Annotated in this window: 58 protein-coding genes and 1 pseudogene (1 of these 59 cut by a window edge); 9 read left to right on the top strand and 50 right to left on the bottom strand. The window is 75.5% G+C overall.

The features are described 5' to 3' along the window. Positions 1-462 carry the end of an Nramp family divalent metal transporter gene (locus BLT39_RS16850; RefSeq protein ID WP_207508065.1) on the top strand. 1,011 nt of this gene lie to the left of the window's left edge, so 462 of the gene's 1,473 nt are visible here — the last part of the coding sequence; the start codon falls outside the window, past its left edge; its stop codon occupies positions 460-462. A 3-nt stretch (positions 463-465) separates the two neighbouring features. Here the strand turns inward: BLT39_RS16850 and BLT39_RS16845 are convergent, their stop codons facing one another. The 5 genes from BLT39_RS16845 to dxr are packed head-to-tail and all read right to left on the bottom strand — an operon-like array spanning position 466 to position 7,070. Continuing rightward, complete coding sequence (locus BLT39_RS16845; protein WP_242658497.1) at positions 466-2,385, bottom strand: penicillin-binding transpeptidase domain-containing protein; 1,920 nt, start codon at positions 2,383-2,385, stop codon at positions 466-468. Positions 2,386-2,427: 42 nt separating this feature from the next. Continuing rightward, entirely contained in the window at positions 2,428-3,297 is an 870-nt protein-coding gene (locus BLT39_RS16840) for a GNAT family N-acetyltransferase (protein WP_242658496.1), read from the bottom strand. Positions 3,298-3,301: 4 nt separating this feature from the next. Beyond that, positions 3,302-4,456 carry a flavodoxin-dependent (E)-4-hydroxy-3-methylbut-2-enyl-diphosphate synthase gene (gene ispG / locus BLT39_RS16835; protein WP_091066123.1) on the bottom strand — a complete coding sequence of 385 codons (1,155 nt, stop codon included), beginning with the start codon at positions 4,454-4,456 and terminating at the stop codon, positions 3,302-3,304. A 27-nt stretch (positions 4,457-4,483) separates the two neighbouring features. Then, positions 4,484-5,842: a M50 family metallopeptidase gene (locus BLT39_RS16830; protein WP_278247005.1), complete on the bottom strand. Its 1,359-nt coding sequence runs from the start codon at positions 5,840-5,842 to the stop codon at positions 4,484-4,486. A 31-nt stretch (positions 5,843-5,873) separates the two neighbouring features. After that, complete coding sequence (gene dxr, locus BLT39_RS16825) at positions 5,874-7,070, bottom strand: 1-deoxy-D-xylulose-5-phosphate reductoisomerase (RefSeq protein ID WP_091066116.1); 1,197 nt, start codon at positions 7,068-7,070, stop codon at positions 5,874-5,876. 67 nt (positions 7,071-7,137) lie between these two features. Here dxr and BLT39_RS16820 point away from each other — a divergent pair, with 67 nt between their 5' ends. Next, positions 7,138-7,455 (top strand): DUF2631 domain-containing protein, encoded by a 318-nt coding sequence (locus BLT39_RS16820; RefSeq protein ID WP_242658494.1) that lies wholly within the window; start codon positions 7,138-7,140, stop codon positions 7,453-7,455. Between the two features lie 15 nt (positions 7,456-7,470). On the opposite strand, the gene rlmN is transcribed toward BLT39_RS16820, so the two are convergent. From rlmN to BLT39_RS16805, 3 genes are all read right to left on the bottom strand, one after another. After that, a complete protein-coding gene (gene rlmN, locus BLT39_RS16815) occupies positions 7,471-8,655 on the bottom strand; it encodes a dual-specificity RNA methyltransferase RlmN (RefSeq protein ID WP_091066113.1) in 1,185 nt (394 codons plus the stop codon). Between the two features lie 66 nt (positions 8,656-8,721). Continuing rightward, positions 8,722-9,597 (bottom strand): hypothetical protein, encoded by an 876-nt coding sequence (locus BLT39_RS22535; RefSeq protein WP_091066110.1) that lies wholly within the window; start codon positions 9,595-9,597, stop codon positions 8,722-8,724. A gap of 83 nt (positions 9,598-9,680) precedes the next feature. Beyond that, a complete protein-coding gene (locus BLT39_RS16805; protein WP_091066106.1) occupies positions 9,681-10,328 on the bottom strand; it encodes a TrmH family RNA methyltransferase in 648 nt (215 codons plus the stop codon). Between the two features lie 33 nt (positions 10,329-10,361). On the opposite strand from BLT39_RS16805, the gene BLT39_RS16800 reads away from it, so the two are divergent. Then, positions 10,362-10,694 (top strand): DUF952 domain-containing protein, encoded by a 333-nt coding sequence (locus tag BLT39_RS16800; protein WP_091066103.1) that lies wholly within the window; start codon positions 10,362-10,364, stop codon positions 10,692-10,694. Here BLT39_RS16800 and BLT39_RS16795 read toward each other — a convergent pair. The 5 genes from BLT39_RS16795 to rpsB all read right to left on the bottom strand — a co-directional run bounded on the left by BLT39_RS16795 (position 10,691) and on the right by rpsB (position 15,149). Next, entirely contained in the window at positions 10,691-11,788 is a 1,098-nt protein-coding gene (locus BLT39_RS16795; RefSeq protein WP_091066100.1) for a phosphatidate cytidylyltransferase, read from the bottom strand. The genes BLT39_RS16800 and BLT39_RS16795 overlap by 4 nt on opposite strands. A 32-nt stretch (positions 11,789-11,820) precedes the next feature. Continuing rightward, complete coding sequence (gene frr, locus BLT39_RS16790) at positions 11,821-12,378, bottom strand: ribosome recycling factor (protein WP_091066096.1); 558 nt, start codon at positions 12,376-12,378, stop codon at positions 11,821-11,823. A gap of 58 nt (positions 12,379-12,436) precedes the next feature. Then, entirely contained in the window at positions 12,437-13,204 is a 768-nt protein-coding gene (gene pyrH, locus BLT39_RS16785; RefSeq protein ID WP_091066094.1) for a UMP kinase, read from the bottom strand. 112 nt (positions 13,205-13,316) lie between these two features. After that, positions 13,317-14,132: a translation elongation factor Ts gene (gene tsf / locus BLT39_RS16780; RefSeq protein WP_091066091.1), complete on the bottom strand. Its 816-nt coding sequence runs from the start codon at positions 14,130-14,132 to the stop codon at positions 13,317-13,319. 84 nt (positions 14,133-14,216) lie between these two features. Further along, the gene (gene rpsB, locus BLT39_RS16775; RefSeq protein WP_091066089.1) at positions 14,217-15,149 is read right to left on the bottom strand and encodes a 30S ribosomal protein S2; all 933 of its coding nucleotides are present in this window, start codon (positions 15,147-15,149) and stop codon (positions 14,217-14,219) included. A 324-nt stretch (positions 15,150-15,473) separates the two neighbouring features. On the opposite strand from rpsB, the gene BLT39_RS16770 reads away from it, so the two are divergent. Next, on the top strand, positions 15,474-16,010 hold the full coding sequence (locus BLT39_RS16770; protein WP_242658493.1) for a M23 family metallopeptidase: 537 nt from the start codon (positions 15,474-15,476) through the stop codon (positions 16,008-16,010). Positions 16,011-16,044: 34 nt separating this feature from the next. Here the strand turns inward: BLT39_RS16770 and BLT39_RS23535 are convergent. The 17 genes and pseudogenes from BLT39_RS23535 to rpsP all read right to left on the bottom strand — a co-directional run. Then, positions 16,045-16,332 (bottom strand): annotated as a pseudogene (locus BLT39_RS23535) (nuclear transport factor 2 family protein); the annotation flags it as partial. A 35-nt stretch (positions 16,333-16,367) separates the two neighbouring features. Next, complete coding sequence (gene whiG / locus BLT39_RS16760; protein WP_091066086.1) at positions 16,368-17,183, bottom strand: RNA polymerase sigma factor WhiG; 816 nt, start codon at positions 17,181-17,183, stop codon at positions 16,368-16,370. Positions 17,184-17,196: 13 nt separating this feature from the next. Beyond that, positions 17,197-18,153, bottom strand: a complete 957-nt coding sequence (locus BLT39_RS16755; RefSeq protein ID WP_091066084.1) for a tyrosine recombinase XerC — start codon at positions 18,151-18,153, stop codon at positions 17,197-17,199. A 128-nt stretch (positions 18,154-18,281) separates the two neighbouring features. Continuing rightward, positions 18,282-19,232 carry an FRG domain-containing protein gene (locus tag BLT39_RS22095; protein WP_131801503.1) on the bottom strand — a complete coding sequence of 317 codons (951 nt, stop codon included), beginning with the start codon at positions 19,230-19,232 and terminating at the stop codon, positions 18,282-18,284. Positions 19,233-19,282: 50 nt separating this feature from the next. After that, positions 19,283-20,491 (bottom strand): DNA-processing protein DprA, encoded by a 1,209-nt coding sequence (gene dprA / locus BLT39_RS16745; protein WP_242658492.1) that lies wholly within the window; start codon positions 20,489-20,491, stop codon positions 19,283-19,285. Continuing rightward, entirely contained in the window at positions 20,488-22,011 is a 1,524-nt protein-coding gene (locus tag BLT39_RS16740; protein ID WP_091066080.1) for a YifB family Mg chelatase-like AAA ATPase, read from the bottom strand. Before BLT39_RS16740 ends, dprA begins: the two co-directional genes overlap by 4 nt. Next, a complete protein-coding gene (locus BLT39_RS16735) occupies positions 22,011-22,379 on the bottom strand; it encodes a YraN family protein (protein ID WP_091066075.1) in 369 nt (122 codons plus the stop codon). Before BLT39_RS16735 ends, BLT39_RS16740 begins: the two co-directional genes overlap by 1 nt. A 113-nt stretch (positions 22,380-22,492) precedes the next feature. Beyond that, positions 22,493-22,828: a DUF2469 domain-containing protein gene (locus BLT39_RS16730; protein ID WP_091066073.1), complete on the bottom strand. Its 336-nt coding sequence runs from the start codon at positions 22,826-22,828 to the stop codon at positions 22,493-22,495. Then, entirely contained in the window at positions 22,825-23,544 is a 720-nt protein-coding gene (locus tag BLT39_RS16725) for a ribonuclease HII (protein WP_091066068.1), read from the bottom strand. The genes BLT39_RS16730 and BLT39_RS16725 overlap by 4 nt, the downstream gene beginning before the upstream one ends. A 119-nt stretch (positions 23,545-23,663) precedes the next feature. Continuing rightward, positions 23,664-24,398, bottom strand: coding sequence for a LuxR C-terminal-related transcriptional regulator (locus BLT39_RS16720; protein WP_091066064.1), 735 nt, complete (start codon positions 24,396-24,398; stop codon positions 23,664-23,666). A 127-nt stretch (positions 24,399-24,525) separates the two neighbouring features. Continuing rightward, positions 24,526-25,428: a signal peptidase I gene (lepB, locus tag BLT39_RS16715; RefSeq protein ID WP_091066061.1), complete on the bottom strand. Its 903-nt coding sequence runs from the start codon at positions 25,426-25,428 to the stop codon at positions 24,526-24,528. 96 nt (positions 25,429-25,524) lie between these two features. After that, entirely contained in the window at positions 25,525-25,890 is a 366-nt protein-coding gene (gene rplS, locus BLT39_RS16710; RefSeq protein WP_091066058.1) for a 50S ribosomal protein L19, read from the bottom strand. A gap of 162 nt (positions 25,891-26,052) precedes the next feature. Further along, positions 26,053-26,571, bottom strand: a complete 519-nt coding sequence (locus tag BLT39_RS16705; RefSeq protein WP_091066053.1) for an NUDIX hydrolase — start codon at positions 26,569-26,571, stop codon at positions 26,053-26,055. Then, positions 26,568-27,293: a tRNA (guanosine(37)-N1)-methyltransferase TrmD gene (trmD, locus tag BLT39_RS16700; protein WP_091066051.1), complete on the bottom strand. Its 726-nt coding sequence runs from the start codon at positions 27,291-27,293 to the stop codon at positions 26,568-26,570. Before trmD ends, BLT39_RS16705 begins: the two co-directional genes overlap by 4 nt. Then, positions 27,290-27,784, bottom strand: a complete 495-nt coding sequence (rimM, locus tag BLT39_RS16695) for a ribosome maturation factor RimM (RefSeq protein WP_278247004.1) — start codon at positions 27,782-27,784, stop codon at positions 27,290-27,292. The genes trmD and rimM overlap by 4 nt, the downstream gene beginning before the upstream one ends. Before the next feature lie 41 nt (positions 27,785-27,825). Beyond that, positions 27,826-28,062 (bottom strand): RNA-binding protein, encoded by a 237-nt coding sequence (locus BLT39_RS16690; protein WP_091066043.1) that lies wholly within the window; start codon positions 28,060-28,062, stop codon positions 27,826-27,828. A 3-nt stretch (positions 28,063-28,065) separates the two neighbouring features. Beyond that, the gene (gene rpsP, locus BLT39_RS16685) at positions 28,066-28,539 is read right to left on the bottom strand and encodes a 30S ribosomal protein S16 (protein WP_091066039.1); all 474 of its coding nucleotides are present in this window, start codon (positions 28,537-28,539) and stop codon (positions 28,066-28,068) included. A 164-nt stretch (positions 28,540-28,703) separates the two neighbouring features. Here rpsP and BLT39_RS16680 point away from each other — a divergent pair, with 164 nt between their 5' ends. Next, the gene (locus tag BLT39_RS16680) at positions 28,704-29,093 is read left to right on the top strand and encodes a VOC family protein (RefSeq protein WP_207508063.1); all 390 of its coding nucleotides are present in this window, start codon (positions 28,704-28,706) and stop codon (positions 29,091-29,093) included. On the opposite strand, the gene BLT39_RS16675 is transcribed toward BLT39_RS16680, so the two are convergent. The 6 genes from BLT39_RS16675 to BLT39_RS16650 all read right to left on the bottom strand — a co-directional run bounded on the left by BLT39_RS16675 (position 29,083) and on the right by BLT39_RS16650 (position 37,641). Continuing rightward, positions 29,083-30,819: a proline--tRNA ligase gene (locus BLT39_RS16675; RefSeq protein WP_242658490.1), complete on the bottom strand. Its 1,737-nt coding sequence runs from the start codon at positions 30,817-30,819 to the stop codon at positions 29,083-29,085. The genes BLT39_RS16680 and BLT39_RS16675 overlap by 11 nt on opposite strands. Positions 30,820-30,886: 67 nt before the next feature. Next, positions 30,887-31,966, bottom strand: coding sequence for an amidohydrolase family protein (locus tag BLT39_RS16670; protein WP_091066032.1), 1,080 nt, complete (start codon positions 31,964-31,966; stop codon positions 30,887-30,889). 3 nt (positions 31,967-31,969) lie between these two features. Further along, positions 31,970-33,490, bottom strand: coding sequence for a signal recognition particle protein (gene ffh / locus BLT39_RS16665; RefSeq protein WP_091066029.1), 1,521 nt, complete (start codon positions 33,488-33,490; stop codon positions 31,970-31,972). 50 nt (positions 33,491-33,540) lie between these two features. After that, positions 33,541-35,877, bottom strand: a complete 2,337-nt coding sequence (locus BLT39_RS16660; RefSeq protein ID WP_242658489.1) for a [protein-PII] uridylyltransferase — start codon at positions 35,875-35,877, stop codon at positions 33,541-33,543. 88 nt (positions 35,878-35,965) lie between these two features. Beyond that, entirely contained in the window at positions 35,966-36,304 is a 339-nt protein-coding gene (locus tag BLT39_RS16655; RefSeq protein ID WP_091066026.1) for a P-II family nitrogen regulator, read from the bottom strand. Continuing rightward, positions 36,304-37,641, bottom strand: coding sequence for an ammonium transporter (locus tag BLT39_RS16650; protein WP_091066022.1), 1,338 nt, complete (start codon positions 37,639-37,641; stop codon positions 36,304-36,306). Before BLT39_RS16650 ends, BLT39_RS16655 begins: the two co-directional genes overlap by 1 nt. Before the next feature lie 222 nt (positions 37,642-37,863). On the opposite strand from BLT39_RS16650, the gene nicT reads away from it, so the two are divergent. Beyond that, the gene (gene nicT, locus BLT39_RS16645) at positions 37,864-38,955 is read left to right on the top strand and encodes a Nickel transporter NicT (protein WP_242658488.1); all 1,092 of its coding nucleotides are present in this window, start codon (positions 37,864-37,866) and stop codon (positions 38,953-38,955) included. Positions 38,956-38,967: 12 nt separating this feature from the next. Here the strand turns inward: nicT and ftsY are convergent, their stop codons facing one another. Continuing rightward, on the bottom strand, positions 38,968-40,164 hold the full coding sequence (gene ftsY / locus BLT39_RS16640) for a signal recognition particle-docking protein FtsY (RefSeq protein ID WP_091066018.1): 1,197 nt from the start codon (positions 40,162-40,164) through the stop codon (positions 38,968-38,970). Positions 40,165-40,225: 61 nt separating this feature from the next. Here ftsY and BLT39_RS16635 point away from each other — a divergent pair, with 61 nt between their 5' ends. Continuing rightward, complete coding sequence (locus BLT39_RS16635; protein WP_242658487.1) at positions 40,226-41,863, top strand: alkaline phosphatase D family protein; 1,638 nt, start codon at positions 40,226-40,228, stop codon at positions 41,861-41,863. Between the two features lie 5 nt (positions 41,864-41,868). On the opposite strand, the gene BLT39_RS16630 is transcribed toward BLT39_RS16635, so the two are convergent. Continuing rightward, positions 41,869-42,753, bottom strand: a complete 885-nt coding sequence (locus BLT39_RS16630; RefSeq protein ID WP_091066013.1) for an NAD-dependent epimerase/dehydratase family protein — start codon at positions 42,751-42,753, stop codon at positions 41,869-41,871. A 51-nt stretch (positions 42,754-42,804) separates the two neighbouring features. Here BLT39_RS16630 and BLT39_RS16625 point away from each other — a divergent pair, with 51 nt between their 5' ends. After that, complete coding sequence (locus BLT39_RS16625; protein ID WP_091066011.1) at positions 42,805-43,563, top strand: endonuclease/exonuclease/phosphatase family protein; 759 nt, start codon at positions 42,805-42,807, stop codon at positions 43,561-43,563. Between the two features lie 33 nt (positions 43,564-43,596). After that, complete coding sequence (locus tag BLT39_RS16620; RefSeq protein ID WP_091066008.1) at positions 43,597-43,839, top strand: hypothetical protein; 243 nt, start codon at positions 43,597-43,599, stop codon at positions 43,837-43,839. Between the two features lie 3 nt (positions 43,840-43,842). Here the strand turns inward: BLT39_RS16620 and smc are convergent, their stop codons facing one another. From smc to BLT39_RS16560, 12 genes are all read right to left on the bottom strand, one after another. Continuing rightward, positions 43,843-47,424, bottom strand: a complete 3,582-nt coding sequence (gene smc / locus BLT39_RS16615) for a chromosome segregation protein SMC (protein WP_091066005.1) — start codon at positions 47,422-47,424, stop codon at positions 43,843-43,845. Between the two features lie 39 nt (positions 47,425-47,463). Then, the gene (locus tag BLT39_RS16610; protein ID WP_091066001.1) at positions 47,464-47,658 is read right to left on the bottom strand and encodes a HalX domain-containing protein; all 195 of its coding nucleotides are present in this window, start codon (positions 47,656-47,658) and stop codon (positions 47,464-47,466) included. A gap of 142 nt (positions 47,659-47,800) precedes the next feature. Next, entirely contained in the window at positions 47,801-48,070 is a 270-nt protein-coding gene (locus BLT39_RS16605) for an acylphosphatase (RefSeq protein WP_091065997.1), read from the bottom strand. Beyond that, entirely contained in the window at positions 48,067-48,939 is an 873-nt protein-coding gene (mutM, locus tag BLT39_RS16600) for a bifunctional DNA-formamidopyrimidine glycosylase/DNA-(apurinic or apyrimidinic site) lyase (RefSeq protein WP_091065995.1), read from the bottom strand. Before mutM ends, BLT39_RS16605 begins: the two co-directional genes overlap by 4 nt. A gap of 5 nt (positions 48,940-48,944) precedes the next feature. Next, entirely contained in the window at positions 48,945-49,676 is a 732-nt protein-coding gene (gene rnc / locus BLT39_RS16595; protein ID WP_091065992.1) for a ribonuclease III, read from the bottom strand. Positions 49,677-49,701: 25 nt separating this feature from the next. Next, positions 49,702-49,860, bottom strand: a complete 159-nt coding sequence (gene rpmF / locus BLT39_RS16590) for a 50S ribosomal protein L32 (protein ID WP_152728800.1) — start codon at positions 49,858-49,860, stop codon at positions 49,702-49,704. Between the two features lie 23 nt (positions 49,861-49,883). Next, positions 49,884-50,480, bottom strand: coding sequence for a YceD family protein (locus BLT39_RS16585; RefSeq protein WP_091065986.1), 597 nt, complete (start codon positions 50,478-50,480; stop codon positions 49,884-49,886). Positions 50,481-50,588: 108 nt separating this feature from the next. Continuing rightward, the gene (locus BLT39_RS16580; protein ID WP_091065983.1) at positions 50,589-51,278 is read right to left on the bottom strand and encodes a hypothetical protein; all 690 of its coding nucleotides are present in this window, start codon (positions 51,276-51,278) and stop codon (positions 50,589-50,591) included. Beyond that, positions 51,275-51,763: a pantetheine-phosphate adenylyltransferase gene (gene coaD, locus BLT39_RS16575; RefSeq protein ID WP_091065981.1), complete on the bottom strand. Its 489-nt coding sequence runs from the start codon at positions 51,761-51,763 to the stop codon at positions 51,275-51,277. The genes BLT39_RS16580 and coaD overlap by 4 nt, the downstream gene beginning before the upstream one ends. 7 nt (positions 51,764-51,770) lie before the next feature. Continuing rightward, the gene (gene rsmD / locus BLT39_RS16570; RefSeq protein ID WP_091065978.1) at positions 51,771-52,325 is read right to left on the bottom strand and encodes a 16S rRNA (guanine(966)-N(2))-methyltransferase RsmD; all 555 of its coding nucleotides are present in this window, start codon (positions 52,323-52,325) and stop codon (positions 51,771-51,773) included. Beyond that, the gene (gene recG, locus BLT39_RS16565) at positions 52,322-54,529 is read right to left on the bottom strand and encodes an ATP-dependent DNA helicase RecG (protein ID WP_091065975.1); all 2,208 of its coding nucleotides are present in this window, start codon (positions 54,527-54,529) and stop codon (positions 52,322-52,324) included. Before recG ends, rsmD begins: the two co-directional genes overlap by 4 nt. Position 54,530: 1 nt before the next feature. Continuing rightward, positions 54,531-56,174, bottom strand: a complete 1,644-nt coding sequence (locus tag BLT39_RS16560; protein WP_091066339.1) for a DAK2 domain-containing protein — start codon at positions 56,172-56,174, stop codon at positions 54,531-54,533. Positions 56,175-56,297 lie beyond the last annotated feature (123 nt).

The raw sequence follows: 56,297 nt of genomic DNA, 5'->3' as shown, positions 1-56,297 counted from the left end.
CAGGTGGAGGGGCAGGTGCTCGCCGACACCGTCGGGAGCTGGTTCGGCACCTTCTTCTGGTGGATCGGCGCGGTGTCGCTGTACGCCGCCGCGCTGGGCATCTGCGACTACACCGCCCGGCTGGTGGCCGACACCGTCAAGGTCTCCTACCTGGCCGGGTCGCGGCGGTGGAGCGAGAGCCGGATCTACTCGACCGTCGTGTGGGGCCTGCTGGTGGTCGGGGCCGTCGTCCTGCTGTCGGGGTTCGACCAGCCGCTGGTGCTGCTGGTGATCAGCTCGGTGGTCGGCGGCTTCATGATGTTCGTCTACTCGATCCTGCTCATCCGGCTCAACCGGACGGCGCTGCCCGCACCGATCCGGGTGCGCGGCTACCGGCTCGCCGTCATGGTGCTCGCCGTCCTGGTGTTCGGCGGCATCTCCGCGGTGATCATCGGCAACCAGGTGCTCAACCCCGGCGGCTGACCCTCACCCGGCCAGACCGCTGAGGAAGGTGTCGGCGACGGCCACGGCGGCGCTGCTGGACTGCCCGGCCTCGACCAGGACGGCGAAGGCGATGTCGCCCTGCGGCCCGCCCAGCTGGTAGCCCACGAACCAGCCGTGCGAGTCCGGCGGCACGTTCGACCCGAACTCCGCGGTGCCGGTCTTGCCGTACACCTCGCCCTGCCCGCCCAGGGCACGGGCGGTACCGGTGAGCACGACCTGGCGCATCATCGGCCGCAGCTGGTCCAGCACCGCCTGGCCGGGGCCGGCCGGGGCCGGGCCGGCGGCGGGGGCACCGACCACCTCGACGGGTGCCGCGGGGGTGCCGCTGGCGATGCCGGCCGCGACCAGCGCCATCTGCGCGGGGCTCATGAGCACCTCGCCCTGGCCGATCGCGTCGGCCGCCTCGGTGGTGCCGGTGCTGGCGGCGGGCACGCTGCCGGAGAAGATGCCGACCGGCAGCTGCCAGTCGGTGCCCACGCCGTAGCTCGCCGCGGCCGCCGACAGCGCGCCGTCGGGCAGGGTCAGGGCCTGCTGGATGAAGGTCGTGTTGCACGACTGCGCGAAGGCCTCGGTCAGGGGGACGGTGCCGAGGTCGAACTGGTCCTCGTTCTCGAACTCCCGGCCGTCGACGGTGGTGGTGCCCGGGCAGGGCACCGGGGTGTCGGGGGTGACCGTGCCGGCCCCGAGCAGCGCGGTGGCGGTGATGGTCTTCATGCTGGAGCCGGGCGGGAACTGGCCGCTGAGCGCGTTGCCGGCGTTCGCCGCCTCGTTCGAGCTGACCGCCAGCACCTCCCCGGTGCCGGGCCGCACGACCACCAGGTGGGTGGCCAGGGACTGACCGGCGACCGCGGCGTCGGCGGCGGACTGGACGGCCGGCACGAGCGGGGTCTGCACCGGGGTGCCGGGCACCGGGTCGACCGAGCCCACCACGGTGCCGGTGTCGCCGGTGGTGGTGTCCAGGCTGACCACGGCGACGGTGAACCCCGGGGTGCCGGCCAGCTGCTCCTGGTAGGCCCGTTGCAGACCGGACAGGCCCAGCTGGTCACCGGCGGCGTAGAGCGGTCGGCCGTCCTCGCCGGTGGTCTCCTCCAGCACCTCGGCGGTGGCGTCGCCGACCCGGCCCAGCAGCGCGGCGCCGAAGCGGGCGGTGGGCGCCAGCAGCCGGGTGGAGGTCGGGAACACCGCACCGGGCAGGTCGAACACCTGGGCCCGGATCGCCTCGAAGGCGTCGCGGCGCAGCGTGATCACCGGGACGAACTGGCCGTCGCCGGCGGCCTGGACGTCGGCGGTGATGGTGGCCGGGTCGACGCCGGTGGCCGCGCCGAGCGCCGCGGACAGCGACGCCAGATCGGTGACCTGCCCCTTGTCGACGCCCACGTCGACCACCTCGGTCTCGGTGAACAGGGGTGCGCCGGCGGCGTCGGTGACGGCGGCGCGCTCGGGCAGCGACCGGGCGAGCTGCAGGTGCTGGCCCTCCCCCAGCTCCGGGTGCACGACGGTCGGCTCGGCGACGACCTGCCAGGGGGCGTCGCCGTCGGCCCGGCGCAGGTCGAGGGTGGCGTCGTAGGTCCAGTCGGGGGCCGCGGCGAGGTCCCAGGTGGCCGTCCACGCGACGGTGGCGGTGGTGTCGCCGTCGCCGCCCACGGAGACCTGGCCGAGGTCGGCGGTCAGCGTGGCGTCGGGCAGGTCCTCGGCGGTCTGCTGCAGCAGCGTGGTCGCCGTGGCGGCGTCGTCGGTGTCGCCGGCCGCGGACTCCAGGTCACCGCCGGACCAGGCGTCGAGGAAGGCCTGCGCGGCGCTGCGGGCGCCGTCGGCCGGGTCGTCGGAGCTGCACGCCGACAGCACCGGGCCGGCCAGCACGGCCGACGCCACCAGCAGGACCGCACCCCGTGATCTGCGCACCCCGGCACCTTGGCACAGGTCCCTGACAGGACGGGGGCCGCGTCAGAACAGGATCGAGGCGTAGGTGCCGGCGTCGCGGAAACCGACCCGCTGGTAGGCGGCCCGGGCGGGGGCGTTGAAGTCGTTGACGTACAGGCTGACCACCGGGGCGATCGACCGGCGGGCGTACTCGACCACCGCGGCCGTGCCGGTCTGCCCGATGCCCCTCCCCCGGTGCTGCGGGGCGACCCAGACGCCCTGCACCTGGCAGGCGGCGCGCGAGACGGCCCCGACCTCGGCCTTGAAGACGACCTCGGGGCCGCCGGGGCCGTCCTCGATCCAGGCCAGCGACTGACCGGCCCGGACCAGCTCGGTGACCCGGGCGCGGTAGCCGGCGCCGCCGTCCACCCGCAGCGGGCTGACCCCGACCTCCTCGGTGAACATGGCCACCGCCGCCGGCAGCAGGGTCTCCAGCTGCCCCAGCCGGACGGGGCGCACCCGCGGCTCGGCGGCGACCAGCGGCGGGCCGTCGATGGCCAGCAGCGGCTGCCGGGGGCGCACGTCGCGGGCCGGACCCCAGTGCGGCTCCAGGCGCTCCCACAGCGGCGCCACGACGGCGACCTGCCCGACGATGGTCGAGCAGCGCCGCCCGGCGCGGCGGGCCCGGTCGGCGAAGGCCCGGGCGGCCTCGACCTCGCAGCCGGGCCGGCTGAACGGGATGAGGTTCGCCCCGGCCAGGCACACCGCGTCCAGCCGGCCGTCGCCGTCCAGCCCCCACAGCGGGGCGCCCAGGGACGCCGGGTCGGTGCCGTGGGTCTCGACCCGGCCGGCCAGCATGCAGGTGGCCACCGGGTCGGTGTCCAGCAGCTGCCGGACGGCCCGCTCGTCGGCGGCCCCGAGCACCCGCGCCGCGCGGGCGCCCAGCACGGTCACGGGGTCAGGAGACGGTGACGGTGGGCGCCCCGGAGGGGACGCCGTCGTCGGCCTGCTGCTCGGCGATCCGGAAGGCCTCCTCGATGAGGGTCTCCACGATCTGGGACTCCGGCACGGTCTTGATGACCTCGCCCTTGACGAAGATCTGGCCCTTGCCGTTGCCCGAGGCCACGCCCAGGTCGGCCTCGCGGGCCTCGCCGGGGCCGTTGACGACGCAGCCCATGACCGCGACGCGCAGCGGGATCTCCATGCCCTCCAGGCCCGCGGTGACCTCGTCGGCGAGCTTGTAGACGTCGACCTGGGCCCGGCCGCAGGACGGGCAGGACACGATCTCCAGCCGGCGCGGCTTGAGGTTGAGCGACTCCAGGATCTGCAGGCCGACCTTGACCTCCTCGACCGGCGGCGCGGACAGCGAGACCCGGATGGTGTCGCCGATGCCCTGCGACAGCAGCGCCCCGAAGGCGACGGCGGACTTGATGGTGCCCTGGAACGCCGGCCCGGCCTCGGTGACGCCCAGGTGCAGCGGGTAGTCGCACTGCTGGGCCAGCAGCTCGTAGGCGCGCACCATGACCACCGGGTCGTTGTGCTTCACCGAGATCTTGATGTCGCGGAAGTCGTGCTCCTCGAACAGCGAGCACTCCCACAGCGCGGACTCCACCAGCGCCTCGGGGGTGGCCTTGCCGTACTTCTCCAGCAGCCGCTTGTCCAGCGAGCCGGCGTTGACCCCGATCCGGATCGGGGTGCCGTGCTCCTTGGCGGCCCTGGCGATGTCGCCGACCTTGTCGTCGAACTTCTTGATGTTGCCCGGGTTGACCCGGACGGCGGCGCAGCCTGCCTCGATCGCGGCGAAGACGTAGCGCGGCTGGAAGTGGATGTCGGCGATGACCGGGATCTGCGACTTCTTGGCGATGACCGGCAGCGCCTCGGCGTCGTCGGTGTCGGGGACGGCGACCCGCACGATCTGGCAGCCCGAGGCGGTGAGCTCGGCGATCTGCTGCAGCGTCGCGTTGATGTCGGCGGTCTTGGTGGTGCACATCGACTGCACGCTGACCGGGGAGTCGCTCCCGACCCCGACGCCGCCGACGTCGAGCTGCCGCGTCTTCCGGCGCGGGGCCAGGACGGGCGGGGGCGGGGCGGGCATGCCGAGGTTGACGCTCACGACTCCATTGTCCCCCACCCGACCGGCCTACTGCAGCGTGATCGGGTTGACCACGTCGGCCACCAGGAGCAGCGCGGACAGGGCGATGAACAGCCCGGCCACCACGTAGGCGACCGGCATCAGCCGGGCGATGTCGAAGGGACCCGGGTCGGCCTTGCCGCGCCAGCGGGCGACGGTGGACCGGGCCTTCTCGTACAGCGCCCCGGCCACGTGCCCGCCGTCGAGGGGGTAGATCGGCAGCAGGTTGAACAGGAACAGCACCAGGTTGACGCTGGCCAGCAGGCCCAGGAAGAAGCTGAGCTTCTCCAGCCCGCTGAACTGGCTGAGCGAGAACACCTCGCCGGAGATGCGGCCCACCCCGACGATGCCGATCGGGCCGTTCTCGTCGCGCTGCTCGCCGAGGAACGCGGCGCCGAACAGCGCCGGGATGCGCTGCGGGATCTCCAGCAGCCGGTCCACGGAGTTGGCCACGATGTTGCCGAAGTAGGAGGGCACCTCGGTGATCGACTGGCGGGCCAGCGTGCCCGCGGGGCTGACGCCGAGGTAGCCCGCGGTGACGGTGCCCTCGCCGTCCAGGCTCGCCACGGTGTTGGGGATCGGGGTGACCGTCACCTGCTGCTCCGCGCCGTCGCGGGCGACGGTGAGCGTCAGCGGCTGGTCCGGCGAGGCGCGGACCGCGGTCTGCACCTGGGTCCAGGAGTCCCACGCGGTGGGGTCCAGCGGGCGGCCGTCGATCGCGGTGATGGTGTCGCCGGGCTGCAGGCCGGCCTCGGCGGCGGGGCTCTCCGCGGGCACCGCGCAGTCGGCGGTCCCGGCCTGGCACAGCTGGCCCTGCTGCGGGCCGGTGGTGACCAGCGGGGTGGAGCAGCGCTGCGCGTCGGTGTAGTCGTCGGTCAGGGTCGCGGCGTTGGAGGGCAGCACGCACGCCGGCACCGAGGCCAGCGTGGTGGTGAGCACCTGGGTGCCGATGGTGGTCAGCGTCAGGGTGAACAGCACGACGGCCAGGAACAGGTTGTGCAGCGGCCCGGCCGACATCACCACGACCCGCTGCCAACATGGCTTCTTCCAGAAGACGCGGTCGCCGTCGGTGGGCAGCACGTCGTTGAGCGCCGCCCCGCGGACCTCGGCGATGAAGCTGCGCATCCGGGTGGCGCGCCTGCTCTCGCCCTCCTCGGCCGGCGGGATCATGCCGACGATGCGGATGTAGCCGCCCAGCGGGATCCACTTGACGCCGTACTCGGTCTCGCCCCGACGGCGGGAGAACAACGTCGGCCCGAAGCCGACCATGAACTGCGGCACCCGCATGCCGAACTTCCGGGCCCAGTAGAAGTGGCCGAACTCGTGGAAGCCGATGGAGAACAGCAACCCGAGGAAGAACGCGACGATCCCGAGGACGGTCAGCAGGATCGTGCTCAGGTCAGCCTCCGGCGATCGCGGCGCGGGCGTGCTCCCGGGCCCACCTCTCGGCGGCCAGCACGTCCTCGACGGCGGTGGGGACGCCGAGGTCCGGCGCCGCGTCGAGGGTACGCGCGATCGTCTGCACGATCCCCGGGAACGCCAGGTCCCCGGCCAGGAACGCCGCGACGGCCTCCTCGTTGGCCGCGTTGTACATGGCCGGCACCACGCCGCCGGCCTCCCCCGCCTGCCGCGCCAGCCGGACCGAGGGGAAGGCCTCGTCGTCCAGCGGGGCGAACTCCCACGCCGACGCCGCCGTCCAGTCCAGGGCGGGCTGCACGTGGGGCAGCCGGTCGGGCCAGCCCAGCGCCAGCGCGATCGGCAGCCGCATGTCCGGCGGGCTGGCCTGCGCGATGGTCGCGCCGTCGACGAAGGTCACCATCGAGTGCACGACCGACTGCGGGTGGACGACGACGTCGATGTCGGCGTAGGGGACGCCGAAGAGCAGGTGCGCCTCGATGACCTCCAGGCCCTTGTTGACCAGCGTGGCGCTGTTGATGGTCACCACCGGGCCCATCGCCCAGGTCGGGTGGGCCAGCGCCTGCTCCACGCCGACGTCGGCCAGCGCGTCGGCCGACCGGCCGCGGAAGGGGCCCCCGCTGGCGGTGAGCACCAGCCGGGCCACCTCGCCCCGGGCGCCGCTGCGCAGGCACTGCGCCAGCGCGGAGTGCTCGGAGTCCACCGGCAGCAGCTGCCCGGGTGCGGCCGCGGCGGTGACCAGGGCACCGCCGGCGACCAGGGACTCCTTGTTGGCCAGCGCGACGGTGCGCCCGGCGTGCAGGGCGGCCAGGGTCGGGCCGAGGCCGATCGACCCGGTGATGCCGTTCAGCACGACGTCGGCCGGCCGGGCGGCGAGCTCCTCGGCGGCGCGCGGGCCGGCCAGGATCTCGGGCAACCGGTACCGGCCCTCGGACCAGCCGCGCTGCTGGGCGGCGGCGTAGAAGGCCAGCTGCAGGTCCTGGGCGGCGGTGGCGCGGGCGACGGCGACGGTGTCGACCCCGAGGGTCAGCGCCTGCTCGGCCAGCAGCGCGACGTCGGACCCGCCGGCGGCCAGGCCGGTGATCCGCAGCCGCTCGGGGTTGGCGGCGACCACCTGCAGCGCCTGGGTGCCGATGGAACCCGTGGAACCCAGGACGGTGACCGTGCGGGGCTCGCTCATGGCCGACATCCTGACCGACCCGTCGGGCCGTCGCGTGCGGCGGGTGCACTGCTGCCATGATGGGCGGGTGAGCGGCAAGGACCACCTCGGCCAGCAGACCAGCGCGACCGTCGTCGCCCAGTCCAACCGCGAGGAGGCGATCGTGCGTGCCGGCTCGGAGCCGGTGCACGACGCGGACCGCCCCGAGGACTGGGGCTGGCACGGGGAGACCGGGAAGAAGGGCCGCATCGGCGTGGTCATCGCCGCGCTGATCCTGTTCTCGTTCCAGTTCACCAACCACGAGGGCAACGTGGAGAACATCTGGCTCAACGCGATCGCCGCGGGCCTGCTGCTCGTCCTGGTCTGGGACTGGCGCCGCCGCAAGAACGCCTGGCGCTCGGAGTAGACCGCCCGGCCGGCCTCAGCCGAGGGGCACGGTCTCCTCGAGCTCGGGCTGCGGCGCGGCCACCGACGGGATGCCGGGGGTCTCGCTGGCCGCAAGCTGACCGCACGCGCCGTCGATGTCCTGCCCGCGGGTGTCGCGCACCGTCGTCGCCACGCCGTGGGCCCGCAGCCGGGCCACGAACTCCCGCTGCGCGGGCAGGGGGCTGGCGTCCCACTTGCTCCCCGGGGTCGGGTTGAGCGGGATCAGGTTGACGTGCGCGAGCCGCTTGGCCAGCCGCCGGCCGAGCAGGTCGGCGCGGAAGGGCTGGTCGTTGACGTCGCGGATGAGGGCGTACTCGATGGAGTAGCGGCGTCCGGTCCGCCGGGCGTAGGCGTCGGCGGCCTCGAGCACCTCGGTGACGTTCCACCGGGTGTTCACCGGCACCAGGGTGTCGCGCAGCTCGTCGTCGGGGGCGTGCAGGCTCACCGCGAGGGTGACGTTGAGGCGCTCCTCGGTCAGCCGGTGGATGGCCGGCACCAGCCCGACGGTGGAGACGGTCACCGACCGCTGCGCCAGGCCCAGGCCGTGCGGCGCCGGCGTCAGCAGCGCGTCGAGCGTGGTGCGCACCCGGTTGTAGTTCGCCAGCGGCTCGCCCATGCCCATGAAGACGACGTTGGACAGCCGGCCGGGCCCGCCGGGGATCTCCCCCGACGCCATGGCGGCCGCGGCCGCCACCGCCTGGCCGATGATCTCGGCGGCCGACAGGTTGCGGGTGAGCCCGCCCTGGCCGGTCGCGCAGAACGGGCAGGCCATGCCGCAGCCGGCCTGGCTGGAGATGCAGACCGTCGCCCGGTCGGGGTAGCGCATGAGCACGCTCTCGACCAGGGCGCCGTCGTGCAGCCGCCACAGGGTCTTGCGGGTGCGTCCGCCGTCGGCGCTCTGGTGCCGCACGACGGTAAGCAGCCCCGGCAGCATGGCCTCGACGAGGTCGGCGCGCACGGCCGCCGGCAGGTCGGTCATCGCGGCCGGGTCGGTGACCCCCGCGTAGAAGTGCCGGGCGAGCTGGTCGGCCCGGAACGCGGGGTGGCCCAGCTCGGCGACGGCGGCGCGCGCCTGCTCGCGGGTGAGGTCGGCGAGGTGGCGCGGGGGCTTGGCCGCCCGGCGCGGGGCCTCGAAGACCAGGGGCAGCGGGGCGCGGGGCTCGGTGGTGTCGGCAGTCATGACCGCACCACTGTCCCACCCTCCCGGGGGGTCGTGCGCCCGCCGGGCGGGTGAGATCGCTCCCGCTCAGCCCTCGGCGGTGTCGGCGGGCGCTCCCGGTGCAGGGGCCGTCGCCGGTGCGCCGGGGTCCGCGGCACCCGGGTCGACCGGTTCCGGGGTCGGCTCGCCGCTCGGCGCCGGCGCCGTGCCGGTGGGCGGGGCGTCGGGAGCCGGGACGTCGGTGGGCGGGGTGCCGGGAGGCGGGGCACCGGTGGGTGGGGTGTCGGCCGGCGGGGCGTCGGCCGGCGGTGCCGAGCTGGTCCCCGCCGGGCTGCCCGCCGTGGGCGCGGGGGCGGTGGGCACCGCGGTCGGGTCGGTGGCCGCGGCGCCGTCGGCCGGGGCAGGCACGGTCGTGGCCGAGCCGACCGGGCCGGCTGCCTCGGGCACGGACGGGACGACGTCCGCGGGGTCGGGCGCGGGCGGGACGACGACCGCTGCGGACCCCGTCGCGGCCGGGCCGGTGACCGGCGCCGGTTCCTCCGTGGGCGTGGGGCCGGAGGACGGCGCGACCGCGCCGGCGGGCGAGGTGGGCGGCGCCGCCGCCCCGGGGGAGCCGAGCGGCACCGCGGTGGCGCGGGCCGAGGGGGTGGCCGAGGTCGGCGCGTCGGCCGCCGCGGTCCCGGGTGCGGTGCTGCCGCCGGCCGCGGCCAGCAGCGCCGCGGCGACCACGAGCGCGGCCGCCGCGACGGCGACGGTGACCCGCCGGCCCAGCGGGGCGGCCGGTGACCCGGGCGGCTGGTGGCCGGTCTCGTCCCCGGGGGTCCCGTCGGCCGCGGGTGCCGCCGTCGGCCCGGGCTGGTCGGCGGGGGCGGCGGGCGCCACCCAGTCGGGCAGCCACCCGGCGTCCCACCCGGCGCCGGGGTCGGGTGACCCGGCGGGCGGCGGGACGGCGGGACTGCTCACGGGGTCTCCTCGGGACGGACGGGGTCCCCCATGCTGCCGCGCACCCGCCCCGGTGTGCCGGAGGCGCGGCGACCGTCAGCGATCTAGCGGTCACCACCAGTGAGGTCGGCGTGCTGCCGGACCCAGCCGTGCATGGCGATGCCGGCCGCCACGCCGGCGTTGAGCGACCGGGTGGACCCGAACTGGGAGATCGACACGGTCAGGTCGGCCCCGGCCCGGGCCTCGGCGGTCAGCCCCGGCCCCTCCTCGCCGAACAGCAGCACGCACCGCCGCGGCAGGTCCGCCGTCTCCAGCGGCAGCGCGCCGGGTCCGTTGTCCACCGCCACCACGGCCACCCCGGCGTCCCGGGCCCAGGACAGCAGGCCCGCGACGTCGGGGTGGTGGCGCAGGTGCTGGTACCGGTCGGTGACCATCGCGCCGCGGCGGTTCCACCGGCGCCGGCCGACCACGTGCACCTCGGCGGCGAGGAAGGCGTTGGCGGTGCGCACCACCGTGCCGATGTTCAGGTCGTGGCCGAAGTTCTCGATGGCCACGTGGAAGTCGTGCCGGCGGCGGTCCAGGTCGGCCACCACCGCCTCGACCGTCCAGTACCGGTAGCGGTCGACGACGTTGCGCCGGTCACCCTCGGCGAGCAGCTGCCGGTCGTAGCGCGGGTCGTCGGGCCAGGGACCCACCCACGGGCCGACCCCGACCGTGGTGCCCCACTCGGTCGGCCCGGCCTGCTCGTCCATCCCCGGCAGCCTAGGTCGCCCTAGGGTGGGGGCGTGCTGCTGCACCTCGCCACCGCCGCCGACTGGGCCGCGGCCGCCGGGAGGGGCGGCGTCGACCCCCTCCCCGACGTCGGCTTCGTGCACCTGTCCGCCCCCGACCAGGTGCACCTGCCGGCCCAGCGGCTCTTCGACGACCGCGACGACGTCGTCCTGCTGGTCGTCGACGAGGACCGGCTGGCCGGCCCCGTGCGCTGGGAGCCGGGCGTGCCCGGGGACCCGGAGGCCATGCGGTTCCCGCACCTGTACGGCCGGTTGCCGGTCGAGGCCGTCGTCCGGGTCGTGGACTGGCCGCGCCCCCGCGGAGCCGGCGACCTGCCGCCGCTCTAGGCCGGGACGAGCGCGCTCAGCAGCAGGTAGGCCACGACGGCCGACGGCAGCAGCGAGTCCATCCGGTCCATCAGCCCGCCGTGGCCGGGCAGCAGCGTGCCCATGTCCTTGATACCGAGGTCCCGCTTGATGAGCGACTCGGCCAGGTCGCCGACGGTCGCGGTCGCGGCCATCGCCACCCCGAACACCACGCCGCCCCACCACGGCCCGTGGAAGGCCAGCGTGATGGCCAGGACGCCGATGAGCACGCACGCGGTGACCGACCCGGCGAAGCCCTCCCAGGACTTCTTCGGGCTGATCCGCCTCGCCATCGGGTGCTTGCCGAACAGCACGCCCGCCGCGTAGCCGCCGACGTCGCTGCACACCACGGTGGCGATGAAGAGCAGCACCCGGGCCGCACCGTCGTCGGGCACCAGCAGCAGCACCGCGAACCCGGCCAGCAGCGGCACGTAGAGCGCCACCAGGACCGCGGCCGAGGTGTCGCGCAGGTAGCCCACCGGCCCGTCGCCGAGCCGCCACAGCAGCACGGCCAGCACGGTGACCAGGAAGGCGACCACCAGCCCCGACGGGCCGCGGACCCAGGCCAGGCCGAGCATCAGCACGCCGCCGACGAGCACGGGCGGCAGCGGCGGCCGGTACCCGCCGTTGTCCAGGGCCCGGACCAGCTCCGTCACGCTGATCACCACGGCCAGCGCGACGACGACCAGGAAGCTCGGCCGGTAGAGGAACAGCGACGCGATGACCACCGCGCCCAGGCCCGCGCCCACGCCGACCGCGGCACCCAGGTCGCGCCCGGCGCGGCTGACCCTGGGGGCGCCCGACGGCGTCTCGGCCGGCGGCCGGCCGGTCGCCTCGGCGCCGAGGGCGTCCGGCAGCGCCGTCACCGGCGGCCCGTCCGCGTCGGCGTCGTGGTCACGGTCGTGGTCGTCGGGCACGGTGGGCAGGACCCGGGGCAGCGGCGGCACGGGCCGGCCCGGGCCGCTCGCCGGGGGCCGGCCGACCACCGGCAGCGCCTCGGTTCCGGGCTCGGCGACCCGGGCACGCCCACGGCCCGGTCGCTGCGGACCGGGTGGTGGGGTGGGGACGGCGGCCATCGGGCGGGGCGGTGTCGGCTCGGTCGGGCGGCTCAGACCTCGAGCAGCTCGGCTTCCTTGTTCTTCATCGCCTCGTCGATGCCGGCCACGTGCTGGGCGGTCAGGTCGTCGAGGTCCTTCTCCGCGCGGCGGACGTCGTCCTCGCCGGCCTCGCCGTCCTTGACGATGCGGTCGAGCTCCTCCTTGGCCCGGCGACGCACGTTGCGGATGGCGATCTTGGCGTCCTCGCCCTTGCTCCGGGCCTGCTTGACCAGGTCGCGGCGGCGCTCCTCGGTCAGCTGCGGGAAGTTGACCCGGATGATCTGGCCGTCGTTGGAGGGGTTGACGCCGAGGTCGGAGTTGCGGATCGCGGTCTCGATGGCGTTCAGCTGACCGGAGTCGTAGGGCTTGATGACGGCCATCCGGGCCTCGGGCACGGTGATGGAGGCCATCTGCGGCACCGGGGTGGGCGCGCCGTAGTAGTCGACGACGATCCGGTTGAACATGCTCGGCGCGGCGCGGCCGGTGCGGACCGAGCCGAGGTCCTCGCGGGCGACCGACAGGGCCTTGTCCATCCGCTCCTCGGCGTCGAGCAGGGTGTCGTCGATCACGTGTGTCTCCTCCTGTGGCCCGCGGGCCGGTGGTGCGGGGTGGTCGGTGCCGGGGGCCTCAGGCGGACCGGCTGATCAACGTGCCGATCCTCTCACCCGCGACGGCACGGGCGATGTTCCCGTCCTGCAGCAGGTTGAACACCACGATCGGCATCCGGTTGTCCATGCAGAGGCTGATGGCGGTGGCGTCGGCGACGGCCAGCTGGTCGGCCAGCACGGTCGAGTAGTCCAGGTCGGTGTACATCGTCGCGGTGGGGTCGGTGCGGGGGTCGGCGGAGTAGACGCCGTCCACGCCGTTCTTGGCCATCAGCAGCACCTGGCACTCGATCTCCAGGGCGCGCTGGGCGGCGACGGTGTCGGTGGAGAAGTAGGGCATGCCCGCACCGGCGCCGAAGATGACGACGCGGCCCTTCTCCAGGTGCCGCATGGCCTTGCGCGGGATGTAGGGCTCGGCGACCTGGCCCATGGTGATGGCGGTCTGCACCCGGGTCTCGATGCCGGCCTTCTCGCAGAAGTCCTGCAGGGCCAGGCAGTTCATCACCGTGCCGAGCATGCCCATGTAGTCGGCGTGGCCGCGGTCCATGCCGGCCTGGGAGAGCTCGGCGCCGCGGAAGAAGTTGCCGCCGCCGACGACGATCGCGACCTGGGTGCCGCGGCTGACGACGGTGGCCAGCTGCTCGGCGATGTCGCGGATGACGGCGGGGTCGACGCCGATGCCGCCGCCGCCGAAGGCCTCCCCCGAGAGCTTGAGCAGGACGCGGTCGTAGCCGCCCGCGCCCGCGGCCTGGAAGGCGGTGGGGGCGGAGAGCGGGAGCTGGTCGGTCATCGGCGGTCTCGTCGTCCTCTCGCGGGTGGTCTGGTCTCGCATCCTGCCCGACAGGTGCCGGACAGACCTCCGGCCCCGCCCCCCGGTGCGGGGGACGGGGCCGGAGGGTGGGTCAGGACTGGCCGACCTCGAACCGGGCGAACCGGTCGACGGTGAGCCCGGCCTCGTCGATGACCTGCTTCACCGTGCGCTTGGGCTCGGTGATCGAGGGCTGCTCGAGGAGGACGAAGTCCTTGTAGTAGGAGTTGACGCGCCCCTCGACGATCTTGGAGATCGCCTGCTCGGGCTTGCCCTCCTCCTTCGCGGTCTGCTCGGCGACGCGGCGCTCGGTCTCCACGGCCTCGGCGGGGACCTCGTCGCGGGTCAGGTAGCGCGGGCGGGCGGCGGCGATGTGCATCGCCAGCGACCGCGCGGCGTCCTCGGAGCCGGCCGAGTACTGCACCGCGACACCGATGGCCGGGGGCAGGTCGGTGGCCCGCTTGTGCAGGTAGGTCGCGGTCGGGCCGTCGAAGATGGCGACCCGGGAGAGCACCAGCTTCTCGCCGATGCGGGCGGACTCGCCCTCGACCAGCTTCTCGACGGTCTGGCCGTCGACCTCGGTGGCCAGCAGCGCGGCGGCGTCGGCCGGCTTGTGCTCCAGCGCGATGTCGAGCAGCCGCTCGGCCAGCGCGGAGAAGTCGGTGTTCTTGGCGACGAAGTCGGTCTCGCAGTCGAGCTCGAGCAGCGCACCGTCGCGGCTGACGACCAGCCCGTTGGTGGTGGAGCGCTCCAGTCGCTTGCCGACGTCCTTCGCGCCCTTGACGCGCAGGATCTCGACGGCCTTGTCGTAGTCGCCGTCGGCCTCGGTGAGGGCCTTCTTGCAGTCCATCATGCCGGCGCCGGTGGCGTCGCGGAGACGCTTGACGTCGGCAGCGGTGACAGCAGCCATGTCACTTCCTCTTCTGGTGGGGACGGTGGGGACACGCCGCGGCGCCGCCGTCCGCCCTCGCGGACGGAGGGCGGCGCCGTCGGGTCACGCCTGGTTCGTGCTGTCCTGGACGATCTCGGTCACGGCCGGGTCGCCGGCGTTGGGCGCCTGCTGCTGCTCGCTGACCACGGACTCCTGCTCCGGCGCGGCCGGGACGGAGCTGTCGGCCGGCGCGGCGGCGTCGGCGCCCTGACCACCGGTCAGCAGCTCCTTCTCCCAGTCGGCCAGCGGCTCGGCGTCGGCACCGGCGGGGGCGTCGCCCTCACCGCGGCCGGCGTTGGCCTGCGCGGCCGAGCGGGCCATGAGGCCCTCGGCGACGGCGTCGGCGATCACGCGGGTCAGCAGGGCGGCGCTGCGGATGGCGTCGTCGTTGCCCGGGATCTTGTAGTCGACCTCGTCGGGGTCGCAGTTGGTGTCGAGGATCGCGACGACGGGGATGCCCAGCTTGCGGGCCTCGCCGACGGCGATGTGCTCCTTCTTGGTGTCGACGACCCACACGGCGCTCGGGACCTTCTTCATGTCCCGGATGCCGCCGAGCGAGCGCTCGAGCTTGGCCTTCTCGCGGGAGAGGACCAGCTGCTCCTTCTTGGTCAGGCCGTTGATCGCGCCGGTCTGCTCGAGGTCCTCCAGCTCCTTCAGGCGCTCGAGGCGCTTGAAGACGGTCTGGAAGTTGGTGAGCATGCCGCCCAGCCAGCGCTGGTTGACGTAGGGCATGCCGACCCGGGTCGCCTGCTCGGCGATGACCTCCTGCGCCTGGCGCTTGGTCCCGATGAACATGATCGAACCGCCGTGGGCGACGGTCTGCTTCACGAACTCGTAGGCCTGGTCGATGTAGCCCAGCGTCTGCTGGATGTCGATGATGTAGATGCCGTTGCGCTCGGTGAAGATGAAGCGCTTCATCTTCGGGTTCCAGCGACGGGTCTGGTGCCCGAAGTGGACCCCGCTGTCGAGCAGGTTCTTCATGCTGACGACTGCCACGTGGCGCCGCCTCTCTGTGCACGCGCGGCACCCGGCCCTCCGGCCGGTCCACCGCGCTTCCCGGTTGTCGCGGCGCACCGGGTGGTGCACCGCCCTGGCGTCCTGCGGGCCACCTGCACCCGTGCTCTCCGGGACCGGGGTGGGCGCCGCCCCACCGCTGGGGTGGGAGGAGGACGCGCGAAGTCGACCGGTCTCGGACCGGTCGCAGGTTCAGCATACCCGCTCCCGGGGTGGCCCCGTCCGCGGTCCTCCACAGGCCGGGCCGCCGTCCACAGATGCGGCCCGGCCGGCCCGCGCGCCGCCTCGTGGCGGCACCGTCGCGGTGTGCCCGTCCTCCGCCTGGTCCTGCTCGTCGTGCTCGCCGGTGCGCTGCTCACCGGGTCCGCGGCCTCCGCGGCACCGGCCGCCCCGGCGCCCGTGCCGGCCGGGCCCGTCGCCGCACCGGCCGGGCCCTACCGGTGGCCGCTGGACGGCGTCCCCGCGGTCACCCGTGCCTTCGACCCGCCGGCCACGGTCTACGGCGCCGGTCACCGCGGCGTCGACCTCGCCGCCGCGCCCGGTGCGCCGGTGCTGGCCGCCGGGGCCGGGGTGGTCGCCTTCGCCGGGCTGGTGGCCGGCCGGCCGGTGGTCAGCGTGGACCACCCCGACGGCGTGCGGACCACCTACGAGCCGGTGCAGCCGGCGGTCGCGGCGGGCCAGGCGGTCGCCCGCGGGTCGCCGCTGGGGGTGCTGCTGGCCGGTCACGACGGCTGCCCCGCCGCGGCCTGCCTGCACTGGGGCGCCCGGACGGGGCCGGTGGCCTACCTGGACCCGCTGCGGCTGCCCACTCCCCCGCGGGTGCGGCTGCTGCCGTGGGGGTGAACGGGGTGCCCTGGTGGAACCACAGCCGCCACCCCTCGGCCGTGCGCCGCCAGACCGAGCTGCGCCGGGCCAGCCGGCCGGCGACCTCGGAGACGTAGGTCAGGTGGACGACGTCGTCGGCCAGCTGCTCGCCGGCCATCGCGTGCACCCCGGTGTGCTCGCCGGCCAGCGACAGCTCGCCGGCCAGGGCGTCGAGGATCTCCGCCCGGGTCCAGTGCCGCCCCGACGCGCCGACCTCGCGGAACGCCGGGTGCAGCAGGGCGCCGGCCCGGACGGGGTCCGCGCGCACGGCCGGGTCCAGCAGCGCCCGCTCCCCCGCCACGGCGGCCGCCACCGCGCCGTCGTCGGGCACCGCGGTCAGGCGATGTCGGCGAGCTTGGTCCGCAGGTGCAGCACGGCCTTGGTGTGCAGCTGGCAGATGCGGCTCTCGGTCACGCCCAGGACCCGGCCGATCTCGGCCAGGGTCAGGCCCTCGAAGTAGTAGAGGCTGACCACGACCTTCTCCCGGTCGGGCAGCTGCTCGACCGCGCGCGCGAGCAGCTGGCGGGCCTCGCCGTGCTCGGCCATCGCCTGCGGGTCGAGGGCGGCGGTGTCCTTGAGCGTGTCGACCAGCCGGGGCGCTCCCCCGCCGTCGTCGTCGCCGAGCAGCTCGTCGAGGGCGACCACGTTGACCAGGGACAGCTGGCCGAGGAACTTGCGGATCTCCTCCACCTCGACGCCCATCGCGTCGGCGACCTCGCTGTCGGTGGGGCTGCGCTGGAGCTTGGTCTCCAGGGAGGCCACGGTGCGCTCGAACTCGCGGGCGCGCATGCGCACCGACCGCGGGATCCAGTCGGTGGAGCGGAGCTCGTCGATGATCGCGCCGCGGATGCGGGCCATCGCGTAGCTCTCGAACTTGACCTCGCGGGAGGGCTCGTAGCGGGTGATCGCGTCGATGAGGCCGAAGGTGCCGTAGGAGACCAGGTCGGCCTGCTCGACGTGGGCGGGCAGACCCGAGCCGACCCGGCCGGCGACGTACTTCACCAGCGGCGCGTAGTGCAGGATCAGCCGGTCCCGCAGCGCGGAGTCGCGCCCGGCCACGTAGCGCGCCCAGAGGTCGGCCAGCGCGGCGTCCGCGGCCGCGGTGTCGGGCCGGTCGTCCTCGCGCGCATCCGTCTGGCTGGTCCCCGTCACCGTGTGCTCCTCCTCAGGCCCGTGGGTGGGCCGCCGCGTGGACCGCCCGGAGCCGGTCGACCGTCACGTGCGTGTAGATCTGCGTCGTCGCGAGGCTAGCGTGGCCGAGCAGCTCCTGGACCGACCGCAGGTCGGCCCCGCCCTCCAGGACGTGCGTGGCGGCCGAGTGCCGCAGCCCGTGCGGGCCCAGGTCGGGTGCCCCGGGCACCGCGGCGGTGGCCGCGTGCACCACCCGGCGCACCTCCCGCACGTCCAGCCGGCCACCCCGCAGGCCCAGCAGCAGCGCGGGGCCGCTGGAGGACCGCGCCAGCACCGGCCGGCCGGCGTCCAGCCAGCCGCGCAGCGCCCGCTCGGCGGGGACGCCGAAGGGCACGCTGCGCTCCTTGCGCCCCTTGCCCAGCACCCGCAGCAGCCGCCGGCCGTGGTCGACGTCGTCGAGGTCCAGGCCCACCAGCTCGGCCACCCGGATGCCGCTGGCGTACAGCAGGTCGACGACGAGGGCGTCCCGCAGCGCCACGGCGGCCTGCTCGGGCGTGGCGTCCTCGGCCGGGGGGCGCGGCGCCTCGGCCACCGCGCGGGCCTGGTCGGCCGTGAGCACCTCGGGGAGGGTGCGGTGCGCCCGGGGGCTGGCCAGCCGCAGGCCCACGTCGTCGGGGGTCAGCCCGGCGCGGCGCAGGTGGGCGGTGAAGCTGCGCGCCGACGCCGCCCGCCGCGCGGTGGTGGACCGGCCGTCGCCCCGGGTGCGGCCCAGGGCGAGCCAGCTGCGCAGGGTCGCCAGGTCCAGGTCGGCCACCTGGCTGCCCCCGCGGCGGACCAGGTGGTCCAGCAGGGAGACGACGTCGGCGGTGTAGGCGCGCACCGTGTGCCCGGACAGGTCGCGGCCGGCGGTCAGGTGCTCGACCCAGGCGTCCAGGGGCTCGGCCAGCGCCGGGGGCAGGGCCGCGCGCTGGGCAGCGGTCCGGCCGGTCACGTCGCGAGCCTGCGCGAGCGTCCGGGGCGGGTCAACCGGGCTCGCCGGGAGGACCACGCCCCGGTGCGGGACGCGGCACCGACCGGGTGGACCGCCACCGCGCCCGTCACCGTCGGTCACCGGCCGGGTCAGGGCTCCCCCGCGTCCACGTCGTCGTGGGCGGAGACGACCGGCCGGACCGCGTCGAGGTCGAGGTCGACGTGGTCGCCCCGGTAGGCGTCCCGGAACCCCTCGACGTCCGGGTACAGCACGCTGCGCCGCCGGTTGAGCGCCGTCAGGTGGTTGCGGATGGTGGCCTTGAGGCCGGGTGGGACGACGAGCGCGCAGAGCGGCAGCCTCGTGGGGCGCCCGGCCCGGCGCTGACGCTCCCCGAACAGCACGGCCAGCTTCTCCCGGCCCGGCGGGGTGCCGAGCCGGAGGGGCAACCCGTCGACGCCGCACTGCGGGGCGAACGCCGGGACGACGCCCGACAGGAACAGACCCTCCTGCGCGGCCATCCGGGCGCTCGGGACGGCCGGGCGGACGAGGAAGGGCCGCGCGTCCAGGGCCGACCGCCGGAGCGCCTGCCGCAGGCTCCGGGCCGGCGGCTCGGCCGGCCCGCCGGAGCCCTGCCGGGGGTCGGTGGTCGGGTAGGTCGGCAGGCCCGTGACGTCGAGGGCGAGGAGCACCCCGCTGACGTCGTCACCGCCCTCGCAGGCGAACCAGAGGCCCGTCATGGGGTTGTCGGTCACGTCGAGCAGCCGGGTGGGCAGACCGTGCTGCTGCAGGTGAGCGAGCAGGTCGAGGTCGGTCGCGGCCGGACCGGTGCCCGGACCCCACGCGCGGGCCGCCCGCAGGATGGCCAGCTCGTTCTGCCGCACGAGAAGCTCGTCCGGCAGGGGGTCGGCCTCGTCGACGACCAGCTCGCGCAGCAGGCCGGACCGGACCCGGAGGCGGCTGCTGGTGCAGCCCCGCCAGACGTAGCGCCGGTGGGGCGCCAGCGAGACGATGCGCATGACCGCGCGGTACGCCTCGTCCTGGGACTCGACGCGGTGGCCCCACCCGCTGCGCACCCACTGCGGGTCGGCCTGCTCCGCCATCCCGTCAGTCTGCCGTCCTGCGCTCCCGGCCCGCTGGGCGCCGGGGCCGGTCAGCCGCGGTCCCGGGTGACCCGCCAGCCACCGGCGACCCGCTCCACCAGGCCGTGCAGCTCCAGCACCGGCAGCACCCGCAGCACGTCCAGCTCGGCGCACCCGGCGACGGCGGCCAGCCGCTCCGGCGGGACCCCGATCCGCACCGGGCAGGCGTCCAGCACCCGGCGCGCGACGTCGGTGAGCTCGTCCCGCGGCGACGGGGACCGCGCGGGGGCGGCCGCGAGGTCGGCGCCGATGCGGCCCACCTCCTCCAGCACCTCGGCGGCCGAGCTGACCAACCGCGCGGGCTCGTCACCGCGCAGCAGCTGGTGCACCCCGACCGACAGCGCACTGGTCACCGGCCCCGGCACGCCCATCACCGGCCGGCCGAGCTCGCGCGCCCGGTTGGCGGTGGCCAGCGACCCCGACCGCGCGGCCGCCTCCACGACCACCGTGCCCCGGGACAGCGCCGCGATCAGCCGGTTGCGGACCAGGAACCGGTGGCCCAGCGGTGCCGAGCCGGGCGGCCACTCGCTGACCACCAGGCCGTCGTCCAGCACGCGCTCGAGCAGCGCGGCGTGGCCGGCCGGGTAGGCGCGGTCCACCCCGCAGGCCAGCACCGCGACCGTCGCTCCCCCGGCGGCCACCGCGCCCCGGTGCGCGGCGGCGTCGATGCCGGTGGCCGCCCCCGACACCGTCGTCCAGCCCCGTGACCACAGCCCGGCGGCCAGCTCGCCGGCCACGTGGTTGCCGTAGGCGGTGCTGGCGCGCGAGCCGACGACCGCGACCGACCGGTCGACGAGCTCGTCCAGCCGCGGCCGGCCCCGCACCCACAGGCCCAGGGGCGGCACCAGGGCCACCGTGCGGTCGGTGCCGCGGGCCTGCCGGTCGGCGGCCACGGCCAGGCAGTGCAGCGCGCGGGTGGGCCACTCGTCGTCACCGGGCACGACGAGCCGCGCACCCAGCCGGGCCGCGGTGAGCAGGTCGGCCAGGCTGCGGTCCTCCCCGCGCGCGGCGGCCTGGGTCACGAAGCGGGCCGGCGCGGTGCCCGCCAGCAGCGAGCGCACCGCCGCCACCGGGCCGGTGTCCCCGACCCAGCGCACCAGCGCCTGGTCCCCCGGCTCGAACACCCGGGTCAGCCACGCACCGGCCCGCTGCCGCACCCCCGGGTCGGCCGGGTCGCCGGCGACCACCGACACCAGCGCGCCCTCCGCGACGGCGCTCACGCCGCGGCCGCCGGCAGCCGCAGGCCGAGGGCCTCGCCGACCTCATCCGCGCCGGGGACCGACCGGCCCGCCAGGTCGGCGAGGGTCCAGGCCACCCGCATGGTGCGGTCCAGGCCCCGCACCGAGAGGGCACCGCGCTCCAGCGCCCGCTCGGCCAGGGCCAGGGCCGCGCGCGGTATCGGCCACCGTTCGCGCAGGACCCGGCCGGGCACCTCGCCCGTGGTGCGCAGCCCGGTGCCGGCCAGCCGCTGCGCCGCCGTGGCGCGCGCGTCGCGCACCCGCGCGGCGACGACGGCGGTGGACTCGGGTGCCGCCACCCGGTCCAGCCAGCCCGCCCGGGTGACCGGTGGCAGCTGCACCCGCAGGTCGACCCGGTCCAGCAGCGGGCCGGACAACCGGGCCTGGTAGCGCCGTCGTTCCAGGGAGCCGCAGGTGCAGGCCGCGTCGCCGGCCGGGGAGGCGCACGGGCACGGGTTGGCCGCCAGCACCAGCTGCGCGCGGCACGGGAAGGTGGCCGACCCGTGCGCGCGGTGGATGGTGACCGTGCCCCGCTCCAGCGGCTGGCGCAGCGTGTCCAGCACGGTGCGCGGGAACTCGGGGGCCTCGTCCAGGAAGAGCACGCCGCCGTGCGCCCGGGACAGCGCGCCCGGTCGGATCTGGCCCGAGCCGCCGCCCACGAGCGACACCGCCGACGCCGAGTGGTGCGGCGCCTCGAAGGGCGGCCGGGTGATCAGCGCCGCGCCGGCCGGCAGCGTGCCGGCCACCGAGGCGACCGCGGTGACCTCGGTGGCCAGCTCGTCGTCCAGGGCGGGCAGCAACCCGGGCAGCCGCTGGGCCAGCATGGTCTTGCCCGACCCGGGCGGGCCGGACAGGAACAGGTGGTGCCCGCCCGCAGCCGCGACCTCGACCGCCCGGCGCCCCGTCACCTGGCCCACGACGTCGGCCAGGTCGGGCCCGGGCGGCAGCGGCGGTGCCGGCGCCCGCACGTGCTGGCCGAGCCGGGCGCCCCCGCGGCGCAGGTGGGCGACCACCTCGGTGAGGTGCGCGGCGGCCAGCACCTGCACCCCGCCGACCAGCGCGGCCTCGTCGGCGCTGGCGGCGGGGACGACGACGGTGCCGAAGCCCGCCTCGCGGGCGGCCAGCACCCCGGGCAGCACGCCGCGCACCCCGCGCAGGGAGCCGTCCAGGCCCACCTCGCCGAGGAACACCGGGCGGTCGACGTCGTGCAGCGCGAGCTTGCCGGTGGCGGCCAGCGCGGCCACGGCCAGGGCGAGGTCGAAGCCGGCGCCCTGCTTGGGCATCGCGGCCGGCGACAGCGCGATGGTCACCCGGCCGTCGGGGAAGGACCAGCCGCAGCGGCGCACGGCGGCCCGCACCCGGTCGACCGACTGCCGCACCACGGCGTCGGGCAGCCCCACCAGGGACAGCCCGGGTGCGCCGGGGGCGTCGTCCACGGCCACCTCGACGAGGGCGCCGGCCACCCCGACCAACCCCACCGACCAGGTGCGGGCCTGCGCCATCAGAACGCCCCGCGCAGGTGGCTGACGGTGGCCCGCCCGGCGACCACGACCACCCCGACGACGTCGAAGCGCAGGCTGCCAGCGCGCTCGTCGTGCGCGTCGAGCCACCGGCCGGCCAGCTGCTTGAGCCGGGCCTGCTTGGCCGGGGTGACCCCCTCCAGCGGGGTGCCGTAGCGGGTGCCCGAGCGGGTCTTGACCTCGCAGAACACCAGCGCGTCGCCCTCGCGGGCGACGACGTCGAGCTCACCGCGCGGGCAGCGCCAGTTGCGGTCCAGGACGGTCAGCCCGGCCGCGGTCAGGTGGTCGACGGCCAGCTGCTCGCCGTGGGCGCCCAGGGCGGCGCGCCGGTCGGCTCGGGAGGTCTGCACGCCGACACCGTGGCGCCGGGCGCGCCGGTCCGGGGCCGTCCGGGCGCATCTGTGGACGGCGGCCCCCGGTGTGGACGGCGGCGGGCGCGGTGACCCGCCGCCGTGCTAGGGCCTCAGGTGGCGGGCCCGCGCGAGATGCCGGGGTCGTCGGGCAGCTCGAGGTCGGGCTTGTCCAGCTCCTCGACGTTGACGTCCTTGAACGTCACCACCCGCACGTTCTTCACGAAGCGGGCGGGCCGGTACATGTCCCAGACCCAGGCGTCGGAGAGCTTCAGCTCGAAGAACACCTCGCCGCCGGCCTCGCGGACCTGCAGGTCCACGGAGTTGGCCAGGTAGAACCGCCGCTCGGTCTCCACCACGTAGGAGAACTGCCGGACGATGTCCTTGTACTCCCGGTAGAGCTGCAGCTCCATCTCGGTCTCGTACTTCTCGAGGTCCTCGGTGCTCATCGCAGACTCTCCACGGGCGTCGGGGACTGGTGCACCCGACCATCATCGTCCATCAGGGACCGGCCGCCACGCGCGACGTGCGCGTCCCGGGCCCGGGCCACGTTGACGAACCGGTGCCGGTGCTCCGGGCAGGGGCCGAAGCGGTCCAGCGCGGCGGTGTGCAGGTCGGTGATGTAGCCCTTGTGCACGTCGAACTCGTAGTGCGGGAACCGGCGGTGCAGGTCGACCATCATCCGGTCCCGGGTGACCTTCGCCAGCACCGACGCCGCGGCCACGCATGCGGCCACCCGGTCGCCCTTCCAGACCGCCAGCGTCGGCTGGGCCAGCCCGCTGACCGGGAAGCCGTCGGTCAGCACGTAGTCCGGCGCGGTGTCCAGGCCGCCGACGGCCCGCCGCAGCGCCTCGATGTTGGTCACGTGCATGCCGCGCTCGTCGAGCTCGGGGACGTCGACCACCACCACCGACCAGGACACCGCGCGGGCCACCACCTCGGCGTACACGCGTTCCCGGGCAGCCGCGGTGAGCAGCTTGGAGTCGGCCAGGCCGGGCACGCGGCCCCGCCGTCCGGCCGGCAGGATGCACGCGGCGGCGACCAGGGGCCCGGCGCAGGCGCCGCGGCCGGCCTCGTCGGCGCCGGCGACGGCGGCGAAGCCGCGACGGCGCAGCGAGCCCTCCATGGACCAGAGGGCGTCGGGGGCACGGGGTGGGGCGACCATCGCCTGCCGAGCCTACGACGGGACACGAGCCGGCCCCCGGACGACGGGGACCGGCTCGGGGCCGTGGGGGTGTGCAGCCGGGGCGCCGAGGAGGCGGACGCCCCGACCGCACGGGTCGGTCAGACGGTGGCGGCCTCGCCGACGACCTCGCCGGCCGGGGCCGGGGCGTGGCCGTGGCCGCAGGTGCAGCTGCCGCCGTTGCGGGCCGACAGCACCAGGGAGACCGCGTGCGCCCGGTCGCGGGCACCCAGCTTGCGCAGGATGGCCTTGACGTGGCTCTTGACGGTGTCCTCGGAGATGAACAGGTTGCGGCCGATGGCGCGGTTGCTCTGGCCCTGGATCAGCTCGTCGAGGACGTCGGACTCGCGGCGGGTCAGCGGCACCGAGGGGGTGAGCTCCTTGGCCACCGGGACCTCGCTGGGCTCCACCCGGCGGATCTGCGGGTCGACGACGGTGCGGCCGGCGCGGGCGGCCAGGACCGACCAGCCGAGCAGGGTCGGCGAGGTGTTCATGAGCAGGTAGCCGCGGATGCCGGCGGCGAGGGCCTCGTTGACCACGGCGGGGTCCTCGGAGGTGGCCAGCGCGACGATCGCGACGCGGGGGTAGCGGCGACGCAGGTCGCGGCAGACGGCCAGGGTGGCGGCGCGGCCGGCGCCGAGCTCGACGACGACGGCGTCGGGGCGGGCGGACTCGACCAGGGTCAGGGCCCGGCGGACCTCGCCGGGGACGCCGACGGCCTGCATGCCGGCGGTCTCGTTGACCATGCTGACCAGGCCACGGCGCAGGACCGGGGCGTCAGCGAGGAGCAGAACGCGGGTGACGCCGCGGGTCGTTCCGGCCGGGGTGCTGGACATTGCATTTTCTCCGTTCGAGTGCGATGACTGACAATCCGTTCATCGACTCACCCGAGCGGGTGCTTGAACACTTCTTGGTGATTTTTTCCATCACTCCCCGGAATGGTGTCCACCATTCCGGGGGCGGTCATCGGCGGCGCCGTCTCCAGGCCGCGACGGGGACCGCGCCGCCGAGGCCGAGCAGCAGCGGCGCGACGAGGGCGACGTCGCCCTGCACCGCCATCCCCTCGGCCTGCTGCGGCTGGATGGCCGGGCTGTCCAGGAAGGTGAACCGGCTGAACGGCCACACGATGACCGAGGCCTTGCCGATGACGTCGTCCACGCCGATGGTGCCGGCGTACTGGTCGCCCACGTGGGAGCGGGAGTCCGCCGAGGCCGAGCGGTGGTCGCCCATGACCCACAGCCGGCCCTCGGGCACGATCACGGGGCCGAACGGGCGGGACTCCAGCGGGGTGTTCTCGTAGATGTAGGGCTCGTCCAGCGGCTGGCCGTCGACGGTGACCCGGCCCTGGTCGTCGCAGCACTGCACGGTCTGCCCGCCGGTGGCGATGACCCGCTTGACGTAGTCGTCCTCGCTGGGCGGGGCCACGCCGATGGCCCGGCCGAGGAACAGCGCGGCGGAGGAGAACCAGTTGCCCGGTTCGGACACCTGCACCTCGGGCGTCCAGGTGTCGGGGCCCTGGAAGACCACGATGTCGCCGGGCTGGGGCTCGGAGAACCAGTACGGCGGCTTGGTCACCAGCACCCGGTCACCGGTGCACCCGGTGCAACCGTGCAGCGTCTGCTCCATCGAGCCCGACGGGATGAAGAACGCCTGCACCAGGAACGTCTTGACCAGCAGCGCCAGCACGAAGGCGACCACCAGCAGGACCGGCAGCTCCTTGAGCAGCGAGCCCTTCTTCTGCTCCTCGCGGTCACGCCGGCGGGCCCGCCGGGAGAACCGGCCGACGTGGACCTCGTCCTCACCGCCGCCCGGGCGGTGGTTCCCGGACTCGTCGTCGGCGGGGTCGCTCGTGCGGTCGGTGCTCATCGCCGGTCAGCGTACGGTCCGGTGCCGCGCAACCTGTCCAGGACGCACGACGGCCCGGCTGCCGGAGGGCAGCCGGGCCGTGCGGGACGAGCGGGGTCAGCGGGCGACGGCCTCGCGGACCTCGCGCTTCTCCTTGATCTTGGCGGCCTTGCCGCGCAGGTCGCGCAGGTAGTACAGCTTGGCCCGGCGGACGTCACCGCGGGTCAGCACCTCGATGTTCTCCACGACGGGGGTGTGCACCGGGAAGGTGCGCTCCACGCCGACGCCGAAGCTGACCTTGCGGACGGTGAAGGTCTCGCGGATGCCCCCGCCCTGGCGGCGCAGGATGACGCCCTGGAAGACCTGGATGCGCGAGCGGTTGCCCTCGATGACCCGCACGTGCACCTTCACGGTGTCCCCGGGGCGGAAGTCGGGGATGTCGTCGCGCAGCGACTCGGCGTCGAGGGCGTCCAGGGTGTTCATCGCAGCAGTCCTCAGTCCTAGCGGTGTCTGTTCTCGGGCTGCCCGCCGGGCGCGCAGCGGCCTCGGCAGGTGATCCGGGGAACCGCGCTCGATGCAGAGCGGCAGCAGCAGTGCTCCATCGTGCCACACCCGGGCGCCGGTGGACGCGGCGGGCCTGTGATCTCAGCCGTCGACGACCCGCGGCGGGCCGGTCCACGGGCCCGCCAGCAGGGCGGGCAGCAGGTCGGCGAGCTCCCGCGGGGCGAACGCCTCGGCCGAGGCGACCACCTCCGCGAGGCTCCACCAGCGGTGCGGCTCGTCGGCCAGCACCTCGAGCTCGGTGCGGCCGGCGACGTCGACGACGTGCTCGACGTCGCGCAGCACGAAGAAGGTCTCCCGGCTGTCGACGACCCGGCCGCCGAACTCCCCCACGTGCCGCCGGAGCCAGACCGGCCCCTCGAGGTCGGCCGGGTCCGCGACCAGCCCGGTCTCCTCGGCCAGCTCGCGCACGGCGGCCGCCCGCAGCGACTCGCCCTCCTCGACCCCGCCGCCGGGGGTGTACCACCACTGCACGTCACCGGGGACGGCGTCCGGGGCGGTCAGCCGCCCGCCGAACAGCAGCACCCGGCCGGCGGGGTCCAGCACCAGCACGCGCGCGGTGGGCCGGACCCAGGCGGTGCCGCCCCGGGCCGCGGCGGTCACGCGTCGGCGTCCAGGGCCGCCCGGTCGGCGGGGGTGAGCTCGACGCCGGCCAGCAGGTCGGGACGGCGGTCGGCGGTGCGCCGGATCGACTCCGCGCGCCGCCAGCGGGCGATCGCGGCGTGGTCACCGGAGAGCAGCACCGGCGGGACGTCGTGGCCGCGCCAGGACGCCGGACGGGTGTAGGAGGGCCCCTCGAGCAGCCCGTCGGCGTGCGAGTCGAACTCCACGGACTCGGCGTTGCCGACCACGCCCGGGATCAGCCGGGTGACCGCCTCGACCATCACCAGCACCGCGGACTCCCCGCCGGCCAGCACGTAGTCACCGATGCTGACCTCCGACACCGGCCCGTGCGCGGCGGCGTCGTCGGCCACCCGCTGGTCGATGCCCTCGTACCGGCCGCAGGCGAAGACCAGCCCCGGCTCGGTCGCCCACTGCGCCGCGACGGCCTGGGTGAACGGGCGCCCGGCGGGGGTCGGCACCACCAGCCGGGTGCCGGGGCGGCGCACGTCGGCCAGCGCACGGCCCCACGGCTCGGGCCGCATGACCATGCCCGGCCCGCCGCCGTAGGGGCTGTCGTCGACGGTGCGGTGCACGTCGTCGGTCCACGCGCGCAGGTCGTGCACGCCGATCTCGACCAGCCCCTTGGCGGCGGCCTTGCCCAGCAGCGCCTGGCCCAGCGGGGCGAGGTACTCGGGGAAGATCGTCAGGACGTCGATCCTCACAGCTCCAGCAGCCCCTCGGGCGGGGTGATGACCAGGTGCCCGGCGGCGACGTCCACGGTCGGGACGATGGCGCGGACGAAGGGCACCAGCAGGTCGTGGGTGCCCGGTCGCCGCACCACGAGCAGCTCGGCGGCGTCGTGCCGGACGGCGGAGACGCTGCCGACGACGGTGCCGTCGGCGAGCCGGACCTCCAGCCCGACGAGCTGGTGGTCGTAGAAGGAGTCGTCCTCGAGCTCGGGGAGGTCGGCGACCTCGACCACCAGCAGGGTGCCGCGCAGCTCGTCGGCGGCCTGCCGGTCCGCGACGCCCTCGATGCGCAGCAGGAGGGTGCCCGAGTGCCACTTCACCGACTCGACGGTCAGCGGCCCGCGGTCGGCCGGCTCGGTGGCCAGCACGGCGCCGGGGCGGAACCGGCGGTCGGGGTCGTCGGTGCGCACCTCGACGGTCACCTCACCACGAACACCGTGGGGTCGGCCGATGCGGCCGACCACCACGGTGTCGGAGGGGGTGCCCTGCGGGCGCGGGGTGGTGCTCAGCGCCCGTCGGTGTCGACGACGTCGACCCGCAGGCCGCGTCCGCCGACGCCGGTCATGACCTGGCGCAGCGCCTTGGCGGTGCGCCCGCCGCGGCCGATGACCTTGCCGAGGTCGTCGGGGTGCACCCGGACCTCGAGGGTCTTGCCGCGGCGGCCGTTGATCAGGTCGACGGCGACGTCGTCGGGGTTGTCGACGATGCCCTTGACCAGGTGCTCGAGCGCCTCTTCGAGCACGTCTTACTCGGCAGCGGTCTTGCCGGCGGACCCGTCGGCCGGGGCGTCCTCGGCCAGCTCGGCCTCGGCCTCGGGGGTGGCGTCGGCCTTGACCGCAGCCTTCTTCTTCGGGGTGGTGGCCCCGGCGGCCGGCTCGTCGGCGGCGGCGCGCGCGGCCTCCTCGTAGGCGGCCTTCTTGTCGGGCTTGGGGGCCGCGACCTTCATCGGCTCGGGGGCCGGCTCGCCCTTGAACTTCTGCCAGTCACCGGTCACCCGCAGGATGGCGGCGACGGCCTCGGTCGGCTGCGCACCGACGCCCAGCCAGTAGGCGGCACGCTCGGCGTCGACCTCGATGAAGGAGGGGTCCTCCTTGGGGTGGTACTTGCCGATCGTCTCGATCGAGCGGCCGTCCCGCTTGGTGCGGGAGTCGGCGACGACGATGCGGTAGTACGGCGCGCGCATCTTGCCCAGACGCATGAGCTTGATCTTGGTGGCCACGGTGGGTGGTGTACTCCTCGTACGGGTTCTCGGGTGCTCGCCCCTGCGGGCGCGTGGGGGTACGCCGGGGGCGGAGCGGGTGGACACGCGGCCGCGACGGTGAGAGGGCCGCCGGCAGCACGTGCTCGACCGCCCATCATGCCAGACGACGGGAGGACGCCGGGATGCTGCTCCACCACGTCGAGCTGTGGGTGCCCGACCTCACCCGCGCCGTCCGCTCCTGGGGCTGGCTGCTGACCCAGCTGGGCGCCGAGCCCTTCCAGTCCTGGTCGGGCGGCCGGTCGTGGCGGGCCGGGGAGGTCTACGTCGTCCTGGAGCAGTCGCCGGACCTACTGGGGACGGCGCACGAGCGGCGCCGTCCGGGGCTGAACCACCTGGCGTTCCACGTGCCCGCCGGCCGGCTCGACGGGCTGGTGGACGACGCCCCGGTGCACGGGTGGCGGCTGCTGTTCGCCGACCGCCACCCGTTCGCCGGTGGGCCCGACCACCGGGCGGCCTACCTGGAGGACGCCGACGGCTTCGAGGTGGAGCTGGTGGAGCGGGTCAGCCCCTGACGGCGGCCAGCACCGCGGCGGCGGCGCCGTCGACGGGGATGTCCTGCCGGTCGCCGGTGGCCCGGTCGCGCAGCTCCAGCACGCCCTCGGCCAGGCCGCGGCCGACGGTGACGATGGTCGGCATCCCGAGCAGCTCGGCGTCCTTGAACTTCACGCCGGGGCTGACCTTGGGCCGGTCGTCGTAGAGCACGGTCAGCCCGGCGGCGACCAGCTCGCCGGCGAGGGCCTCGGCCGCGGTGAACACCGCTGCGTCCTTGCCGGTGGCGACCAGGTGCACGTCGGCCGGGGCGACCTCGCGCGGCCAGACCAGGCCGAGCTCGTCGTGCGTGGACTCCGCGATCGCGGCCACCGCGCGGGAGACGCCGATGCCGTAGGAGCCCATGGTGACCGTGACGAGCTTGCCGTTCTCGTCGAGCACCTTGAGGTCCAGGGCGTCGGCGTACTTGCGGCCGAGGGCGAACACGTGGCCCATCTCCACGCCGCGGGCCAGCTCCAGCGGGCCGGACCCGTCGGGGGCGGGGTCGCCGGCGCGCACCTCGGCGGCCTCGACGGTGCCGTCCCAGGTGAAGTCCCGGCCGGCGACGAGGTCGAAGACGTGCTTGCCGGCCTCGTTGGCCCCGGTGATCCAGCGGCTGCCGATGACCACCCGGGGGTCGACCAGGTAGCGGATGCCCGAGTCGCTGTCGGCACCGAGCACCTGCGGCCCGATGTAGCCCTTGACCAGCGCCGGGTGCGCGGCGAAGTCGGTGAAGGGCTCGACCTCGGCCGGGGAGACCTGGGCCTCCAGCCGCTTGGTGTCGACCTCGCGGTCGCCGGGGATGCCGATGACCAGCGGCTCGGCGGTGCCGTCGGGGTGGCGCAGCTGCACGACGACGTTCTTCAGCGTCGAGGCGGCGGTGTAGCCGGCGTCGGGGAACAGCTCGGTGGCGACGGCGACCAGCGTCTCGATGGTCGGGGTGTCGGGGGTGTCCTCGACGTGCGCGGCCGGCAGGCCGTCGACGGGGATCTCCGCGGGCGCGACGGTGGTGACCGCCTCGACGTTGGCGGCGTACCCCCCGGGCGAGCGGACGAAGGTGTCCTCGCCGACCGCGGTGGGGTGCAGGAACTCCTCCGACCGGGAGCCGCCCATCGCCCCGGAGGTGGCCGAGACGATGACGTACTCCAGGCCCAGCCGGTCGAAGATGCGGGTGTAGGCCTCGCGGTGCGCGGCGTAGGAGGCGTCCTGGCCGGCGTCGTCGACGTCGAAGGAGTAGCTGTCCTTCATCACGAACTCACGGCCGCGGAACAGCCCGGCCCGCGGCCGTGCCTCGTCCCGGTACTTGGTCTGGATCTGGTAGATCGACAGGGGCAGGTCCTTGTAGGACCCGTAGAGGTCCTTCACGAGGAGGGTGAACATCTCCTCGTGGGTGGGGCCGAGCAGGAAGTCGGCGCCCTTGCGGTCCTGCAGGCGGAACAGGTTGTCGCCGTACTCGGTCCAGCGGCCGGTGGCCTCGTAGGGCTCGCGGGGCAGCAGCGCCGGGAAGTGCACCTCCTGCGCGCCCATCGCGTCCATCTCCTCGCGGACGACGCGCTCGACGTTGCGGTAGACCCGCCACCCCAGCGGCAGCCAGGTGAACCCGCCGGGCGCGGCCCGGCGGATGTAGCCGCCCCGCACCAGCAGGCGGTGGCTGGGGACCTCGGCGTCGGCCGGGTCGTCGCGCAGGGTGCGCAGGAACAGGGTGGACATCCGCAACAGCACGGGGGCAGTCTCCCAGCCCTCCCCCGCCCTCCTGCGACCGGTTTCCCGGGGCCGGTCACCGGGCGGGGGTGACCACCCGGCCGCGGAGCACCGTCAGCTGCGGACGCGCGAGGGCGTCGAGGTCCGCGCGGGGGTCGCGGTCGTAGACCACCAGGTCGGCCGGCGCCCCCTCGACCAGGCCGGGCAGGCCCAGCCACTCCCGGGCGGCCCAGGACGCGGCGGCCAGTGCGGCCTCGACCGGCAGCCCGGCGGCGTGCAGCGCCCGGACCTCCTCGGCGATCGTGCCGTGGTCGATGCCCCCGCCGGCGTCGGTCCCGGCGAAGACCGGCACCCCGGCCTCGTACGCCGCCCGCACCACCGCGCCCGACGAGGCGTGCAGCCGGCGCATCGTCGAGGCGTAGGAGGGGAACCTCGCCTCCCCCGCCGCGGCGAAGCCGGGGAAGTGCGCCACGTTCACCAGCGTGGGGACGACGGCCGTGCCGCGCGCCGCCATCTCCCCGATGAGGTCCTCGGTCAGGCCGGTGCCGTGCTCCACGCAGTCGATGCCGGCCCGGACGAGCCCGGGCAGGGCGTCGGTGCCGAAGGTGTGCGCGGTGACCCGGGCACCCTCGGCGTGCGCGGCGGCGATCGCCTCGGCCAGCGCGTCGTCGGGCCACAGCGGGCCCAGGTCGCCCACGCCGCGGTCGATCCAGTCACCGACCAGCTTCACCCAGCCGTCGCCGCGGCGGGCCTGGGTGCGCACCTCGTCGGCCAGCGACGCGGGTTCGACCTCCACGGCCAGGCCCGGGAGGTAGCGCCGCTCGCGGGCCACGTGCTGTCCGGCGCGCAGGATCCGGGGCAGCTCGGGGTCGTCGTCCAGCGCGCGGGTGTCCACCGGCGAGCCGCAGTCGCGCAGCAGCAGCACCCCCGCGTCCCGCTCGACCCGCGCCTGCTCGCGGGCGGCCGCGAGGTCGGCGACGGGCCCGCCGCCGCGCGCGATCCCGACGTGGCAGTGCGCGTCGACCAGCCCCGGCAGCACGAAGCCGCCCCGGGAGACGGTCTCGGCCCCCGGGACCGGCTCGAAGGTGATCCGCCCGTCGCGCACCCACAGGTCGCGCTGCTCCCCCTCGGGCAGCAGCACCCCCGACAGGTGCACGGCTCAGCGGTCCTTGAACTTGCTGAAGTCGAGGGTCGACAGGTCGGGCAGCTGCTGGCCCGGGGGCAGCCCCGGGATCCCGCCCGGCGGCATCGAGGGGCCGGCGCCGATCTGCCGGCGCGCGGGCTTCTTGGCCTTGCCCTTGCCGCCCTTGCGGGCCGGGGCCTGCTGCTGGCGCCCGCGGGCCTTCTTCGACATCGGGCCCATCCCCGGCATGCCCATCGAGCCGGCCATCTGGCCCATCATCTTCTGGGCCTGCGCGAACCGCTCCAGCAGCGAGTTCACCTCGGTGACGGTGACACCGGAGCCGTTGGCGATCCGGACCCGCCGCGAGGCGTTGATGATCTTGGGGGTGTTGCGCTCCCCCGGCGTCATCGACCGGATGATCGCCGCGGTGCGGTCGAGGTCCCGGTCGTCGATGTTCTTCAGCTGCTCCTTCATCTGCCCGGCGCCGGGCAGCATGCCGAGCAGGTTGGCGATCGGCCCCATCTTGCGGATGGCCATCATCTGCTCGAGGAAGTCCTCGAGGGTGAAGCCGTCGCGGCTGGCCAGCTTGCCGGCCATCTTCTCGGCCTGCTCGGCGTCGAAGGCCTGCTCGGCCTGCTCGATGAGGGTGAGCACGTCGCCCATGCCGAGGATGCGCGAGGCCATCCGCTCGGGGTGGAAGACGTCGAAGTCGGCCAGCTTCTCGCCGGTCGAGGCGAACATGATGGGCTGCCCGGTCACCCCGCGGACCGACAGCGCGGCACCACCGCGGGCGTCGCCGTCGAGCTTGGTGAGCACGACGCCGGAGAACCCGACGCCCTCCTGGAAGGCGATCGCCGTGGTGACGGCGTCCTGGCCGATCATGGCGTCGACGACGAACAGCGTCTCGTCGGGCTGCACGGCGTCGCGGATGCCGGCGGCCTGCGCCATCAGCTCGGCGTCGATGCCCAGCCGGCCGGCGGTGTCGACCACGACGACGTCGTGCATGGAGCGGCGGGCGTGCTCGATCGAGTCCCGGGCGACCTGGATCGGGTCGCCGACGCCGTTGCCCGGCTGCGGGGCGTAGACGTCGACCCCGGCCTGCCCGGCCACGACCGACAGCTGGTTGACCGCGTTGGGGCGCTGCAGGTCGCAGGCCACCAGCAGCGGGGTGTGCCCCTGCGCCTTGAGCCAGCGGCCGAGCTTGCCGGCCAGCGTCGTCTTCCCGGCGCCCTGCAGACCGGCCAGCATGATGACCGTCGGCGAGGTCTTGGCGTAGCGGATGCGCCGGGTCTCCCCGCCGAGGATGCCGACGAGCTCCTCGTTGACGATCTTGATGATCTGCTGGGCGGGGTTCAGCGCCTGGCTGACCGCGGCACCGCGCGCCCGCTCCTTGACCGCGCCGATGAACTCGCGGACCACCGGCAGGGCGACGTCGGCCTCGAGCAGCGCGATCCGGATCTCCCGGGCCGTGGCGTCGATGTCGGCGTCGGAGAGCCGGCCCTTGCCGCGCAGCCCGGTGAAGACCTTGTCGAGCCGGTCGGAGAGGGTCTCGAACACAACACGTCCTCAGCAGCGGTGGAACCAGGGGCTCCCCAGGGTATCCAGGCCTAGCGCGCGGCCGGGTCGGGTGCGGTGCCGGCGGCCGCGGCCAGCAGCGAGGCGGCGACCCGTTCCCGCTGGCCCTCGTCGACCGGGGTGCCCGAGGGGTCGGCCAGGTAGAAGGCGTCGACGGCGTCCGCGCCCAGGGTCTCCACCGTCGCGCCGCGCACGTCCAGCCCCTCGGCGGCCAGCGCCGCGGTCAGCCGGTACAGCAGGCCGGCCCGGTCGGTGGCCCGCACCTCCACCAGCGTGTTGGCCGCGCCGGTGGCCTCCGCGTCGAACCAGGCGACCCGCGGCGGCGCCCCCCGCGCGGTGTCCTGGCTGTAGTCGCGCTCCCGCTGCGCGAGGCGCTCGCCCAGCGGCAGGGTGCCCTCCATCGCCGCCCGCACGCCGTCGGCCAGGATGCCCGGCACCGGGGCGCGGCCGAACCGCGGCCGGACGGCGAACACCGAGGTGGCGTGGCCGGCCTCGACGGTGACCCGCGCGGCGCGCACGTCGAGCTGGTTGAGCGCCAGCACGCCCGCGCACAGGGCGAACAGGCCGGGCCGGTCGGGGGCGCCGATGGTGACCTGCTGGCCGTCGGCGACGTCCTCCACGCCGACGGTGACCGGGCGGGTCGGGCCGGGGATCTCCGGTGCGGGCGCGGTGACCAGCGGGTCGCTGGGCTCGAGCACCGGCTCGGGGACGGCGGCCGACCCCAGCCGCGCGGCGACCCGGCCGACCAGCGCGGCCACCAGGTGGGCCTTCCACGGCGACCACGCCGAGGTGGAGGTCGCCGCGCCGTCGGCCTGGGCCAGCGCGTGCAGCAGCTGCAGCAGGGCGGGGTCGGCGCCGATCGCCTCGACCACCCGGTCGATGGTCGCCGGGTCGTCCAGGTCGCGGTGGGTGGCGACGTCGGGCAGCAGCAGGTGCCAGCGCACCATCGCCACGAGCATCGCCACGTCGGGGGCGGCGAACCCCATCCGGGTGGCCATCTCCCGCACGATGACCGCACCGACCTCGGAGTGGTCGCCGGGGTGGCCCTTGCCGATGTCGTGCAGCAGCGCACCGACCAGCAGCAGGTCGGGCCGGTCGACGTCGCGGGTCAGCTCGGCGGCCGCCGAGGCCGCCTCCACCAGGTGCCGGTCCACGGTGAACCGGTGCCACGGGTGGCGCTGCGGCAGCGACCGCACGTGGTCCCACTCGGGGAGCATGCGGACCAGCAGGCCCTCCTGGTCCAGCTGCTCGACCACCGGGACGGCGCTGCGCCCGCTGGCCAGCAGCCGCAGGAACGACCAGCGCACCTCGGCGGGCCAGGGCTCGGGCAGCGGCGGGGAGTGCGCCCCGAGCACCTTGAGCGTGTACGGGGACAGCAGCAGGTCCGCGTGCGCGGCCGCGGCGGCGCCGCGCAGCACGAGGCCGGGGTCGGCGGCGGGCTTGGCGTCCCGGGCGAGCACGACCTCGTCGCCCTGCCGGACCAGGCCCTCGGCCAGCGGCTCGCGGCGCACCCGCCGGTAGCGGGCCCGGGGGCGGCGGACGAGGGCGGCGTCCACCCGGCGCCAGGCCTCGTCCACGACGAACGCCAGCCGGCGGCCGGCCAGGCTCACCCGGCGCAGCAGGACGTCGTCGTCGTCCAGCCCCAGGGCGGCCGCCACCCCGGCCTGCTCCTGGCGGACGAGCACGTCCCCGGCCCGGCGGGTGCGTCGGCGCAGCTCGTCGCGGACGTCGACCAGGAACGCGTAGGCCTCCCCCGCGTCGGCCGGCGGCTCGTCGACCAGCTGGGCCAGGGCCAGGGCGCGCAGCACCTGGCCGTCGCGCAGGCCGCCGTAGGCCTCCTTGAGGTCGGGCTCGAGCAGGAACCCCAGCTCCCCGACGGTGCGCGCCCGGGCCCGGCGCAGCTCCCGCAGGTCCGGCAGCAGCCGGGAGGCCCGCTGCCGCCAGCTCCCCAGGGTGGCCGAGCGCAGCGCGGCGACCAGCTCGGCGTCGCCGGCCACCAGCCGGACGTCGAGCAGGCCCAGGCCGGCCTTGACGTCGTCCCCGGCGACCGCGGCGGCCTCGGCCACGGTGCGCACCGAGTGGTCGAGCTTGTGCCCGGCGTCCCAGACCGGGTACCAGACCGCGTCGGCGACCTGGCCGATCCCGCGCCGCCCGTCGTGCACCAGCACCAGGTCCAGGTCGCCGTAGGGCGCCGGCTCCCGGCGGCCGAGGCTGCCGACCGCGGCCAGCGCGACCCCGGTCCGGGCGCCGGCGGGGACGGCGTCGGCCAGCAGGGCGCTCAGCCAGCCGTCCAGGGCCGCGACCCGCTCCGCGCGGGACAGGGCGGCCAGCTCGTCGGGGGTGGGTGCCGGGTGTGCCAGGGGGATCACCTCGTCGTGGTCGGGGCGGGCCGGGAACGGCGTCGGCCGAGGCGGTGGGGGGGTCCCACCACCCCGGCCGACGGGACGGGTGCGGCGACTACAGGGCGTCGGCCCCGCGCTCACCGGTCCGGACCCGCACGATCTCGTCGATCGTGGTCACCCAGACCTTGCCGTCGCCGATCTGGCCGGTGGAGGCGGACTCCACCACGGCGTCCACCACGCGGGCGGCGTCGTGCTCGCTGACCACGACCTCGATGCGCACCTTGGGCACGAAGTCCACCTGGTACTCCGCACCGCGGTAGACCTCGGTGTGCCCGCGCTGGCGGCCGAAGCCCTGGACCTCCGAGACGGTGAGCCCGGCGATGCCGATCAGCTCCAGGGCGTTCTTGACGTCGTCGAGCTTGAACGGCTTGACGATCGCGGTGACCAGCTTCATCAGTGGGAACCCTCCACGGTCTTGGCGGTGGTGGCCTGGTGCAGGGCGGAGCCGCTGCCGCCGCTCAGGCTGGTGAAGTCGTACCCGGACTCGGCGTGCACGACCTGGTCGATGCCGGCGACCTCGTCCTCCTCGGTGATCCGGAAGCCCATCGTCTTCTCGATGATGATCCCGATGAGGTAGGTGAGCACGAAGGAGACCACGAGGACGGCGAGGGCGCCCACGACCTGGCGCCACAGCTGGTCGACACCGCCGCCGTAGAGCAGGCCGCTGACGCCGGCCGGGGCCGAGTCGGTGGCCAGGAAGCCCACGGCGATGGTGCCCCAGAGGCCACCGACCAGGTGGACGCCGACGACGTCGAGGGAGTCGTCGTAGCCGAACTTGTACTTCAGGCCGACCGCCAGGGCGCAGAGCACACCGGCGATGGCCCCCAGGATGATCGCGCCGATCGGCGACACCGAGGAGCAGGACGGGGTGATGGCGACCAGGCCGGCCACCGCACCCGACGCGCCGCCGAGGGAGGTCGAGTGCCCGTCGCGGATCTTCTCCGTCAACAGCCAGCCGAGGGTGGCCGCACCGGTGGCGACCAGGGTGTTGACCCAGACGACCGCGGCGGTGTTGTTGGCGGCCAGCGCGGAGCCGGCGTTGAACCCGAACCAGCCGAACCACAGCAGGCCCGCGCCGAGCATGACCAGCGGCAGGTTGTGCGGGCGCATGGCCTCGCGGCCGAAGCCGCGGCGCTTGCCGAGGACCAGGGCCAGCGCGAGGCCGGCCGCACCGGCGTTGATGTGCACCGCGGTGCCGCCGGCGAAGTCGATGGCGGCCAGGTTGTTGGCGATCCAGCCACCGACGTGGGTGACGGTGCCGTCGTCGTCGGTGAGCGTGAAGTCGAAGACCCAGTGCGCGATCGGGAAGTAGACGATCGTGGCCCAGACGCCCGAGAAGACCATCCAGGCGCCGAACTTGGCGCGGTCGGCGATGGCGCCGGAGATGAGCGCGACGGTGATGATGGCGAACACGGCCTGGAAGCCGACGAAGGCCATGACCGGGTAGCCGCCGGCGTCGGTGGTGAGGTCCTCCATCAGGCCCTTGAGGCCCAGGTACTCGGTCGGGTTGCCCAGCAGGCCCCCGCCGACGTCGTTGCCGAAGGCGAACGAGTAGCCGTAGAGCACCCAGAGCACGCTGATCAGCGCCAGGGCTCCGAAGCTCATCATCATCATGTTGAGGACGCTCTTCGCGCGGACCATGCCGCCGTAGAAGAGCGCGAGGCCCGGGGTCATCAGCAGCACGAGGGCCGCGCTGGTGAGGATCCAGGCGGTGTCGCCGGTGTTGACCACGGCAACCTCCTGATCAGGGGTCGTCGGCCATCGGCCGGGGGCTGGGGGTCGGTCGCCGTAGACAGTGCGGCAGCCGTGTTCCGCCCACGGTCCGGACGTGTTTCGCACCGGTGAACTCCGCTCCGCGTGTCGCGGCCCCGTGTTCCGGCCGTGTTGCACGGCTCGCAGCGAGCTTGTTGCGACCCCTGTGCAGGTGCGAGGAGCTCGCACTAGGGTCCGGCCGTGACCACCACCGCGCCCGCCCCCCTCGCCGTCCCGGCACGGGGCTTCAGCCGCCGCGACAAGCGCAGCATCGCCACCATGGCCGCCGTCGTCGTCGGGCTGCACGTGCTCGGCTGGGGCGTGCTGCTGTTCGCGGTGGCCCCGCAGCGGCTGGACCTGGGCAGCGCCGGCGTGCTCGGCGTGGGCGTCGGGCTGACCGCGTACCTGCTCGGCGTGCGGCACGCCTTCGACGCCGACCACATCGCGGTCATCGACAACACCACCCGCAAGCTGGTCGGCGACGGCACGCCCGCCGTCGGCACCGGGTTCTGGTTCTCCCTGGGCCACTCGTCGGTCGTGCTGGTCGCCAGCGTGCTGCTGGCGCTGGGCGTGCAGTCCGTCGCCGGCGTCATCCAGGACGGCGACTCCGGTGCGGCGTCCGTGCTCGGCCTGGTCGGCACCCTGGTCGCCGGCGCCTTCCTGCTGGTCATCGGCGGCATGAACCTGGTCGCCGTGGTCGGCATCGCCAAGGTGCTGCGCGGGATGCGATCGGGCGAGCTGGACGAGGCGGCGCTGGAGCACCACCTGCACAACCGCGGGTTCATGGCCCGGGTGCTCGGCCGGTTCACCCGCCGGGTCTCCAAGCCCTGGCACCTCTACCCGGTCGGCCTGCTCATGGGCCTGGGCTTCGACACCGCCACCCAGGTCGGCCTGCTGGTGCTCATCGCCGGGTCCGCGGCGTTCGTGCTGCCCTGGTACGCCATCTGCGTGCTGCCGGTGCTGTTCATGGCCGGGATGAGCCTGTTCGACACCGCCGACGGCGTGCTGATGACCCGCGCCTACGGCTGGGCGCTGGTCAAGCCGGTGCGCAAGGTCTTCTACAACCTGACGGTGACCGCGCTGTCGGTGACCGTCGCGCTGGGTGTCGGCTCGCTGGTGCTCGTCGGCCTGCTCGTCGAGCGGTTCGGCATCGACAGCGGCCCGCTGGCCTGGCTGGCGTCGTGGGACCTGGACTACGTGGGTTTCGGCATCGTCGCGCTGTTCGTGCTGACCTGGGGCGCGGCACTGGCCGTCTGGCGCTGGGGCCGGGTCGAGGAGCGCTTCTCCGCCTGACCCGGCCGCCGCTCAGCCGCCGACGAGCGCCTCGGCGAAGGCGCGGGGCTCGAACGGGGCCAGGTCGTCGGCGCCCTCCCCCAGCCCGACCAGCTTCACCGGGATGCCCAGCTCGCGCTGCACCGAGACCACGATGCCGCCCTTGGCGGTGCCGTCGAGCTTGGTCAGCACCACCCCCGTGACCGCGACCGCCTCGGTGAAGACGCGGGCCTGCACCACGCCGTTCTGGCCGGTGGTGGCGTCGAGCACCAGCAGCACCTCGTCGACCGGGCTCTGCTTCTCCACCACCCGCTTGACCTTGCCCAGCTCGTCCATCAGGCCGAGCTTGGTGTGCAGCCGGCCGGCGGTGTCGACCAGCACGGCGTCGACGTCGGCCTCGCGGCCGGTCCGGACCGCGTCGAAGGCCACCGACGCGGGGTCCCCGCCCTCGGGCCCGCGCACGGTGGGCACGCCGACCCGCTCGCCCCAGGTCTCCAGCTGGTCGGCGGCGGCGGCGCGGAAGGTGTCCGCGGCGCCCAGCAGCACGCTGCGCCCGTCGCCGACGAGCACCCGGGCGATCTTGCCGCAGGTGGTGGTCTTGCCCGCGCCGTTGACCCCGACCACGAGGACGACGGCGGGCCGGTCCAGCTCCCGGTCGGTGGCCAGCGAGCGGTCCAGGTCCGGGCCGAGGACGGCGGTGAGCTCGGAGACCAGCAGCTCGCGCAGCGCCGTCCCGTCGCCGGTGGCCAGCACCATCGACTGGGTGCGCAGCCGCTGCACGATCTGGGTGGTGGCGGCGACGCCGACGTCGGCGGCCAGCAGGGTCTCCTCGATCTCCTCCCAGTCGTCCTCGGTCAGCTTCTCCCGCGAGAGCACGGTGAGCAGGCCGCGGCCCAGCGAGGACTGCGAGCGCGCCAGCCGGCTGCGCAGCCGGACCAGCCGGCCGGCCGAGGGTGGCGGCACGTCGAAGGTGAGCCCCGGCTCGGGCTCGGCCGGGGGCAGCTGCACCGGGGGGACGGCGAGGTCCTCGGTGCCGACCGGCGGCACCGTGGTGGGCGGCGTGGTGGGCGGGGTCGTGGACCGGTCGTCGCCCGGGCGGGGCCGGGTGAGGGTCGGGGCGGTGGTGCCCTCGTCCAGCCGGGTCGTCCGGCGGCCGCGGCCGACCAGCAGGCCCACCCCGACCAGCAGCGCGACGACGACGACCGCGACGGCGATGATCACGAACTCCATGCACACCAGTCTCCCAGCCCGGACTGGGCACCACCCGGTGCGGTGGGCCAAGCTGGGCGCCGTGCCGTCGACGCCGCGCCTGGTCCTGGGTCCGCTGCTGCGCCACGTCGACCCGGTGTCGGCCACGGTGTGGGTGGAGACCGACCGGCCGTGCACGGTGCGGGTGCTGGACGCCACCGCGCGCACCTTCTGCGTGCAGGGCCACCACTACGCCCTCGTGGTCGTCGAGGGGCTGGCGCCGGGCAGCACGACGCCCTACGAGGTGCACCTGGACGACGTCCCCGTCTGGCCGCCGGCCCGCTCGGCGTTCCCGCCCAGCCGGATCCGCACCCCCGGCGGGCCGGGCCCCTTCCGGATCGCGTTCGGCTCCTGCCGGTACGCCACCCCCGCCTCGGCCGACGCCCGCGACGGCATCCCGCCCGACGCGCTGGACTGCTACGCGCTGCAGCTGGCGGGGACCCCGGAGCAGGAGTGGCCCGACGCGCTCGTGCTGCTCGGCGACCAGGTCTACGCCGACGAGACGACCCCGCTCACCCAGGCCTGGATGGCCGGCCGCCGCGACCTGTCGCTGCCGCCGGGCCCGCAGGCGGCGGACTTCGAGGACTACACCCGGCTGTACCGGGAGTCCTGGGGCGACCCGGAGGTGCGCTGGCTGCTGTCCACGATCCCGTCGTCGATGATCTTCGACGACCACGAGATGATCGACGACTGGAACACCTCGGCGGCCTGGCGGGCCACGATCGAGCGCGAGCCGTGGTGGCGCACCCGGATCACCGGCGGGCTGACCAGCTACTGGGTCCACCAGCACCTGGGCAACCTGTCCCCGGCCGAGCTCGCGGCCAACGACACCTGGCAGGCCATGCAGGGCGTCGAGGACGCCGGCCCGATGCTCACCGCGATGGCCGAGGGCGCCGACGGCGACCCCACCGCGTTCCGGTGGAGCTACGTGCGGCACTGGGACCACGTGCGGCTGGTGATGGTCGACAGCCGGGCCGGCCGGGTGCTGGCCGAGCACGACCGGCAGATCCTCGACGACGCCGAGTTCACCTGGGTGGAGCAGGCGCTGCGCGAGGCCGTGGCGGACGGCGTGGAGCACGTGCTGGTCGGCACCTCGCTGCCGTGGCTGCTGCCGCACGCCATCCACGACGTGGAGCGCTGGAACGAGACCCTCGCCGTCCGGCACCACGGCAAGCTGCTCGGCCGGCTGGCCGAGAAGCTGCGGCAGGCCGCGGACCTCGAGCACTGGGCGGCGTTCGGGCAGTCCTTCGAGCGGCTGGGCCGGGTGCTGGTGTCGCTGGCCCGCGGGGAGTCCGGCCGGGCGCCGTCCACCGTGCTCGTGCTCTCCGGCGACGTGCACCACGCCTACGCCGCCGAGCTGGTCTCCCCCGGCGGGCTGCGCAGCCGGGTGCACCAGCTGACGGTCTCCCCGCTGCACAACCAGGCACCGCACGCCATCGAGGTGGGCTTCCGGATCGGCTGGAGCCGGTGGGCCCGGGCGCTCACCGGCTCCGTCACCAAGGCCGCGCGGGTCCGGCGCACCGGCCTGGAGTGGGCCAAGCAGGCCGGGCCGTTCTTCGGCAACGAGCTCGGCGAGCTGGTGCTCAGCGGCCGCGGTGCCCGCTTCCGGCTGTGGGCCACCAGCCGGGCCGACGACGGCAGCCCGGTGTTCACCCGGGTGCTGGACACCGAGCTGGCCTGAGGGGCCTACCCCAGCACGTCGCGCCAGGAGTGCTGCGGCTCGTAGCCGAGCAGCCGGCGGGCCTTGTCGATGGAGTAGAAGGTCTCGTCCGGGCCCATCGGCCGGCGCTGCTCCACCCCGGCGTAGAACCGCTCCCGCACCTCGTCGGTGGTGACGGCCACCGACATGTCGGCGTTGGCCACGTTGAACACCTCGTAGCCCAGGCCGTTGGTGGTCAGGCAGCGCTGCACCATCTGGCCCAGGTCGCGGGTGTCGATGTAGGCGAACAGGTTGCGCCGGCGCAGCGCCGGGTCCTGCAGGAACGCGGGGAACAGCTGCTCGTACTCGTGCGGCTCGATGACGTTGTTGATCCGCAGCCCGTAGACGTCGGCACCCGACCGGGCCTGGAACGACCGGGCGGTGGTCTCGCCGGCCACCTTGCTCATCGCGTAGGAGTCCTCGGGCACGGTGGGGTGCTCCTCGTCCACCGGCACGTACAGGGGCTTGCGCTCGCCCTGGGCGAAGCAGATGCCGTAGGTGGTCTCGGAGGAGGCGAACACGACCTTGCCGATGCCGAGGCGGGTCGCGGCCTCCAGCACGTTGTAGGTGCTCAGGATGTTGGTGGCGTAGGTGGTGGCGTCCGACGACAGCAGGATCGCCGGGATCGCGGCGAAGTGCACGACCGCGTCGTAGGCGGGCACCGAGGCCCCCTCCAGCTCCGACGCCCGGGCCGCACCGGCCAGCGCCGAGTACACCTGGCCCAGGTCGGTGAGGTCCACGCGCAGGTCGGCGATGCCGTCGTGGCCCAGCGGGGCGAGGTCGGCGTTGGTGACCTCGTGGCCCTGCTCGGCGAGGAACGGGGCGACGTGGTGGCCGGCCTTGCCGCTGCCGCCGGTGAAGAAGATGCGCATGCACCCCATGCAACAGCGCCGCGGCGCATCCCGCCTGGGAAGGTGGGGTGCGTGACGTCCGTCCGCCTGGTCACCTTCAACATCCACCACGGGGTCGGCGACGACCGCCGGCACGACCTGGCCCGCATCGCCGCGGTGCTGGCCGACGCCGACCCCGACGTGGTCTGCCTGCAGGAGGTGGACCGGCACTTCGGCGCCCGCAGCGAGGGCGTCGACCAGGCCGAGCTGCTGGCCCGGGCCCTGGACCGCGAGCTGCTGTGGGCCTCGGCGATCGAGAAGGCGCGCCCGGGCGACCGGCCCGCCGCCCGCTACGGCAACGCGCTGCTCACCCGGCTGCCGGTGGCCGACGACGCCGCGGTGCCCCTCCCCGGGACCGGCGAGCCGCGGGCCGCGCTGCGGGCGGACCTGGTCACCGGGGACGGCGCGCTGCGCGTGGTGGCCACCCACCTGTCCAGCGACGCGGCCCGCTCCCGCGCGGCGCAGGCCCAGGCGCTGGTCGACCTGCTGCCCCCGCCGGGCCGGCCGGCCGTGGTGGTCGGCGACCTCAACTGCGGCCCCGGCGCGGCCGAGCTGGTGCCGCTGCGCAGCCGGCTGGCCGACGCGTGGTCCCGGGCGGGCGCCCGCGCCGACCAGGGCCGCCGCTGGCAGCTGTGGAAGCGTGAGCAGGGGCTGACCCACCCGGCGCGCCGGCCCCGGGTGCGCATCGACCAGGTGTGGGTCTCCCCCGAGGTGGGCGTCCGCGCCGCCGCCGTGCTGGACGGGTCGGCGTGCTCGGACCACCACCCGCTGCAGGTCGACCTGGAGCTGTGAGACGCTGCGGTTCCCCTACCGGGAGGTGCTGCGGTGGCCTGGCTCGTGTGGACGGTGCTCGGTCTGGTGGTCGGCGTGTGCCTGGCGGTGGGCTGGCGGTACGACCGTGACGCCCGCCGCCGCGGGGCGACCCCGCACACGGGTGCCGCGATGGGCGCGGACGCGCGGGGCCGGAAGCTGGAGACCCTGCGGCGCAGCAGCCAGCAGGTGATGGGCGGAGCCACCCCGCGGAGCCAGGACGCGCACGCGCAGACCTGGCGGAGGCCGACGCGCTGAGGGTCAGCCGGCCGGGCGCAGCCGCTGGGAGATCACCCCGGTGATGCCGTCGCCGCGCATCGAGACGCCGTAGAGCGCGTCGGCGATCTCCATCGTCCGCTTCTGGTGGGTGATGACGATCAGCTGCGACGTGCCGCGCAGCTGCTCCACCAGGGTCAGCAGCCGGCCCAGGTTGACGTCGTCGAGGGCGGCCTCGACCTCGTCGAGCACGTAGAACGGCGAGGGCCGCGCCCGGAAGATGGCCACCAGCAGCGCGACGGCGGTCAGCGACCGCTCGCCGCCGGACAGCAGCGAGAGCCGCTTGACCTTCTTCCCCGGTGGCCGCGCCTCGACCTCCACCCCGGTGGTCAGCATGTCGTCGGGGTCGGTCAGGGTCAGCCGTCCCTCCCCGCCCGGGAAGAGGGTCTGGAAGACCTCGACGAACTCGCGCTGCACGTCGGCGAAGGCCGCGGCGAACACCTCGTGGATGCGGTCGTCGACCTCCCGGACGACGGTGAGCAGGTCCCGGCGGGTGGCCCGCAGGTCCTCCAGCTGGGTGGTGAGGAAGGCGCTGCGCTCCTCGAGCGCGGCGAACTCCTCCAGTGCCAGGGGGTTGACCCGGCCCAGCGCCGCCAGGTCGGACTCGGCACGCGCGGCCCGCCGCTCCTGCGCCGACCGCACGTAGGGCACCGGCTCCGGCGGCGGGTCGCCGGCCTGCTCGGCGGCGGCCAGCTGCGGCGCGGTCGGCGGCACGGGCGCGGCCGGGCCGTACTCGGCGACGAGCTGGTCGAGCTCGATGCCGTGCTCCTCGACCGCCCGGGTCTCCAGCGCCCCGATCCGCAGCCGCTGCTCGGCGCGGGCCACCTCGTCGCGGTGCACCTCCGACGTCAGCCGGTCCAGGTCGGCGGTCAGCTCCCGCACCCGGGTGCGGACAGCGAGCAGCTCGGCCTCCCGCCCGGTGCGCGCGGCCGCCAGGGCGTCGCGCTCGGCGACGGCGAGGGCGAGCGAGCCCTGCAGCAGCTCGAGCGCCCGTTCGGCGCCGGCCCGCACCTGCGCGACCACCTCGGCGCCGCGGGCCCGGGTCCGGCGGGTCTGCTCGGCGCGCTCGCGGGCGGCCCGTTCGGACCGTGCCTGCCGGCGCAGCGACTCCGCCCGGCCGTGCAGCGACCGGGCCCGCTCCTCCGCCGTCCGGACGCCCAGCCGGGCCTCGGTCTCGGTGGTGCGCAGGACGGCGACCTCGGCCCGCAGCCGGTCGCGCTCGTGCGGCGAGGGCTCGTCGGGCACCGGCTCGGCCTCGGCAGCCGCGAGCCGTCCGGCCAGCTCGGCGACGGCGACCTCGGCCTGCTCGAGCCCCTGCTCGGCGCGGACCCGGGCGGCGTCAGCGCGCTGCGCCTCGGCCGTCGCCGAACGGAGGTCGGCCCGCAGCTCGGCCAGGGCGCGGTCGCGGGCGGCGCGCTCCCGCTCGGCGGCCCGACGGGCGGTGGCGGCGTCCTCGACCCGGACGCCGGCCAGCCGGTGCGCCTCGCGGGCGGCCGCGAGCTGCGCGGCGAGGTCGTGGGCGTGCGCGGTGGCCCGGCCCAGCTCGCCGTCGGCGGCGTCGACGCGGGCGCGGACCTCCAGGCCGGACGGGGCGTCGGGCTGGCCGCCGGCGGCTCGGTCGGCGCCCAGCAGGTCGCCGGTGGCGGTGACCGCACGCAGCCCGGGGTGCGCGGTGACCAGGGCGACCGCGGCGGCGAGGTCGGCGACCACCACGGTGTCCTCGAGCGCGCGGGCCAGCGCCGGGCGGAGGTCGTCGGGTGCGTCGAGGAGGTCCAGCGCCCACCGGGCGCCGGCGGGCAGCGCGGGGCGGTCGGCGGCCCGGCCGCCCGGGGCACCGCTGACCAGCAGGCCCACCCGGCCGCCGCCGGTGTCGGCGAGGTGCGCCAGGGCGTCGGCCGCGGCCCGCGGGCCGGTGACCACGACGGCCTCGGCCAACCCGCCGAGCGCGGCCGCCACCGCGACCTCGTCGCCGGGGTGCACCGCGAGCCGGTCGGACAGCGGACCGGTGACCCCGCCCAGCGCGCCGCCGGCGGCCCCGGCCAGCACCGCCGCCGCGCCGTCGGCCGGCGCCAGCCCGAGGGCGAGGGCGTCGCGGCGGGCCTGTGCGGCGCCGCGCTCGCGCTCGGCGGCCCGCTCGGCCTCGGCGAGCTCGGCGACCACCCGGGCCGCGTCGGCCTGCGCCGTCCGGGCCTCCTCGTGCTCGCGGACCTGCGGGCCGGCGTCCTCGTGGGCGTCGGCCGGGTCGTCGTCGGGGGCGCCGGGGCCGGCCGCGGCGAGCCGTGCGGCGGCCTCCTCGGCGCGGGCCGCGGCACCCGAGGCCGCCTCGGTCGCCCGGGCCAGCTCGGCCTCCCCCGCCGTCTGCCGGGAGCGGGCCGCCGCGACCTGGCCGGACAGCCGGGCCAGGGACTCGCGGCGGTCGGCCAGCGCGCGGGCTGCGGCGACGAGCTCGCGCTCGGCGGTGGCCAGCGCGGTGTCGAGCTCGGTGCGGGCGGCGGTGGCCGCGGCCAGGCGGCCGCGCTCGGCGGTGAGCTGCGCCGCGAGCTCGGCCTCGGTGGCCTCGACCCGGGCCGCCTCCTCGTCGAGGGCGTCGGGGTCGCGGCCGGCCGGTGCGGCGACCGGGGCGGTGAGGTGCCGGTGCCGCTCGGCGGCCAGCTGCGCGGTGCTGCGGAACCGCTCGCCCAGCGTGGACAGCCGGAACCAGGTGTCCTGCGCAGCGGCGAGCGCGGGCGCGTCGGCGGCCAGCGCCGCCTCCAGTGCGGCCTGCTGGCCGGTCGCGGCGGCCAGCTCCCCCTCGACCCGGGCGCGCTGCTCGCGGGCGGCGGTCTCGTCGGCGACGTCGGCGGCCAGCGAGGTGCGCAGCGCGACCAGGTCGTCGGCCAGCAGCCGTAGCCGGGCGTCGCGCAGGTCGGCCTGGATCCCGGCGGCGCGGCGGGCCACCTCGGCCTGTCGGCCCAACGGCTTGAGCTGGCGGCGCAGCTCGACGGTGAGGTCGGCCAGCCGGTCGAGGTTGGCCTGCATCGAGGTGAGCTTCCGCAGCGCCTTCTCCTTGCGCTTGCGGTGCTTGAGCACCCCGGCCGCCTCCTCGATGAACCCGCGGCGGTCCTCGGGGCGGCCGGACAGCACGGCGTCGAGCTGGCCCTGGCCGACGATGACGTGCATCTCGCGGCCGATGCCGGAGTCGCTGAGCAGCTCCTGGACGTCGAGCAGCCGCACCTTGTCGCCGTTGATCTCGTACTCGCTCTCCCCGGAGCGGTACATGCGGCGGGTGATCGCCACCTCGGTGTAGTCGATGGGCAGCGCGCCGTCGGCGTTGTCGATCGTGAGCGTCACCTCGGCCCGGCCCAGGGCCTGGCGACCGGCGGTGCCGGCGAAGATGACGTCCTCCATCTTGCCGCCGCGCAGGCTCTTGGCACCCTGCTCGCCGAGCACCCAGGCGATGGCGTCGACGACGTTGGACTTGCCCGAGCCGTTGGGGCCCACGACGGCGGTGATGCCCGGTTCCAGGCGCAGCGTCGTGGCCGACGCGAAGGACTTGAAGCCCTTGAGCGTCAGGCTGGACAGGTGCACGGCTGGAGGCTAGCGATCACCTCCGACAGCCGGGGTGGCTCAATGGGTGAGCGCGGGCTCCGAGGCGGGTGCGGCCATCGTGAGCAGCTCGCGGGCGATGCGGTCGTCGCGCTCGGCGCGCAGCTGCGCGACCTCGGCCTCCAGCCGGGCGATGCGGCCCCGGAGGGCGGCGATCTCCTCCGCCGCCCGGAGCTCGCGGGGGGCGACGACGGAACCGAACAGGGCCTTGGCCATGACGACAGCGGCCTTCCACGTACGAGGGGGGTGCACCCGGGCGGACCGGCCTGGTGCGGACTGCTGCCAGGGTGACAGCCGCCGGGGCGCAGGTCAACGCGGCGGACGGCGGTCCGCCCGCGTCAGGGGTGTGTCATCTCCGTCACGCCGTGGTGAACCCGCGCAGACCGACCGAGTCCTCGTCGGTGAGCGCCACGTCGCGCGGGGCCCCGGGCGCGGCCGTCCCGGTGAGCACGTCGAGCACGGCGAGCACGTCGTCGTCGGGACCCTCGAGCACCACCTCGACCCGGCCGTCGGGCAGGTTGGTCGCCGACCCGGCCAGCCCCCGGTGGCCGGCCTGGCCGCGGACGAACCAGCGGTAGCCCACGCCCTGCACGTCGCCGGAGACCAGGGCGACCACCCGGCGGGTCACGAGCGCCGGGCCCTCGGGCGGGGCTGGCAGCTGGGGCAGCTGTAGCTGGACCGGTTCATGAAGGACTCCCGGCGGACCGGGGTGCCGCACCGCGGGCACGGGCGGTCGAGCTGGCCGTAGACGGCCAGCGAGCGGGAGAAGTACCCGCTCTGGCCGTTGACGTCGACGTAGAGGGAGTCGAAGGACGTGCCGCCCTGGGCCAGCGATTCGGCCAGCACGTCGCGGATGCCCTCCAGCAGGTCGTCGACCTGGCGCCGGGTCAGCTTGTCGGTGGGCCGGGCGCCGTGCAGCCGCGCCCGCCACAGCGACTCGTCGGCGTAGATGTTCCCGACCCCGCCGATGAGGGTCTGGTCCAGCAGCGCGCGCTTGACCTCGGTGCGCCGGCGGCGCAGCGCGGCGGCGAAGGCGTCGGCGTCGAAGTCGTCGGCCAGCGGGTCGACCGCGATGTGCGCGACCCGGACCGGCAGGCCGTCCTGCCCGGCGTCCTCGGTCGCCAGCCCACCGAAGGTGCGCTGGTCGACGAAGCGCAGCTCCCGGCCGCCGTCGGTGAAGGTGAACCGGGCCCGCAGGTGCTTCTCCCGGGGCTCGTCGGGCTTCTCGACCAGCAGCTGGCCGCTCATGCCCAGGTGCCCGACCAGCACCCGGCCGGTCGCGACGCCGTCGCGGGCCAGCGGCAACCACAGGTACTTGCCGCGCCGGTGCGCCGCGGTGATCGTCGCGCCGGTCAGGTCGGCGACGAAGTGGTCGGCGCCCTCGAGGTGCCGGCGGACCGCGCGCGGGTGCAGCACCTCGACGGCGGCGACGGTGCGGCCGGCGACCCAGCGCTCCAGGCCGCGCCGGACCACCTCGACCTCGGGCAGCTCGGGCACCTGCGTCAGCTCCGTCCGGACAGCTCGCGCCAGGCGTTCTGCGCGGCCATCTGCTCGGCGGCCTTCTTGGTCCGGCCGTGCCCGCCGCCGCGCGGCTGGTCGGCCAGCAGCACGGTGGCGGTGAAGGTCTTGGCGTGGTCGGGGCCCTCGGACTCGATCCGGTACACCGGGGCGCCCAGGCCCTGGGCGGCGCCGAGCTCCTGCAGGCTGGTCTTCCAGTCCAGGCCGGCCCCCAGCGACGCGGACTCGACCAGCAGCGGGTCGAACAGCCGGTGCACGATCGCCGCGGCCACCTCGAGCCCGCAGCCGAGGTGGATGGCCCCCAGCAGCGCCTCGAGCGCGTCGGCGAGGATCGAGTCCTTGTCCCGGCCGCCGGTCGCGGTCTCGCCGCGGCCCAGCAGCAGGTGCGCGCCGATGCCGCCGTCGCCGAGGGAGCGCGCCACACCGGCCAGGGAGGTCATGTTGACCACCGAGGCCCGCAGCTTGGCCAGCTGGCCCTCGGGCAGGTCCGGCTGGCTGCGGTAGAGCTCGTCGGTGACCACCAGGCCGAGCACGGAGTCGCCGAGGAACTCCAGCCGCTCGTTGGTGGGCAGGCCGCCGTGCTCGTAGGCCCAGGACCGGTGGGTCAGGGCCAACGCGAGCAGGCCGCCGGGCAGCTCGACGCCCAGGGCGTCGCGCAGCCAGTCGGCGGCCTGTGCGGCGTGCTCGGCACCACCCGGGGTGGGGTCGCCGGTCACGTCGTGGTCGTGCTGGTCGGGCAGGTCAGACCGCGATGGTCTGGCGGCCGTCGTACTGACCGCAGGTCGGGCAGGCCTGGTGCGGCGGCTTGAGCTCCCCGCAGGCGCGGTTCGGGCACGGCGCGAGCGTCGGCGCGGTGGCCTTCCACTGCGAACGGCGCGAGCGGGTGTTCGAGCGCGACATGCGCCTCTTCGGGACAGCCACGGTCAGTTCTCCTTCGATGGGGTGAAACGGTCGGCGAGCCCGGCCCAGCGCGGGTCGAGCTGCTCGTGCGAGTGGTCCGCCGGGAGGTCGTCGAGCCGCTGGCCGCAGTCGACGCACAGACCCGAGCAGTCCGGGGTGCAGGTGGGCGAGAGCGGCAGGGTGAGGACGACGGTGTCGCGCACCAGCGGGGCCAGGTCGAGGTGCTCGCCGTCGATGCGGCGGACCTCGTCCTCCTCGCTGGTGGCCTCGGTGGTGCTGCCCTCGTAGGCGTAGAGCTCCTGGACGTCCAGGTGCAGGGTGTCCTCGACCGGGTCGAGGCAGCGGGCGCACTGGCCGGTGACGGGCACGTCGACGTCGCCGGAGACCAGCACGCCCTCCATGACCGACTCCAGCCGCAGGTGCAGCTCGACCGGCGCGCCCTCGGGGACGCCGATCATCTCCACGCCCCAGCCCCCGGGCGCCGGCACGGTCTTCTCCCAGTCACGCATCGACCCCGCGCGCCGACCCAGCTCGCGCAGGTCGACCTTCCAGGGGTCGCCACCGGGGCGCCGGGCGTCGGTGGACGCGGCGCCGCGACGGGGCGTGGAGGCAGCAGGCATGACGGTTTCTCTGTGCTCGGGGTCGGTTCTCACCGCGGGGCGTGCAGGGCAGCGCATGCGGGAGCAGCCCAGGTTACCCCAGCCCGCGGTCGGGTGGGCGGGTGCCTCCTAGGGCTGGCGCAGCTGGGCGCGGGCGGCCTCGACGGAGCGCTGCATGTGGCCCAGCGTGGTGCCGAAGTCGGCCAGCCGGCTGTCGACGTACTCGTCGACCTCCGCGCGCATCCGGGCGACCTCGGCGGCGGTCTGCTCCCCCAGCTCGTCGGCCCGGTCGACCGCGCCGCGGTAGACCTCGGTCTCGGTGACCAGGCGGTCGTGCTCGGCCTGGCCGGCGGCGACCAGTGCCGCCTGCTGAGCGCGGCCCTCGGCGACCAGCTCGGCCTGCTGCCGGTCGGCCTCGGCCAGGATCCGGTCGGCCTCGGCCTCGGCGCGGGTGAGCAGGTCCTCGACCTCGGCCTGGGCCTGGGCGATGAGCTCGTCGCGCTGGCGGCGGGCGGTCCCGATGAGCTCGTCGCGCTGCCGCCGGGCGGTGCCCACCACCTGCTCGGCCTCGGTCCGCGTGCGGCCGGTGAGCCGCTCGGCCTCGGCCTGGGCCTGCTCGAGGATCTCGGTGCGCTGCTCGACGATGGCGCCGGCCTGCTGCACCTCCTCGGGCAACCCCTCGCGCAGGTCGTCCAGCAGGTCCAGCAGGTGGTCGCGGGGGACCATGCAGGACGAGGACATGGGCACGCTGCGGGCGTTCTCGATCAGCGACGCCAGCTCGTCGACGACCTCGTACAGCCGGTAGACCACCTCGGTCACGACTCCCCCTCCCGCTCGCGCCGGGCCACCAGCCGGGTGTTGACCTCGGCCGGCACCAGGTGCGAGACGTCGCCGCCGAACGCGGCGATCTGCTTGACCAGGCTGGAGGACAGGTGCCCGACCTGCGGCGCGGTGGGCACGAAGAGCGTCTCGACGCCGGCCAGCTCACGGTTCATCTGGGCCATCTGCAGCTCGTACTCGAAGTCCCCCACCGCGCGCAGGCCCTTCACCACGACGGGCACGTCGTGCTCGCGGCACCAGTTCACCAGCAGCCCCGAGAAGGAGTCGACGACGACGTTGGGCAGCCCCGCGGTGGCCGCGCGCAGCAGCTCCATCCGCTCCTCGACGTCGAACAGGCCGGCCTTGCCGGGGTTGACCAGCACCGCCACGACCAGCTCGTCGTAGAGCGCCGCGGCCCGGGTGATGACGTCGACGTGCCCGTTGGTGACCGGGTCGAAGGAGCCCGGGCAGACCGCTCTCCTCATGCTGACCTCACGCTGCGCGACCGTACCGGAGCAGGGCCTCCCCGTAGCGGCGGTCGCGCAGTCCCCGCAGGGGTGTCGGCCACTCCCACGGGTCCTCCCGGGCCGGCCGCTCGACCACCAGCACGGCGTCGGGTGCCAGCCAGCCGTGGGTGACCAGGGCGTCGAGCACGCCCAGGACGGCCTCCGGGGTCACGGCGTAGGGCGGGTCGGCCAGCACGAGGTCGAACGGCGCGGCGGCGGGGTGCGCGAGGACCGCGGGCACCGAGCCGCCGACCACCGATGCCCCGGGCAGCCCGACGGCGGCGATGTTGGCCCGCAGCACCGGCAGCACCCGCGGCCCGTTCTCCACGAGCACGACGTCGGCCGCCCCGCGGGACAGCGCCTCCAGCCCGAGCGCGCCGGAGCCGGCGTACAGGTCGAGCACCCGCGCACCCTCGAGGTCCAGCAGCGAGCCCAGCGAGTTGAACAGGCCCTCGCGGGCCCGGTCGCCGGTGGGCCGCACACCGGAGGTGGGCACCTTGAGCCGTCGTCCGCCCGCGGCGCCGGCGATGATCCGCGTCATGCCCGCTCGAGCCAGTCGGCGCGGTCACCGGCGTTCAGCGACGCGACGGCGGCGGCCAGCTCCGGGTGGGCGGCCAGGCCCAGGTCGGTCTCCAGCAGCGCGGCGGCCTCGGTGCGGGCGGCCGCGATGAGCTCCTCGTCGTGCAGCAGCGACAGCAGCTTGACCCCCGATCGCCGGCCGGACTGCGCCGCCCCGAGGACATCGCCCTCGCGGCGGGTCTCCAGGTCCAGCCGCGCCAGCTCGAACCCGTCGGTGGTCGAGGCCACCTGGGCCAGCCGGGTGCCGGTGGAGGACGACGTGGACAACTCGCTGACCAGCAGGCACAGCCCCGGGTGCTTGCCGCGCGCCACCCGCCCGCGCAGCTGGTGCAGCTGGCTGACCCCGAACCGGTCGGCGTCCATCACGACCATGACGGTCGCGTTGGGGACGTCGACGCCGACCTCGATGACGGTGGTGGCGACCAGGACGTCGACCTCGCGGGTGGCGAAGGCCCGCATCCGGGCGTCCTTCTCCTCGGGGGTGAGCCGGCCGTGCAGCACCTCGACCCGCAGGCCGGCCAGCGGACCGGAGGCCAGCGCCTCGGCGACGTCGAGGACGGCCAGCGGCGGGCGCCGGTCGGAGGTCTGCGCGGTCTCCGGCGGGGCGCCGTCGCCGGGGTCGGGGCCGTCGGGGCCCTCGGTCGCGCCCTTCCCCTCGTCGTCGCCGATGCGCGGGCAGACGACGTAGGCCTGCCGGCCGGCGGCGACCTCCTCGCGCACCCGGGCCCAGGCCCGGTCCAGCCAGGCCGGCTTCTCGGCCACCGGCACCACCGAGCTGGACACCCCGCCGCGGCCGGCGGGCAGCTGGCGCAGGGTGAGGGTCTCCAGGTCGCCGTAGACGGTCATCGCGACGGTGCGCGGGATGGGCGTCGCGGTCATGACCAGGACGTGCGGCGGCCGGGTGCCCTTGGCGCGCAGCCGGTCGCGCTGCTCGACGCCGAACCGGTGCTGCTCGTCGACCACCACCAGGCCCAGGTCGGCGAAGTCCACCCCCTCGGACAGCAGCGCGTGCGTGCCCACCACGATGCCGGCGCGGCCGTCGGCGACCTCGGCCAGCGCGGCGCGGCGGGCGGCGGCGCGCAGCGAGCCGGTGAGCAGGGTGACCCGGGTGCCGGCGGGGTCGCCGTCGATCTCGCCGGCCCGGCCCAGCGGGCCCAGCAGGGCCCCGATGCCGCGCGCGTGCTGCGCGGCGAGCACCTCGGTGGGCGCCAGCAGGGCGGCCTGCCCGCCGGCGTCGACGACCTGGGCCATGGCCCGCAGCGCCACCACCGTCTTGCCCGAGCCGACCTCGCCCTGCAGCAGCCGGTGCATGGGCTGCTCGCGGCCGATCTCGGCGGCGAGGGCCTCCCCGACCTCCCGCTGGCCGGCCGTGAGCTCGAAGGGCAGCGCCGCGTCGACGGCGTCGGCCAGGCCGCCGGTGCGGCGGGGCCGGGCGATGCCGGGCTCCAGGGCCGCGGCGCGGCGCCGCGCGGCGAGGGTGACCTGCAGGACCAGGGCCTCGTCCCACTTGAGCCGGTGGTCGGCCTGCTCGACGTCGTCGGGGGTCTCGGGGTGGTGCTTGAGCCAGATGGCCCGGGCCAGCGACATCAGCCCGTGCCGGGCGCGCACCTGCGCCGGGACCGGGTCGGCGGCCAGCAGCTGCTCGGCCGCGGCGGGGTCGCCGAGGACGAGCTTGAGCGACTTCTGCACCACCCAGCTGGAGACGCTCTTGCTGGCCGGGTAGATGGGCAGCATCGCGGTGGCCCACTCCTCGGCGTCGGTCGCCTCGTCGAGGACCTGGCAGTCGGGGTGGCTGAACTGCAGCTGGCCGTGCCAGCTGCCGACCGTGCCGGCGAACAGCCCCCAGGCACCGACCTCGAGCCGGGCGTGCCGGTGGTTGAAGAAGACCAGCCGCATCGAGCCGTCGCCGTCGCCCACGGTGACCTCGGTCAGCGAGCCGCGGCGGTTGCGCATCGGGCGGGTGTCGACCTTGCGCACCTGGCCGAGCACGGTGACGCGGTCGCCCACCTCGAGGTCGGTGAACCGGGTCATCTCCCCGCGCCGGGCGTACCGGCTGGGGTAGTGGCGCACCAGGTCGCGCACCGTGTGCAGCTCCAGCTCCTCGGCCATCGCCTTGGCGGTGCGGGTGCCGACCACCTTGCCCAGCGGGGTGTCCAGGTCCAGCACGTCACTCCACCCCGACCAGCAGCGCGCGGGCGCCCGGGCCCAGCGGGTGCACCGCCACCTCGACCGTGGGGTGCCGGGCCGCCAGGTGGGTGGCGGCGGCCTCGGCCAGCCGGCCACCGACCAGGGTGACCAGCTCGCCGCCGCCGGCCAGCAGCCGGTCCAGCAGCTCGCAGGTGACCGCCAGCTGGGCGGGGCCGACGACCACGACCTCGCCCTCGACCAGGCCGAGGGCGTCACCGGGGTGGCAGCGACCGGCCGAGGTCAGCGCCTCGTGCTCGGCGAGCACCACCTCGGCCCAGCGGGTCGCCGACGCGGCCTCGGTCATGGCGATGACGTCGTCGGAGAACCGCTGGCCGGGGTCGGCGACGGCGACGGCGGCCAGGCCCTGCACCGGGGAGCGCGTGGGCACCACGGCCACGTCCCGGCCCTCGCCGCGGGCCTGCACCGCGGCCCGGCCGGCCGGGCCGACCAGGGCCGGGTGGTCGGGCAGCAGCACGACCTCGGCCGCACCGGCCCCGAGCACGGCCGTGCGGACGGCGGCCTGCACCTCGGCGGCGACGCCGGTGTCGTCGGGCTCGGGCGGCACGGGGACGCCGAGCACCTGCACGCCCTCGCCGCCGAGCAGCTCGGCGACACCGGCTGCCGCGGGCCCGTCGGGCACCAGCGCGAGCACGGCGCGGGCCCCGGCGACCGGCGGGGCCACCTGCACCGGTGCGAGGGCGGTGACCGAGATGGAGTGCGGCCGGCCGGCGCGGATGCCGGCCTCGACCGCGGCGCCGACGTCGTGCACGTGGACGTGGACGTTCCACTCCCGGCCGGTGGGGGTGTCCACACCCACGACGACCAGGCAGTCGCCCAGCCACCCCAGCTCGGTGCGCAGCCGGGCGACGGCCTCCTCGTCGGAGTCGGCCAGCAGGAACTGCACCTCGCTGCCGGCGTCGGCCGCCGGCTGGTGCAGGTGCGCGGGGACCGCCCGGGCGCGCCGCCCGGACCGGCGGGCCAGCGGCGGGCGGTCGGGCTCGGTTCCGGTGACGGTGGTGACCAGTGCGTCGAGGACGACGCACCACCCGGCGCCCCCGGCGTCCACGACCCCGGCGTCGCGGAGCGCGGCCAGCTGGTCGGTGGTGCCGTGCAGCGCCCGGCGGGCGCCGTCGGCGGCGGCGCGGACCACCTCGCCCAGCCCTGCCCGGCCCTCCTCGACCGCGGCGGCCGCGGCCTCGGCGCTGCGCCGGGCGACGGTGAGGAAGGTGCCCTCGGCGGGCTCGGCGACCGCGGCGTAGGCCTCGCGCGCGGCACGCAGCAGGGCGCGGGCCACGGCGGCGCCGTCGGCCGGCCCGCGGCCGGCGAGGTCGTCGGCCAGGCCCCGCAGCAGCTGGGCGAGGATGGCCCCGGAGTTCCCCCGGGCACCCAGCACCGCGCCGCGCGCCCACCGCGCCCACACCGACCCGGTGACCGAGCCGTCGGAGCCGCCCTCGCCGACGGCGTCGGCCGCGGCGCGGGCGGTGAGCAGCAGGTTGGTGCCCGTGTCGCCGTCGGGGACGGGGAAGACGTTGAGGTCGTCGAGCTCCCCGCGGGAGGCGCGCAGCGCGTCGGCGGCGGCGCGGCTCCAGCGGCCGACCGCGGCGTCGTCCAGCGCCGTGAGCACGTGCCGGAGGCTACCGGTGGCCACCGACACCCCGGGGCCGGCGGACAGCGCCGGGGCCGACCGGCTACAGTGGACGAGTTGTCCGCGCGGGTGGCTCGTTCCCTGCGCCCACGAAATCTTGTC

This window comes from Klenkia brasiliensis (assembly GCF_900100695.1).
GTDB classification, from domain to species: domain Bacteria; phylum Actinomycetota; class Actinomycetes; order Mycobacteriales; family Geodermatophilaceae; genus Klenkia; species Klenkia brasiliensis.
Note: the sequence above shows the minus strand (reverse complement) of the source record. Positions and strands in the feature narration are given on the sequence as shown.

What these genes read in the sequence shown, in the direction of transcription:
- tsf (WP_091066091.1), bottom strand. Translation starts at nt 14,132, where the DNA reads ATGGCTGCTGTCACCGCTGCCGACGTCAAGCGTCTCCGCGACGCCACC.
- BLT39_RS16585 (WP_091065986.1), bottom strand. Translation starts at nt 50,480, where the DNA reads ATGCCTGCTGCCTCCACGCCCCGTCGCGGCGCCGCGTCCACCGACGCC.
- BLT39_RS22095 (WP_131801503.1), bottom strand. Translation starts at nt 19,232, where the DNA reads ATGGCGGAGCAGGCCGACCCGCAGTGGGTGCGCAGCGGGTGGGGCCAC.
- BLT39_RS16795 (WP_091066100.1), bottom strand. Translation starts at nt 11,788, where the DNA reads ATGGCCGCCGTCCCCACCCCACCACCCGGTCCGCAGCGACCGGGCCGT.
- rsmD (WP_091065978.1), bottom strand. Translation starts at nt 52,325, where the DNA reads ATGACGCGGATCATCGCCGGCGCCGCGGGCGGACGACGGCTCAAGGTG.
- BLT39_RS16630 (WP_091066013.1), bottom strand. Translation starts at nt 42,753, where the DNA reads ATGCGCATCTTCTTCACCGGCGGCAGCGGCAAGGCCGGCCACCACGTC.
- lepB (WP_091066061.1), bottom strand. Translation starts at nt 25,428, where the DNA reads ATGAGCACCGACCGCACGAGCGACCCCGCCGACGACGAGTCCGGGAAC.
- pyrH (WP_091066094.1), bottom strand. Translation starts at nt 13,204, where the DNA reads ATGACCGACCAGCTCCCGCTCTCCGCCCCCACCGCCTTCCAGGCCGCG.
- dxr (WP_091066116.1), bottom strand. Translation starts at nt 7,070, where the DNA reads ATGAGCGAGCCCCGCACGGTCACCGTCCTGGGTTCCACGGGTTCCATC.
- BLT39_RS16730 (WP_091066073.1), bottom strand. Translation starts at nt 22,828, where the DNA reads ATGAGCACCGAGGACCTCGAGAAGTACGAGACCGAGATGGAGCTGCAG.
- BLT39_RS16675 (WP_242658490.1), bottom strand. Translation starts at nt 30,819, where the DNA reads ATGTCCACCCTGTTCCTGCGCACCCTGCGCGACGACCCGGCCGACGCC.
- coaD (WP_091065981.1), bottom strand. Translation starts at nt 51,763, where the DNA reads ATGAGGAGAGCGGTCTGCCCGGGCTCCTTCGACCCGGTCACCAACGGG.
- BLT39_RS16805 (WP_091066106.1), bottom strand. Translation starts at nt 10,328, where the DNA reads ATGGACGAGCAGGCCGGGCCGACCGAGTGGGGCACCACGGTCGGGGTC.
- BLT39_RS16680 (WP_207508063.1), top strand. Translation starts at nt 28,704, where the DNA reads ATGCTGCTCCACCACGTCGAGCTGTGGGTGCCCGACCTCACCCGCGCC.
- BLT39_RS16655 (WP_091066026.1), bottom strand. Translation starts at nt 36,304, where the DNA reads ATGAAGCTGGTCACCGCGATCGTCAAGCCGTTCAAGCTCGACGACGTC.
- BLT39_RS16610 (WP_091066001.1), bottom strand. Translation starts at nt 47,658, where the DNA reads ATGGCCAAGGCCCTGTTCGGTTCCGTCGTCGCCCCCCGCGAGCTCCGG.
- rlmN (WP_091066113.1), bottom strand. Translation starts at nt 8,655, where the DNA reads ATGACTGCCGACACCACCGAGCCCCGCGCCCCGCTGCCCCTGGTCTTC.
- BLT39_RS16720 (WP_091066064.1), bottom strand. Translation starts at nt 24,398, where the DNA reads ATGTCCAGCACCCCGGCCGGAACGACCCGCGGCGTCACCCGCGTTCTG.
- rplS (WP_091066058.1), bottom strand. Translation starts at nt 25,890, where the DNA reads ATGAACACCCTGGACGCCCTCGACGCCGAGTCGCTGCGCGACGACATC.
- BLT39_RS16740 (WP_091066080.1), bottom strand. Translation starts at nt 22,011, where the DNA reads ATGGCGCAGGCCCGCACCTGGTCGGTGGGGTTGGTCGGGGTGGCCGGC.
- rpmF (WP_152728800.1), bottom strand. Translation starts at nt 49,860, where the DNA reads ATGTCGCGCTCGAACACCCGCTCGCGCCGTTCGCAGTGGAAGGCCACC.
- BLT39_RS16725 (WP_091066068.1), bottom strand. Translation starts at nt 23,544, where the DNA reads ATGGTCGCCCCACCCCGTGCCCCCGACGCCCTCTGGTCCATGGAGGGC.
- ftsY (WP_091066018.1), bottom strand. Translation starts at nt 40,164, where the DNA reads ATGGAGTTCGTGATCATCGCCGTCGCGGTCGTCGTCGTCGCGCTGCTG.